This window comes from Hyella patelloides LEGE 07179, assembly GCF_900659865.1.
In the GTDB taxonomy this organism is placed as follows: Bacteria; Cyanobacteriota; Cyanobacteriia; order Cyanobacteriales; family Xenococcaceae; genus Hyella; species Hyella patelloides.
This window is the reverse complement of sequence record NZ_LR214361.1, coordinates 1-50279: the sequence shown is the minus strand read 5'-3', so window position 1 is coordinate 50279 and position 50279 is coordinate 1. Positions and strand designations below refer to the sequence as shown.

The window sequence follows — 50279 nt, the reverse complement described above, 5'->3', positions numbered from 1 at the left end:
ACAACCTCCAGCAATTAGCAATCTTTTGCGATCTAAAAAATTAACTGTCAAACCACCAACCAAAGCTCCCAAAGTTCCCACGCCATAACTGACAACTCCCAACAGCAAACCTATTTGCGTCGTGGATAAGCCTAAATCCACTAACAAAGGGCGAAACATAGTAATTGCCATACTCGAACCAGTAGTATAGGTGGCCAAAACTGCTAGCCATAACCATAATTCCCGACGACCAAAAAAATCACCCAAGTCGCGCCAAATAGGAGGTGTTTTCCCTGGTGGTTTGACTCTCACTTGTTCCTGATGGAGTAAGATTGGCACTAGAGAGATTACCATGATTAAAGCGATCGCAAACATGGTATTCTGCCAACCAATCTTATCTAGTAAAATCAACATTCCACCACTACCAATTACCGCCCCTAAATAGTGACCGCTAACTTGAATACCATTGCCTAAACCCCGTTCGGTAGGAGAAAGTAAGTTAACCGCCATCGCATCAGCTGCAATATCTTGGCTAGTACAAAAGAAACACATTAAAAAACCAATTATAAGCAATAGGTTGAGGTTTTGCGAACTATCAATAAAGGCACAAAAAACGGTTAGTAAAGATACTATCAGTTGAAATAAGACAATCCAGAAGCGATAGTGTCCCCAACGAGTAAAGCCATAGCGATCGATTAAGGGCGACCAAAGAAACTTAAAGACAACAGGTAAAATTAATAAGTTAACTAGGGCGATCGCTGATAACGAACTTCCCTGCTGACGCATATATACTGGCAATGCTTCATAGAAAAACATCAAGGGTATATATTGAGAGATATACAGGCTGGCAAGTAGCCCCATTTTTGAACAACGGAGTTGGTTGATTTTGTTCAATTGATTCCTCACAATTATTTATGAATTATTCTCATTAAGAAAATCATAAAATCATCAGACATAATTGCTTACACATTACTTTATTAGTAACAATCGAGCGTAAATTCTTAAAACTTAGCTTTTACTTGTAGTCCATAGGTTGCGGGAGAACCAAAAGTACCAAAATCGCCAAAACCAATATCCTCAAAGGCAGTAGTAATATATTCGCGATCGAAGATATTGTTAGCAAAGAAATAGACTCCATTATTGCCAAATTCATAACCCAAAAGAGCATTGACTATGATGTAGGGTTCAGATTTAAGGGTATTTTCCTCATTAAAAAAGGTTGCGCCACTGCCGACAAGTTCAACTCTGCCTACGATTCCCTGTTTTGCGCGATACTGCATTGCTACGTTAAAGGTATAACCAGGAGTAAACAATAAATTATTATCACTAAAATCTTCTCCTGTAATAGAATTAGTGAATTCAGTAAAGTCGGTATCCACAAAGCCCAATCCTGCCAGAATATCAAAACCGTCAAATGGTGTTGCTTTTAACTCAAATTCTGCTCCAGTAATTCTCGCATCTGCATTATCAGTTCTTTCTGGCAGTAAAAATTGATTGGCAATAACTACCTGAAAATCATTGATATCGTGTTGAAATATTGCTGCATTGAACACCAAACGGTTATTGAACCAAGATGATTTAAGACCCAGTTCATAATTCCAAGAACGCTCTGCATCAAAGCTTAAGACTTCTTCACTATCATTATCCGCTGCAAAATTGACTCCAGCAGGTCGATATCCTGCTGTAATACTGCCATAAGCCATCACAGTAGGAGTGATTTGATATTCAACGGCAAATCGAGGTAACAAAGCATTACTATCCGACTCAATATCTTCGACGCGGAAATTTGGGAAAACCGTTCCATCTGGAGTCGTCAAGATATTTTCCAAAAAATCAAGCTCCGCATCGTTAGATTCATAGCGCAAAGCAACAGTCAGAGTCAGAGGCTCTATCGGTTTGTAGTCCACTTGTCCAAAAGTAGCAATAGTGGTTTCAGAAGTGTCACTATTTCTGAAGATTGAGCTACCTGGAGACAGCTCAAATAAAGATGCAGCATCATCTCCCACAATAAAACCATTGTCTCTAGCTTGGAAGTCTCGCGATTCAAAATACCCTCCAATCAGCCAGCGTAATTTTTCAGCCTCAGCAGGAGACTGTAAGCGTAATTCCTGACTAAAAATTGTTGAATCAAATTGATTGGTAACCGAGCCCCCGTCAAGGGCAGTGTAGTCTAGATCTGTCTCTTGATCTACTAGGGAAAAACGCCGTGAGCTAATAGAAGTAAAGCGAACTTTAGCACCACTATAGGATACCTTGAGGGCTTGAGTGTTAGCACTAAAATCATTAAAACCATTGACATCTTGGTCGGTGGTAAAGGGATCGTCTCTTTGTAAGGGGATAAAAGGTGCGCCTCCATCTCGATAGTCTTCAAAAGAACCGTTTAAAGTTATTTCCCAATCTTGGTTAGGAGTCCAGAGTAGTTTGGCTCTTCCATTGCCTCCAGATTGGTCATCGACAGTATTATCTTGGGCAGTGTTTTCGATAAAGCCATCTCGCGAACTATAACCCCCTGATAAACGTAGGGCTAATTTATCTTTAACTATTGGTGCGCTGAAGCTTGCCTGACTTTGAAAGTTATCAAAATTACCATAGCTAATATCACCCAGAAATTCTAATCGATCGCTAGGTTGGCGAGTAATAATATTGACTGCTCCTGCGATCCCACTTCGACCATAGAGAATATTTTGTGGACCTCGCAAAATTTCTACTCGTTCGAGATCGACCAAATTTTGATCGAGAAAACCACCATAGTCATAGGGAACATCATCAATATAGAATGCTACTGCGTCACGACTAGTGAAGTTAAAGTTAGAAAACCCCCGCAAACTGTAATAGAGGAAATAGCGACTGCCTGACGCATCTAAGATTGAGAAGTTGGGGGTACTATCAGATATACCCCTTAGAGATTGAATATTACCGTCTGCTAACTGCTGTTCATCTAAAGCCGTAATACTCAAAGGAACTTCTTGTAAGCTTTCTTCGGTTCTCTGGGCGGTGACTACAATGTCGATTACTTCGTCTGTTTCGGCTTGCTCTCCAGCCTCGGAAGATACGCTTAAAATTAAATCTTTAGAAGAGGGAACTACCTCTGCGGAGGGGGTTTGTTGTTCTCCTGTAATAGTTATTTGAATACTGTTAGCGTCTATTTGAGTTACGCTAATTTCACCGATCCCTGCGGTGGGATTTGTTTCTTGAAATTGGTCTCCTTGAGGTAGAGCTAAGGTTGCATCCAAGATATCAATAATCAGTTGATTTCCTTCTGGCAGAATTAAGGGTACTAGTGTTTGTCCTATCTCGGTTTCTAAAACGATCTCTAACCCTTCTGCTGTTTGTCTAAGCTGTACCCCTGTAACTTCAGTTAATTCTCCGCGATCGCTTTGCACTAGCAAATCACGGGCGGATCTATTGTGGTAAAGTTTATCGGCTGTTTCTGGAATTGCTTGGGCTTCGACCGTCGTAAATAGTGAAAGAACTATAATGCAGATCGGAGCAAAACCATGATAGAAATAATAATTTAGCTTCATTTTTGTTTGATCTTTAGCTAGACGCAATAATGTAATTCCCAAAACAAATTGAAAGTTCGGTGTTGGTGAATTATGGTGTGCTTCTCTGGGTGAGCAATCTCGTTCAAAAAAGAGTAGAGATGATTTTAAATGCTAAATATTCCTAATAAAGAATGTATCGATCTCCAAATTCAATTCGACGATCGCAGCAAAGGACTCATCACGATATCAAAACAATATTTCCTTAACAATTAAGAGGTTGTTTATTTTTGACTTGCAACAAAAAAACAATCCGTTCCATGATTAAAGCTAACGCTAGCAAAGGAAATATTAGCAAAGGAACACTTACTATACCCCCTACTATCCAGAGATTATCAATTGACATGAATTTATCTGAGCTTATTAATGATAATAGTTACCATTATCTTCCAACAATATCATACTTAATCAGTAAAAACACGCAATTTAATTTAAAGTTTTAAGAATCAATTGTCTATTTTTATATAGTTCTTAGTACTACATTTTGCCTTATGGAAAGTAAATTACAATTTATATTAAGAAACTTATGTTTTTAATTTGATATCAAGGAAAAAATATGTTACTAGTAAGTTAAGTTGGTTTTGAGAAAGAATATCAATAAGGCGATCGCCCGAATTAAGACACAAAACTATTATCAGTAACATAAATCACAATTAAGTTGTCCAAGAATTCTGCTCAATGAGTATTGAAAAGGTAATGAGTAGTCTAAGGACGATACTCATAGATCTAGGTATACCAGAAGAGCTAATTGACTTAGATTCCTATTTATATCAAGATCTACAACTAGATTCCCTTGAAATAGTTGAACTTTCTTTAGCACTCAAGCGACAGATGGGAATCAAGGTCAAGTTAGAAACTCGTCAGGATAAAACCCTAGCTGAAGTATGTTCTTTAATCGAGTCAGCTATATCTACAAAAATAGAGGAAATAGATGTAATGTCACCATAGAAACTGAAGCCAAAGGTCTGGGAGTCGATTTAGTCTCTGTAACTAGAATTGCCAAATTAATCGCTGGTCACGATCTTGAGACTTTACAACTCGTATTTACTAACAAAGAAATAGATTATTGTCACGGGGCGACTGATTCTATATATTCTTATGCTTTGTGTTTTGGAATTAAAGAAGCTGTTGCCAAAGCTCTAGCTACGGGGCTAGTAGGAATAGATTGGAATGAAATAGAAGTAGATTTGACTGGTACGGGAAAGTGGGTCTGTCTTCAAGGAAAAGCCAAAATTCAAGCTAAGAAACTAAATATACAGCAATGGCACGTAGACTGGTGGCGATTGGACAACCATCTGTTAGTAAACGTTATAGCCACTAGTAAGAAATAGGGCATTTTTTCATGAGAAGTACTATCAATGAATTACCTAATACCTTTAATATTGCAGCTTATTTAATCCAAGAGAATCTTAAACAAGAAAGCAACAATAAAATTGCTTTTTATTACAAAGAACACACCTATACTTATGGTCAAGTAAGTAATCTAGTCAAACGTAGTGCCAGACTACTCTCTGGACTAGGAGTTAAACGAGAAAATAGAGTCAGTATACTCTTAAACAATCGACCAGAATGGATCTTCTATTTTTTGGGGGCAATCTGGTTAGGAGCTATACCAGTACCAATTAATCCTGGTTGTTCAGTTGAAGATGTTAACTATATCCTTCAAGATTCTCGCAGTGTAATTTTACTAACCAGTCAAGAGTGGCAAATGAAGCTGAGTCCTTTAACCTCAGATTATTTGTATCGTGTTTTGCTGGTAGACGGGCAAGAATCATTTATCTCTTTGTTAAGTTGCCAGTCAGAATTAAACAACTATGCCCAAACATCCCCTGATGAAGCAGCCTTTTGGCTTTATACTTCAGGAAGTACAGGCAGACCAAAAGGTGTTATCCATGCTCATCAAAGTATTACCTTCTGTGCCAGCCAGTATGGTCAGGAAACTCTGGGTTTAAATCAAAGAGATATTACATATTCAGTGGCTAATATGGCTTTTGCCTATGGTTTGGGTAATAGTCTCTATCTGCCAATGGCGATGGGTGCAGCGTCCGTGATATCTGAAGCCAATAATGTCTTTGATATTATTGAGGATATTAAACGCTATCAACCAACAGTTTTCTTTGGTATACCTAGTGTTTATAGCAGTATTTTAGAGCTAGAAGAAATTGCTAGTTTTGATGCCTCATCTCTGCGTTTGTGCGTTTCAGCTGCCGAACAATTACCAAAAAGTATCTGGCAAAAGTGGTTTGATACTCACAGCTTGGAAATTTGTGAAGGAATTGGTACAACAGAATTTCTTCATGTATTTCTCTCTAATCAACTAGGTAAGTCCAAACCAGGTAGTTCTGGTCGTCCTGTCCCTGGCTATGAAATCAAGATTATCGATGAGAATGGTCTTCCTTGTTCTATTGGAGAGATTGGAGAGTTACAGGTTCAGGGAGCAAGCCTAATGCTGGGGTATTGGAATCGACTTTCAGAGACTCGCAAAGCCGTCTTTGGCAGTCAAATGAAGACTGGAGATCGCTATAGACGAGATCGAGATGGATTTTTCTGGTTTATGGGACGCAAAGATGAATTATTTAAAGTTAATGGACAGTGGATTTCTCCTTTAGAAATCGAAGGTGTCTTATATCAACATCCCCAGGTGCGTGAGGTGGCGGTGATATCAGAGTCTAACGATGGTCAGCACTTAACCGAAATCATTGCCTATATTAGTCTGAAAGAAGAAGAGCAATTATCTCTGAAGTTAGAACGTAGCATCTATCAGTTTGTCAAGCAGCATTTGCCCCATTTTAAAGCACCGAAACGAATTTACTTTTTAGCTGAATTGCCCCGTACTCCTACAGGAAAAATTCATCGTCAATTATTGAAAAACAAATCGTCAGATTTACCCTTAGTGATGACTAGTTAACTAGGGCGTGTCATCAATTAGAAAAAAAGTGCTTTTTTCACTCTTTTAACGACCTACTACGTCTAAAAATAACCTCCGTAGCTCTGCTATGCAGAACATTTTTCTCCTTGTATCTCGCTAAAATACCTTCAAAAGCATCATTCCCTCCAAATGATGACACACCCTAATTGTCAGTCTGAAAATTCGAGATAAAGAGGAAATTAATTAATGGTATTAGAGTTTAAAGCTGCAATCAAATATCGTGAAACTTTTGTTCCTGGGAAAAGAGAACCTTTAACTGTATTAAATAATCTCCTGCAAGCTGGGATTATTAGCAAATATGTATTCTATGAAGATCGAGATGAGGTGCGAATTGCAGGTAATGAACTAGCAAAAGTATTAGTAACCAAGGAACAAGTTTTACTTGAGGGGATCGAACAATCAACCACCGAAATAGTCAACGATCCCCTAAAACAGGTAGAGAAGTTGTTAAATTCTCTATCCTTAGAAAATTGGACAGCTTATGGCTATGTGGCTTTTGACTTAGCTCGTTTCTACTCATCTTATAGTAAGTCGATCGCCGAACCACTTTGTTATTTTTTAATTCCTGAAACAGAGTTACACTTTACCAAAGAAGGAGTGCGGATTAAAACTACTCAATCATTGGAGCAAGTTAGAGAACAATTATTTGTTGATTCACAACTACCCAGTTATACATCAACATCTCTAACTATAGATGAAAGCGATCGCGAACACTACCAAAACATCGTCAGTGAGATGATTGAGGCAGTGCAACAATCTTACTTACATAAGGCGATTATTTCTCGTCCTCGTCAGATTCTTGGTCAGTTAGATGTTTTGGGAACTTATACGATTGGCTCTCAAGCTAATAACGCTGCCCGATCCTACTGTTTAGATTTGGCAGACGTGCAAGCAGTGGGTTTTAGTCCTGAAACCTTAATGGAAGTAAATGAAGAAGGTTTTGTGACCACCAACCCCTTAGCAGGAACTAAACCCCGTGGTGCAAGTATCGAAGAAGACATCAAATTTAATAACCAACTATTTACTGATGCTAAGGAAGTAAAGGAGCATTCCTTGTCAATTTGGTTAGCGCAAAATGAAATTGCTTCTGTATGTCTGCCAGAAACAATTCAAATTTTTAACTTTATGGAGGTCAAAAAATATCGTTGCGTTCAACATCTATCCTCTAGGGTAGGGGGTCAACTTCAGTCAGATAAAACCCTTTGGGATGCTCTAAAAGTTCTATTTCCAGGAATTACGGTTTCAGGAATTAACAAATACAAAGCCTTAGAATGGATCGATCGCTTAGAAAATGAACCAAGAGGACTTTATGCAGGGGCTATTGGTTGGGTAGATAGTCGGGGTAAAGCAGATCTGGCTCTTTCTTTACGGTCAGTTTATCAGTATGGCGATCGAGTTTGCCTGAATGCAGGAGCGGGAATTATTGCCGAATCAGTTCCTCAAAATGAATATATCGAGTCCGTCAACAAGATGAACACGATGTTAAATAATTTGGTGCTTACAACAAAGTAGTTATCTTGAGATGATTATAGATATTCAACGTCAGATATATCAGAGTTTATCTAAAAGTCAAGCCCAAAACCTTGGAGTTGTTGGTCAGGGTATTTATCTAGTTGAAATTGATAAATTTCAAATGCTAAGAAATATCTTAGGCGAATCTTTCGAGCAACGTTGTTTTACTGAGGGTGAAAGAGGTCATTCTTTTTCAGGAACTCGCCGTCTTCAGTTTTTTGCAGGTCGTTGGGCAGCAAAAGAAGCAGTAGTTAAAGCAATGGAACGCTCAAGAATACCCGAAAATTCTTGGCTAGAAATTGAAATTCCTAAAAAAGCTACAGGAGAACCATCAGTCCTATTGACTGGAGAAGTTAAAACCATTGCTCAACAACTAGGTATTAAACGATGGCTTTTAAGCATTAGTCATACTTCATCCTATGCAGTAGCTAGTGCGATCGCTCTTAGCAGCTGATAGCTAGAAAATAATATCCTCAATGTCGCTTCTAGTTTTGGTGATGAAGAACAAAAAAGATTTCTCTTCTGGGTCAAAAGTTCCCATAAATCATCAGTTAAAAGGTTTTTTGACTACAACATAGATGATTTAGTGGCTACGTTCCCTACTGCCAATCGATAAACATACTAAGCTAATTAAGCTAAATTAATCTATGGTTTACTATCAAGCAGGAATTAGCTCCCTGGCAGTTTGTTTTCCGAAAACAATCCGTACTAACGACTATTGGCAGCAAAAGTATCCTGAGTTAGTGCCTCCACTCCGTAAGAAACGAACAGCCAGAAATAAATCTACCCTTGAATTTGGGGAATTGGATATTTGGTCTCAGGAAGTTGCACCCTATTTAACCGATCCCTTTCGGGGTAATGTAGAGCGTAGAGTAGTTGATAACAATGAATCTTCTCTGACATTAGAATATGGTGCAGCTCAAGATGCACTAAATGCAGCTCAACTTTCTCCAGAGCAAATCGATCTCATCATTGTTAGTTCTTTATTTGGGAAACAATCTATTGCGGGAAATGCTGTTCATCTCGCCGATAAGTTCAACTTGAGTATTCCAGCTTGGAATTTGGAGTCTACTTGTTCTAGTGCTTTAATTGCTCTCCAGAATGCCTGTGCCTTAATTAAATCAGGGGAGTACACTCGAATATTGGTAGTTACTTCTCATCTTGGTTCTTATGCAGTAGATGATCGGGACACTCTGGCTTGGTCAATGGGGGATGGTGCAGGAGCTTTAATAGTTGAGAAACTCGAACAATACCATGGCGTTCTGGGAACAAAGATTGTCAATACCGCCTCTACCTGTGGTGCTTATACTCAGGAAATGATGGTTGATAGTGAGGGTATACAACGTATCTCTACCCGCACAGGAGAGAATGCGAGTATGATAGCTTTAACTGCCGTTGATTTTGTGCGTACTTGTTGTCAGGGTGCTGCGGGAGTTGCGGAGGTCAGTTTACAAAACATTGACTATTTTGTTTTTAATACTCCTACAGCTTGGTATGCTAGTGTATGTGCTAAAGCTTTAGGTATTGGGCCAGATAAGGTAATTAATCTTTATCCTCGTTACGCTAATATTGGCCCAGTATATCCCATTGCAAATCTTTATCATGCAGCATTAAGCAAAAAAATTAAGGCTGGCGATCTTGTTTTAGTTTATAGTAACGGTGCAGGAGCTACTGCTACCGCCCACATCATGCGCTGGGGTAATGTAAACTTAGGCTCAATTCCTGCTGCTCCTATCAGGGTTACACCAGAGCAAGAGCAGATCGTCACAACTTTATCCGAAAAATCTGCTTCTGAGATCTCCTTGGAAGTCAAGAATAATCAATTCTCCCAAGAGCAAATTTTAGCTGTTAAACCAGAAGAACGACGGCAACTTTTAGAAACATATGTATTGCAAGTATTAAGCGATTTACTTCAAGTTGACAGTTTTCAACTGGACTCACAACAATCTTTAAGTCACTTAATTGATTCTTTAATCGCTTTAGAGTTAAAACGCAGAATTGAAAACGATCTCAAGATTTCAGTACCAATGAAAGAGTTTTTTCAAAACGATCGCCTAGAACAATTAATTGATTTCTTATTAGTTCAATTGACTATTACTAGCTTAACTACCCCGTCATCTGTCACTGAGGAAAAAGGAGAAAATATCCAAGAATTTGTGCTGTAGTTCCTGTTTTCTATATCGATCGCTTTACAGAATTATGAGGAGAGTTAACTTTGAGTTTATCTGAGATATTATTACAACTGGCAGAGCAAGGAGTAAAGTTAAATATAGACTCCGAAGATCCTAATCAATTAAGAATTCTTGCTCCCCAAGGTGTTCTAAACCCAGAATTACAGCAAGTTTTATTAGAGCAGAAATCAGCTATTCTCTCTTTATTAAAAGATCGGAAAACTGAAACGGGGATAAATCAACTACCAGAAGTTGTTCCTTGTCCTCAGCAAAATCATCAGCCTTTTCCTCTAACTGATATCCAGCACGCCTTTTGGGTAGGTCGTAGTGGGGTGTTAGAACTAGGCAGTGTCTCTAACCACGGCTATTACGAAATTGAAGGTGATGACCTCGATCTGACCCGACTCGATCGGGCACTAGTACGGTTAATTGCCAGACATGATATGTTGCGAGCAGTAATATTATCTGACGGACAGCAGCAAATTCTAGCAACAGTACCTGACTACGAGATAAAAATTCTCGATCTGAGCGCAGAAACACCAAAAGTAATTGCTCAACAGTTAGAAGAAATTCGTAGTTGTCTCTCCCATCAAGTATTACAGGCAGATAGTTGGCCTTTGTTTGAATTTCGGGCAACTCTGTTACCAAACCAAAAGGTGAGATTGCACATTAGCTATGACCTGTTAATTTTTGATGCTTGGAGTTTATTTCTACTGTTTGACGAATGGTTTAAACTTTATCAACAGCCTGAATATGTCTTACCTCCTCTAGAACTAACCTTTAGAGATTATGTCATGGGAGAGCAGGGCTTACCCCAAACAGAGCTTTATCAGCGATCGCAAGATTACTGGCTGGCACGGTTAGATAATTTATTCCCTGCACCAGACTTACCTTTAGTTAAAAATCCTCAAGAGCTAGAAGATTATCGCTGTCGTCGTTATGAAAGTCGGTTAGAACCTGTGAATTGGCAGCAGTTACAACAGCGAGGTAAAAAAGCTGGTCTAAGCCCTTCAGGAGTATTATTAGCTGCTTTTACAGAAATATTGACATTATGGAGCCATAACCCTCAATTTACTGTTAATCTAGCTTTATTTAATCGTTTACCTCTACATCCTCAAGTCAATCAGATATTAGGTAACTTTACCTCCGTAACTCTATTAACGGTTGATAACTCTGCCAAAGAATCCTTTAGCGATCGCGCCAGACGTATACAGGGTCAATTGTGGCAAGATTTGGAACATCGTTATTTTAATGGGGTAGAAGTAACAAGAGCCTTAAATCATCGGCAGCATAGTACACCCAAAGCAATGCCAGTAGTCTTTACTAGTACTTTAGGTTTAGAGGCTTTAGGACAAGAAACCGCTACTTTTAATCATTTTGGTGAGTTAGTTTATGCTAGCGCACAAGCTTCACAAGCCTGGATGGATATTCAAGTATGGCAAGAACATGGTGCTTTAACATTTAACTGGGATGTAGTGGAAGAATTGTTCCCTAAAGGGTTAATTGAATCCATGTTTCAATCCTATTGTCAGTTACTTAATCAACTGGCTACAGAGGAAGCAGCTTGGAGTGAAACTAGCCGACAATTATTACCAACAGATCGACTAGCTACTATAAATCGGCTTAATGCCACAGCTTTTCCCATAGCTGACAAATTACTGCATAGCTTATTTATAGATCGGGTAAAAAATCAAGGTCAAGATTTAGCGGTAATTGCTGGCGAACATACCTTTACCTATCAGGAATTATCTTATCGGGTTAACCAACTGGGCTGGTGTCTGCGAGAGATGGGAGCTAAACCCAACCAGCTGATTGGAGTAATGATGGAAAAAGGATGGGAGCAGATTGTAGCCGTAATGGGAATTTTAGCTTCTGGAGCAGCCTATGTACCCATCGACCCTGGACTACCCAAAAAACGTCGAGGATATATACTCAAAAATAGCGGAGTCAAAATTGTCCTGACTCAATCTTGGCTAGAAAGGCAATTAGCTTTACCTCCAGAGATGAACTCGATTAACGTTGACTACCAAGATGGGAAAAACTCAAACAATCAGCATCTTGAGCCAGTTCAAACCCCTGAAGATTTGGCTTATCTAATTTATACTTCTGGTTCTACAGGAACACCCAAAGGAGTTCGGATTGACCATCGCGGTGCAGTCAATACCATTCTAGATATTAATCAACGTTTTGGGATTAATCAAAGCGATCGCCTTTTAGCATTATCTTCTCTTAGTTTTGATTTATCAGTCTACGATATTTTTGGTACTTTGGCAGCAGGAGGTACGATTGTTGTTCCCCAAGCTTCTAGGAGTAAAGACCCCTCTCACTGGCTAGAGTTAATTTCCCAACACCAAATCAGTATTTGGAATTCTGTACCAGCCTTAATGCAGATGATGGTAGACTATGGTGGTGACGAAGCTCAAGTATTGACTTCTCTAAGATTAGTATTACTTAGTGGGGATGGAATTCCCTTGAACTTACCAACCAAGATTAAATCTTTAGTATCAGATATTCAGGTAATCAGTTTAGGTGGTGCTACAGAGGCTTCAATTTGGTCTATCTTCTATTCCATTGAGAAAGTTGAATCGACCTGGAATAGTATTCCCTATGGTCGTCCTCTAGCCAATCAGCGTTTTTATGTCTTTAATCATATATTAGAGCCTTGTCCAACTTGGGTAATAGGACAGCTTTATATTGGTGGTGTGGGATTAGCTCAAGGTTACTGGCGAGATGAGGCTAAAACCGCAGCTAGTTTTATTAATCATCCTGATACGGGAGAACGATTATACCGTACAGGAGACTTAGGACGTTATCTGCCAGATAGCAATATTGAGTTTCTTGGTAGGGAAGATTTTCAAGTCAAGATTAACGGTCATCGTATCGAGTTGGGAGAAATAGAGACGTTACTAGAACAGTATCCAGGAATTGAGCAGGCATTAGTTATCGTAGTTGGTAAACAACCTCAAGACAAGCGTTTAGTAGCATATATTGTAGCTTTACAGTCCATTGATGATAGTGAATTACGGGGTTTTTTGGGCGATCGCTTACCTGACTATATGCTGCCTTCAGCATTTATTATGCTCGATCAATTGCCCCTATCTGCTAATGGCAAGATAGATCGTAAAGCACTACCCTTACCAGAAAATTTCTTCTCAGAATTAACAGTTAACTATTTAGCACCACAAAATGAACTAGAACAAACTATTAGTAACATCTGGCAAGAGGTTTTAAGTTTAGAAAAAGTCGGTGTCAATCATAACTTTTTTGAAGCTGGAGGTAACTCATTACTTATTACATCGGTTTATAGTCAAATCAAAAATATTTTACCTAATTACATCGAATATATTTCCCTTTTTGACTTGTTTAAATATCCTAGTATTCGAGAATTAGCAACTTACTTATCCTTATCTCAAAAGAAAGATTTTAATTATTCCTTAGATACCAAAGTCGATCTTACTAAAAAGCTAGATCGAGCCAAAATGCGAGTCAGACAAAAACTGCAAAAATCTCGAACAATCAGAGCCAATAAATAATAACTATCATTTAATAATTTAAATACCATCATGACAGTACAGCAAAATGGTTTAGAAGTAGCAGTCATTGGTATGGCTGGACGTTTTCCAGGCAGCAAAAATATCGAACAGTTTTGGCAAAATTTGACAGCAGGAAGGGAATTTACTTCTGTTTTTGACGAAGAGAGTACTCCAGAACAGATTAAGGCTGCTGCTTTACTAGAAGATGTAGATCGATTTGATGCTTCCTTTTTTGGCATTAATCCCAGAGAAGCTGAGATTATGGATCCTCAACACCGTATATTTCTAGAGTGTGCTTGGTCAGCATTAGAGAATGCGGGGTACGATACAGCCAGGGAAGAGCGACCCATTGGAGTATATGCAGGAGTGGGTACTAGCACTTACTTACTCTACAATTTGCTTCCCAATAATCTCAATCAAACTATGGGATATTTTCCTACCCTGCTAGCTTCAGACAAAGATTATGCACCTACCCGTGTCTCTTACAAACTAAATCTTAAAGGGCCTAGCCTCAGCATCGGTACAGCCTGTTCTAGTTCCCTTGTTGCCGTCAATCTCGCCTATCAAAGTTTACTTGGTGGAGAATGTGACATGGCTTTAGCAGCGGGAGTTTCCATTAAAGCTCCCCAAAATGCTGCTACCCTTTGTCCAGAAGGAGTATCTACTGACGGACATTGCCGAGCCTTTGATGCTCGTGCCAGTGGAACTATTGGCGGTAATGGAGTGGGAGTAGTTGTCCTCAAGCGTTTGGCAGATGCGATCGCCGATGGAGACTATATATATGCAGTAATCAAAGGATCTGCCGTCAATAATGATGGAGCGGTCAAAGTTAGTTATACTGCCCCCAGCGAAAAAGCTCAAACTCAAGTAATTCAGACTGCCCAATTAATGGCGGAAGTTGCCCCAGAAACTATTACCTATGTAGAAACCCATGGCACGGGAACTATGATGGGCGATCCAATTGAAATTGCTGCTCTTAAACAGGCTTTTGCCACTGACAAAAAGAATTATTGTGCAATTGGTTCGGTCAAAACAAATCTGGGACATTTGGATGCAGCAGCAGGAATTACTAGCTTTATTAAGACAGTTTTGTCCCTAGATCGTCAGTTAATTCCCCCCAGTATTAATTTTGAAACCCCATCTCCCCAAATTGATTTTGCCAATAGTCCCTTTTTTGTCAACACTGAGTTGTCTAAGTGGGAAGCTAACGGTACTCCCCGCAGAGCAGGGGTAAGTTCTTTTGGTTTTGGCGGTACTAATGCCCATATTGTCCTCGAAGAAGCACCCATAGGGGAGCAGAGGAGCAGAGGAGCAGGGGAGCAAGGGAGAAAATACAATTTGCTTGCCCTTTCAGCTAAAACTAGTTCTGCTTTAGAAACTGCTACAAATAATTTAGCCACATACCTCCGAGAACATCCCGAAGTTAACTTGGCTGATGTAGCTTATACTCTCCAAGTTGGTCGCCAGAACTTTCCCCATAAACGGGCTGTAATATGTCAAACTGTTCAGGATGCTATTCTTGGCTTAGATGACCCCAAAAGAGTCCTAACTAACTGTCAAGCAACTGATAAAAAAGCGATCGCTTTTCTCTTTACAGGATTGGGAACTCACTATGTTGGGATGGCACAGGAACTTTATCAACTAGAGCCAGTATTTAAAAAAGAAGTAGATCGTTGTTGTCAATTACTCGAACCACTTTTAGGTCTAGATCTTCGGGGAGTTATTTATCCTCAGCAGGATGCTAAATCAACTGCTACCTCAGCCAAGGCACAGAAAATTGATTTACGCCAAATGCTGGGACGCGATCGATCGGAAGCAGATCCCGCAGCAGCTAAACTCAATCAAACCCACCTAACTCAGCCGGCTATTTTTGTAATTGAGTATGCTTTAGCCCAACTGTGGAAATCTTGGGGCATTAGTCCCAGTGCCATGATTGGTTATAGTATTGGAGAATATGTAGCAGCGACTATTGCGGGAGTATTTTCCTTAGAGGATGCCCTGACTCTCGTTGCTAAAAGAGCCGAAATGATTGCTCAACTACCAAAGGGAAGTATGCTAGCAGTGCCTCTGACGGAGTCAGAAATACTACCCTTACTTAATGAGCAGTTATCCCTCTCTGCGGTCAATGGTTCTAATCAATGTGTAGTAGCAGGAACTTCAGAAGCGGTCAATAAGTTAGAAGAGCAGCTAGTTAGACAAGGAATGGCTTGTCGGCGTTTGCAAACTTCCCACGCTTTCCATTCACAAATGATGGAAGCCATTGCCACTCCCTTCAAAGAACTAGTTGCTGGTTTCCAGCTTAATCCACCTCAAATTCTCTATTTATCCAATCTAACGGGTACTTGGGTTACTCCAGAACAAGTCACTAATGCTGATTACTGGGTACAACATCTATGTCAACCCGTGCGCTTTGCTCAGGAGGTGCAGGAGCTATGGCAGCAGCAACAGCTAATTATGTTAGAAATTGGTGCGGGACAGACTTTAAGCAGCTTGGCTTTGCAATGTTTAGATTCAGTTCCTGCCAGCGATAAAATTGCCCTTCCTTCCCTGCGCCATGCTTTTGAAGGACAGTCTGATTCTGCCTTTATCCTCAATACAATTGCTCAATTGTGGCTCGCAGGAATAGAGATTGACTGGTGGGCATTATCCGCCCAGCAAAATCGACAGCGAGTACCTTTACCTACCTATCCTTTTGAAGGACAACGTTATTGGATCGATCCTCCCGCAGCCGATCTAGGGACTAGCAGAGTAAACACCCCAGACTTATGGCAGTCTTTAGTCACCACCGCTCAAAATCAGGCGATCGCTGGATTATCTCAACTCGATCGCCAACTACACGAAATCCAGCGACAGAGTTTAGATCGATTGTGTATTGCCTATATCAAAAAAACTTTTAAGGATCTAGGATTGTTCCAGGGAGAGCAAGATAAATATTCCCTGGCGGAATTAATCGAGCAATCCCACACTGTTCCTCGCTATCAAGAATTATTAGCGCGTTGGCTGGATATCTTAGTCCAACGGGAAGAACTCCAAAGAGATGAAGCGGGTAACTTTAGCCAATTAAAGGTAGAAACAGAATCAATCTCTGACCTAGTAAAAGATGTTCAAGAAAAGTCCGCAGGAGTTTTAGACCTAGAGTGGATCGATATTTATCACAACTATGGTGTCAACCTACCCGTAATTCTGACAGGGGAGCGACAACCCTTAGAATTTCACTTTTCGATGAATTTACAACAAGAAGGATATACCTTACCAGAGTATCCTTCAATGGATTACTACGAGCCAATTATGCGTTCTATTATCCAACAGTTAGTAAATTCCTTACCTGCAAACAGAAAACTGCGTATATTAGAGCTTGGGGCAGGAACAGGAAGTGCTACAGAAAAAATCTTACCTTTATTACCACCAGAAGCTACTGAATACACTTTTACCGATGTGGGCAGCTTTTTTATCAATCTTGCCCAAGAGAAATTCAGGGAATATTCCTTTATTGAGTATGGAGTGCTAGATGTAGAAAAATCTCCCCAGGAACAAGGATATAACCTTCATGACTACGACCTAGTAATTGCCTTTAACGTGCTGCACGTGGCTCGAAATATAGATGCGACTATCGATTATGGGCGATCGCTAATAGCTCCTAAAGGTTTACTACTATTGTGGGAGATTACTAGAGAAAGATTAGAAGCAGACATTATGGATGGGGTCTTGATGCAGCCCATTGAAGATCCAGAGCAAGTTCGTAATATGGGTAATCCCTATTTATCAGCCCAACAATGGCAAGAAAAATTAATTACTCACGGCTTTTCCAAGGTTGAAGCCTTTTCTGAATTTACTGCTTTTGGCGAACATATCATAGTAGCTGAAGCAGACCTCTCAGCCTCCTCATCTGCGTTGCCAGCTTTTAGCGTACCTCAAGCTAAAGTAAATTCTAATCTAGAAAAAGCAAGTCCAACAAATCCAGGTCAGAAAAAATCAGATCTTGCTGACTGGTTTTATCTACCTTCTTGGAAGCGATCGCCTTTACCATCCAGATTACCCTCAACTGATGTCAAATGTTGGTTAGTTTTCCAAGATGATTCTGGTTTGGCAGCAGAAATCATCGACCAACTAAAGGAGCGAGATAATAAACTGGTTATCGTACGTTCGGGAACAACTTTTGACCAGTCGGGCGATCGACAACGCACCTATACAATTAATCCTCAAAGCCAAGCTGACTATCAAACCCTAGTAGCAGAACTACTCAAGCTAAATTTATTACCCCAAAAGATCCTTCATTGCTGGAGTTTAAATAATCCCTCCGACCCATCTAAGGCAGACGAATTAGGATTTTATAGCTTACTATTTCTCGCCCAAGCATTAGGCAAACAAAATCTGACAGAGCGGATGGAAATTAATCTAATTTCCCAAAACTTACAAGAAGTAGTAGGAACAGAAACTTTAATTCCCCGCAAAGCCCTAGTCATGGGTGCTGTTAAGGTGATTCCTACCGAATATCCTCAGTTTTCTTGTCGCAGTATCGATGTACAGCTAACTAATTCTGCTAGCAAACAGCTAATTGCCGAGCAATTAATCACTGAATTAAATTGTCCCATTGTCGAATCAACTATTGCCTATCGCGGTCAACATCGCTGGGTACAAATCTTTGACCCAGTTAAACTCACTCCTCAAGTTGAAGACACTTCCCTACTGAGCCCTCAAGGAATTTATCTAATTACAGGAGGCTTAGGACGTATTGGTTTAGTCGTAGCCAAATATCTCGCCCAAACAGTAGGAGCAAAACTAGTGCTGACGGGCAGATCGGAATTTCCGCCAGCAGAACAATGGTCAACCTGGTTAAATCAGCACGATGAAGCAGATCTTGTCAGTAGCAAAATACGACAGCTAAAAGAGATTGAAGGATTGGGGGGAGAAATCTTTATTGCCCAGGCTGATGTTAGCGATCTCAGTTCAATGCAGACATTAGTAGCCAGAGTAGAAGAACAATGGGGAAAGATTCAGGGGGTAATTCATGCTGCTGGCATTCCTGTCCCTGGAAAAATTCAAGACAGAACTCCCGAGGTAATTAAATCAGTCTTAGCTGCCAAAGTAGAAGGAGTCACGGTTTTAGAGCAGGTGTTACAGTTAACCGAGCTAGACTTTTTCCTCTTATTTTCTTCTCTTAGCTCTGTCTCTGGTGGCTATGCAGTGGATTATGTAGCAGCTAGTCACTTTTTAGATACCTATGCCAATTACTGTCGGAGTAATAGTTCTCATTGTCCTTTAACAGTAGCGATCGATTGGGATACTTGGCAAATGGCACACCAAGCCAATATTCCCGCCGAACTACAGTTATTTTACGAACAAAACCAAAAAACCAATATTACTCCCGAAGAGGGAATCAAAATCTTAGAGCGTATCCTCAGCCAGCAATTTCCGCAAATCCTAGTTTCACCCAAAGAGCTAGAGTTTGCCATTCAACAACATCGCTCTGCTCAAAAACTAGAGAGTGGTACGGAGATTAATCCCACTCAAAAATCATACCCCCGTCCCAATCTTCGCAATGCCTATGTCATGCCTAGTAATGACACCGAAAGTGCGATCGCCAAAGTGTGGCAGAAATTCCTTGGTATCGAAGCCATCGGCATTCACGATAATTTCTTCGCTTTGGGTGGAGATTCCTTAACTGGAAGTATCTTGATTAACCAATTGCGAGATGACTTTCAACTAGAACTCCCCGTGCGGAGTCTGTTTGAATCACCTACCATCGCCGAATTAGCCATTCTCATTGAGAATCTGCTGATCGCCGAATTAGAAGCCCTAGACGAAGACGAAGCCAAATCCCTGATCCAGCAAGCCTGATAGTTTATGTGGGAGAGACAGAGATACCCTTCCCTTCTACCAAACTTCCATAACTCCAAAAGCCCATGATTAATCAACTACCTTTCCTACTTGCCCTGCTCTCTGCTGCCCTTTTTGGCTTATCTACCCCTGCCAGTAAATTGTTGCTCGAACCCTTATCACCTTTCCAGTTAGCAGGGATGTTATATCTGGGGGCAGCGATTGGGGTAGTACCCTGGTTAATCAAAACGAGAGTATTATTTTTTCCCTGGCAACTAAGTCGCCGAAATAGATTGTATCTTTTAGGCGCGATCGCCAATGGCGGAATTTTAGGTCCTGTATTTCTCCTCTTGGGATTAAAATTAGCTTCTGCTGCTTCTGCATCCTTGTGGTTAAACCTGGAATTAGTTGCCACTGCCATACTGGGCTATTGCCTGTTTAAAGACCATTTGGGTCGTATTGGTTGGCTGGGGGTCGGAGGGTGTTTTTTGGCTGCCAGTTTGCTTTCTTGGGGAGAAGGTAGTGCGGGTATCAGAGCAGGTCTACTAGTGGCTTTAGGCTGTATTTGTTGGGGATTTGACAACCATCTAACAGCCTTGATTGATGGCATTCCCCCCGCTCAAAGTACTTTTTGGAAGGGCATAGTTGCAGGTTGTATCAATTTAACCATTGGTATGGTCTTAACTCCTCTAACGGCTACCCCAACTGTAATTGGTTGGAGCTTGGTTGTCGGTATCTTAGCTTATGGCTTGAGTATTGTCCTTTATATCACCTCTGCCCAGGATTTAGGGGCGACTCGTTCCCAATTAATTTTTGCTTGCGCACCTTTTTTTGGGGTAGTCTTTTCGGCGATCGCGCTGCAAGAACAAATTACCTTCATTTAACTAATGGCGATCGCTATCAAAATTAGATCTATCCTAGCTCTATTCCAAGACCAACATATCCATAGCCATCAGCACCAAGTCATGAATCATCAACATTTACATCGTCATAACGACAAGCATCACAATCATCATCGCGATCGCCCTCAAGATTCTTTGTCCAACGTCCATTCCCACTGGCACGAACATCAGGCAATGGCTCATACCCATCCACATCTCCCCGATCTGCATCATCGGCACAATCATGACTAACATTTGTAAATTTCTCTGAGTTACTATCATTATGAAAATTCAATCAGTTGGTGTTATTGGTGCAGGAACAATGGGCATTGGTGTTGCCCAAAATCTAGCCCAAACAGGTCATCAAGTTACTTTAATTGATATATCCGAGCAGATTTTAGAACGGGCCCAAGTCGAGATCCGTCATGGTCTGCGCCTACAAAACTTTTTTGCTACTCGTGCTGGCAATACTACAGAAATTTTGGCTCGGATTAATTTTTCTACTGACTATCAGTTATTAGACCAAGCTGAATTCGTGGTGGAAAACGCTACCGAAAAGTGGGATATCAAACAAAATATTTATCATCAAATAGACCGCATATGTCCTCCCAAAACTATCTTTGCTGCTAATACTTCGGCAATTTCGATCACTCGCTTTGCAGGCAATACTAATCGCCCCGACAAAGTAATTGGGATGCACTTTATGAATCCCGTCCCAATCAAACCAATGGTGGAATTAATTCGTGGATACCATACCAGCGATACCACTATAGAAACTGCCCAAGAATTTCTAACCCAGATGGGTAAAGATTCCATCGTCGTTAACGATGCCCCTGGCTTTGTGACTAATCGAGTGATGATGTTGACCATCAATGAAGCAATTTTTATTCTTCAAGAAGGAACAGCTTCCGTATCAGAAATTGACAGGCTCTTCAAAGGTTGCTTTGGTCATAAAATGGGCCCCTTAGAAACTGCCGACTTAATTGGATTAGATACGATTCTCTATTCGATCGAGGTTTTATACGACAGCTTTAACGATGGTAAATATCGCCCCTGTCCTCTCTTGAAAAAAATGGTAGATGCGGGCTTACACGGTCGTAAGAACGGTCGTGGTTTTTATAACTACAGCCAAACAGCCAAAGTAAAACAAACAGTTAAAGTAGCGTAATTTTATCAAGGACAAAACCATGACAGAAATCAAAGCGAAAATCAACCATTTTCTGGCAGATTATTTTGAAGATCGCCAGCTACAGGAAGACGAGGACATCTTTGCATCGGGCTTTATTAATTCAATGTTTGCCATGCAGCTAGTTTTGTTTGTCGAACAAGAATTTGAAGTAACCATTGAAGATGACGAACTAGACTTCGATAACTTTAGAACCATCAACGCGATGGCAAATTTACTAGAACGTAAAAAAGTCGCCCTGAGTAATTAGATCCTCCACTATGTCTTCATCAGAAACCAATCTTATCCGCAAATCTCGGCTTTCTTTGGCAAAACAACAACTCCTCGCCCAAAGATTGCGGGGAGAATCAACATCTGCAACGGCTAAATATCCTTCTGTCATCTCTAGGTTGAGCGATCGCCAACAACCTTTTCCCCTAACTGATATTCAACAAGCGTATTGGGTTGGTCGTCAGGGAGGCTTGGAGTTGGGTAATATTTCGACTCACGGCTATTTTGAGATTGAAACCCAGGACATCACAGTAGCCCAATTTGAACGGGGATGGCAGCAATTAATCCAACGTCATGAGATGTTACGGACAATCTTTCGTCCCGACGGGCAACAGCAAATTCTAGCTGACGTACTAGATTACCAGATTTCCTTTCAAGATCTTCAGGCAGAAAACTCAGAGACAATTGAGGCTTGTTTGCATCAAATTCGCCAGCAGATGTCCCATCATGTATTCACTCTCGATCGCTGGCCCCTATTTGAAATTCAAGCCCTGTGCTTGGAGGGGAACAAAGTAAGATTTTGCTTTAGTTTAGACGTCCTAATTGCCGATGCTTGGAGTTGCGAACTTTTATTTGCGGAACTGGGGGACTTAATTAAACAACCCGATCTTGCTTTGCCTCCCCTAGAATTATCTTTTCGCGATTATGTTTTAGCAGAACGAGATTTTCAAGATTCCCCCCTCTATCGTCGCGCCCAAGATTATTGGCACGAACGTCTAGATGAGATTCCTCCCGCCCCCAAATTACCATTACAAAAGAGCCTGCAAGAAATTGCCTCTCCTCATTTTGTCCGTCGGGAAAAAAAACTTAGTGCTGCTACTTGGCAACAACTCAAACAACGCGCCCACCAGGTCAATTTAACACCATCGGGAATTTTATTGGCAGCTTTTGCCGAAATATTGACTATTTGGAGTAAAAATCCTCGATTTACACTTAATTTGACTCTTTATAATCGTTTGCCTTTACATCCAGAAGTTAATCAAATTGTGGGAGATTTTACTTCCGTAACTTTATTGGCAGTTGATAATTCGGCAAGAGATTCTTTCACTGCTAGGGCAAAAAGAATTCAAGAACAATTTTGGAACGATCTCGATCGCAGTCACTACAGTGGAGTCAAAGTTATTCGAGAACTAGCGAAAAGGCAACAGTGTCCCGCAGCAGCTTTGATGCCAGTTATTTTTACAAGTACTCTCACCAATCAAAGTTTAACCCGCGAAAATGCCGAACCCAGTCAGGATAGTTATAACCGAGATATGCTCAAAGGGTTGGGAAATATGGTCTATATGATTACCCAAACTCCTCAAGTTTATCTCGATCATCAAGTGTTCTTCAAACCCTCTGGGGAATTGGTGCTGAATTGGGATTGTATAGAGGAACTTTTTCCTGAAGGGCTTCTAGATGAGATGTTTGCAGCCTATGGCACTTTGCTGGAAAAATTAGCCACCGAAGATGAGGTTTGGCAAGCTAAAACTATTCAGCTATTACCCCAGCAACAGTTAGAACAGCTAGCAAACTTTAATCAGACAGAAGCACCCTTTAAAAAAGAAGATACTCTATTACATAGTCTATTTTTTGAACGAGTTCAACAACAACCAGAAGCAACGGCGGTTATAGCTGGCGATCGCACCTTAAGTTATCAAGAAGTGAGCGATCGCGCCCTGCAATTGGGCAGACAACTAAAAGACTTGGGAGCAACTCCGAACCAACTGGTGGCAGTAGTCATGGAAAAAGGTTGGGAACAAGTAGTAGCTGTTCTGGGGGTTCTCGCTTCTGGTGCAGCCTATGTGCCTATAGACCCTAGTTTGCCTTTAGAACGTCGTGAATATCTCTTAAAACAGGGATACGTCAAGATTGTCTTAACTCAAGCAAAACACAACCGCTCTTTAGAATGGTCGGCAGGACTTAAACGTATTTGCGTTGATACTCTCGAATACTCTCCTTTGGCTCAATTACCAGAATTTGTGCAGCAACCAGGAGATATAGCCTATGTAATCTACACTTCTGGTTCAACGGGAATGCCTAAAGGGGTGACGATCGATCATCAGGGGGCAGTTAACACTATTGTTGATATTAACCAACGTTTTGCCATTAATCAAAGCGATCGTCTTTTGGCATTATCTTCCCTCAGTTTTGATTTGTCAGTCTACGATATTTTTGGCACTTTAGCTGCGGGGGGAACAATTGTCATTCCCCCCGCAGAAAGAATCAAAGATCCCTCTCATTGGTTAGAATTACTGCTGCAACATCAGATAACCATCTGGAATACTGTGCCAGCCCTAATGGAAATGTTAGTGGAATATGTCGCAGCTTCTTCAATTCCCGTTAGTTCTCTCTTACGGTTAACCTTGCTGAGTGGGGATTGGTTACCTCTAGATTTACCAGATCAAATCACAGAGCTGTTTCCCCAGACAAAAGTAATCAGCTTAGGCGGAGCTACCGAAGCATCTATTTGGTCGATACTTTACCCCATCACCAAAGTTGACCCCGACTGGAAAAGTATCCCCTATGGTCGTCCGATGGCAAATCAAAGGTTTTATGTGCTAAACCAGGCATTTAAACCCTGTCCGTTATTTGTACCAGGACAGCTTTATATTGGTGGTATAGGATTAGCTAAGGGTTACTGGAAAGATGAAGCTAAAACCAATGCCAGCTTTATCATTCATCCTGATACAGGAGAACGGTTATATCGTACGGGAGACTTAGGACGTTATCTGCCAGACGGTAATATTGAGTTCCTCGGTAGAGAAGATTTTCAAGTTAAGATTAACGGTCATCGCATCGAGTTAGGAGAAATCGAAACAGCGATCGCTGCTCATCCAGAGATCAAAGCAACGGTGGTAACAGCAATAGAAACATCGCCCAAGAATAAGCAATTAGTAGCCTATTTGGTAGCTCATCAGGAGTCAGTCAAAGAATCTAAACTTACTGACGAATTACGGCAATTTTTGCTAGATAAGCTACCTGCTTATATGATGCCTTCAGCTTTTATCTTTTTACCCAGTTTTCCCCTCACTCCTAACGGAAAAATTGACCGCCGACAACTACCAAAACCTGAATCAAATCCAGCAAAAATCCCCCAAGCTTATGTCGCTCCAACTACCGAATTAGAAACCAAATTAAGTCAGATCGTCCAGAATATCTTGTCATTAGAGCGAGTAGGTATTTACGATAACTTCTTTGACTTGGGCGGAAATTCCGTCCATCTGGTGAAAACCCACATTCAAATAAGGGAATTAATCAAGCGGGATATTCCTATTGTGGAAATGTTTAGATATCCCACCATCAGTGCGTTAGCTCAATATCTCAACCGTTCCTCACCAGAATCAAATGCTGGCTACGAAAAATTAACTAGAGCTAAGCAGCGTCAGCGACTACAGCAGCGTCGTCAAAAACAGTCACCAAAACGTAGATAAATAATTAATAAAAAACTAATTTAAAACCATGACCGAAATAAATACTGAGTCAGAAAATTTTAATGATATTGCCATCATTGGTATGGCTGGTCGTTTTCCTGGAGCGAACAATTTAGAACAGTTTTGGCAAAATTTAGTTGACGGAGTGGAATCAATTACCTTTTTTGCGGAAGAGGAATCTGCCGAATCAAAAATTGACCCAAATTCCCTGAACAATCCTAATTATGTTAAAGCCGAACCGATCTTAGAAGATATCGAGCTGTTTGATGCGAGCTTTTTTAACTACAGTCATAAACAGGCTGAAGTTACGAGTCCAGAAGTACGCTTGATGTTGGAATGTGCTTGGTCAGCCCTAGAGAATGCGGGTTATGCCTCAGATGATTATCCTGGTTCGATTGGCGTTTTTGCTGGGAGTAACGTTAGTAACTATTTAGCTGCCACCAACCAAAGTAAGCTGATACCTTTATCCATGAGAGGGTTTGAAACTTATTTGGGTAATGACCTGAATTACTTAGCGACCCAAATTTCTTATCATCTTAATCTTAAAGGCCCTAGTATGATGGTGCAAACCGCTTGCTCCACATCATTAGTAGCTATCCATGTGGCTAATCAAAGTTTGCTCAACGGAGAATGCGATATTGCCTTAGCGGGAGCGGTTAACCTCATGCTGCCCCAGAAAAGAGGCTATCTTTATCAGGAAGGGGGAATATTTTCCTCTGATGGACACTGTAAAGCTTTTGGCTTAGATTCTCAGGGAACACTTCCTGGAAGTGGTTTAGGCATAGTGGTCTTAAAACGTTTAGAAGATGCTCTAGCAGACGGAGACGCAATTCGTGCCGTAATTAAGAGTTCAGCAATTAACAATGATGGTGCAGTTAAGGTGGGCTATACAGCCCCTAGTTTAGATGGTCAGGCAGCAGTAGTAGCCGATGCATTAGCGATCGCCAATATCGAACCCCAGGAAATTAGCTATATTGAAGCCCATGGCACGGGGACTAGTCTAGGAGATCCCATTGAAATTCAATCTTTGACGGAGGTTTTTCGTACTAGTACATCAGAAAAAGGTTTTTGTGGCATTGGTTCGGTAAAAAGTAATCTAGGACACTTGGGTGTAGCTGCGGGGATGCCCAGTGTCATCAAAACAGTTTTGGCATTGGAAAATGAATTGATTCCCCCCAGTCTCCATTGTGAACAGACCAATCCCCAGATTGATTTTGTTAATAGTCCCTTCTATGTCAATCACCAGCTGACACCCTGGAAAACTAATGGTAGTGTGCGACGGGCTGGGGTTAGTTCCCTAGGGGTAGGTGGCACTAATTCCCACCTAATTATTGAGGAAGCACCCCAAAGACAAAGTACAGCAAGTAGCAGTCCCTCAACGAATAACCCTTACCAAATTTTAATGCTGTCGGCAAAAACGGCTAAGGCTCTAGAGCGCGCTACCGATAATTTGATTAACCATTTAAAAGCCCATCCAGAACTAGATTTAGGGGATGTAGCTTACAGTCTTCAGGTTGGTCGCCGTCATTTCAAACATCGTCGCTTTATCTTGTGTCAAAGTATTGCTGATGCCATCTCTGCTGGCAAAGAACCAGGAACACCAAGAATTTCAACTCAAACCAGAAAACTCCATCCCCCTGGAGTAGTGATGATGTTTTCGGGACAGGGTTCTCAATATGTCAATATGACCAGAGAACTCTACGAATTAGAACCCTATTTTAAACAGCAGATCCACCGTTGTGGGGAAATTTTACAACCCCATCTAGATTTAGATATACGCACCATTCTCTATCCTGAAGATAGCCAAATTAAAGCAGCCAAGGCACAACTAGAACAAACAGCGATCGCTCAACCAGCTATATTTGTGATTGAATATGCTCTGGCGCAACTCTGGATGCAATGGGGCATTATGCCTCAAGCAATGGTCGGTCATAGTATTGGGGAATATGTTGCTGCTACCCTAGCGGGGGTATTTAGTCTAGAAGATGCTTTGGCTTTAGTGACTGCTAGAGGAAAATTAATGCAACAGCAGCCTCATGGTAGTATGTTGTCTGTTCCCCTCAGTTCAGAGCAAGTAACTTCTTATCTAACTACCGATTTAGCTTTGGCGGTGATTAATGGGGTTGATTCTTGCGTTGTTTCTGGTCAGACAGAAGCGATCGCAAATTTAGCTGCTGAGTTACAGTCTAAAGGAATTAATAGTCGTCTGCTCCACACTTCCCATGGCTTCCATTCGCCAATGATGGACGGGATGATTGAACCTTTCAAACAACAATTTTCTGAGATAACCCTGCACCCTCCCCAAATTCCCTACTTATCTAATTTAACGGGGACGTGGATTAAGCCTGAAGAAGCTACCGATCCTAATTATTGGGCAGCTCATTTAAGACAGACAGTTCGCTTTAGTGATAATTTACAACATCTTTGTCAAGAAGCTAATCAAATCTTACTGGAAGTGGGAGCAGGTCGTACCTTAAGTAAACTTGCCAAACAGCATCCACAAAAGCAATCAGAACAATTAATTTTAACCTCCGTCCGTCATCCTCAAGAAGAGGGAAGTGATATCAGATTTCTCTGGCAGACAGTGGGTAAACTATGGCTAGCAGGGGTCAAAATTGATTGGTCAGAATTTCAGGTCGCTCAACAGCGATTTCGCCTACCTCTTCCCACCTATCCCTTTGAACGGCAGCGTTATTGGTTAGAACCAGCAGAAGGAGATTCTAAGGTTGTAATGCTCCCAACTCATTTACCACAGCCCAGTTTAGAAGAGCTTTGGCAACCTTTAATGGAGGCAGGTCAACTTCAATCTCGCCAGGGGATCTCCAAATTTGACGAAGAGAGCTATATTGAAAATTTTCCCTCAATGGATAGAGTGTGTCTGGCTTATATTAAGCTAACGTTCCGAGAGCTAGGGGTGTGGCAAGATTCAGCGAAATCCTATTCGGAAACAGAATTATTTAACCAAGCTCAAATTGCTCCTTCTTATCAACAGTTAATGGCTCGTTGGCTAGATATTTTAGTAGCTAAGGGACATTTGCAACATACCAACGGAGTTTATAGCCATTTGGCTGAATGCTCCAAGGATGATTTGACGGAAATGCTGGCAGAATTTCAAACTAGATGGATTAAATTCCCACAAATGATTGAGCTTACTCAACAGTGTGGTGAAAATTTAGCTGCCGTAATAGCGGGCAAAAAAGAACCCCTAGAAATTTTTAATGGTTTAGTTTATCAGCAGGGTAAAAATGCTAATCCTGAGATGCCTTTATTCGCTTACTATAGTGCGATTATGCGTGCTAGTTTAAAGCAATTGGTAAATTCATTACCAGAGACTACCCAATTAAGAATTCTCGAAGTTGGTGGAGGACAAGGATTAGCTACTACAGATTTGCTGCCCATTTTGCCAGTCGATCAAACAAAATATACTTTTACCGATATTGGTAATTGGTTTTTAACCCAGGCAAAAAGCAAATTCAGCGATTATCCTTTCTTGGAATATAAATTACTGGATCTAGCAAATCCACCTCAAGACCAAGGCTTTGAATCCGATCGATTCGATGTGGTGATAGCAGCTAATGTACTCCACGTTCCTGATAATTTAGATCGTACCTTAGAGCATATTCGTTCTTTATTAGCTCCTGGGGGAATTGTCTTAATTTGGGAAATTACAACTCCCTTATTATTCTTTGATATTACCTCTGGCTTGTTGATGAAACCTCTAACAGATCAACAACGTAGTCGAGGCAACCCCTTCTTGACTAGTCAACAATGGCAAGCCAAACTTGCTGAGAAGGGTTTTAGTCAAGTAGCAGCTTGTCCTGATTCAGACGCTCTGGGACAGCATATTTTGATTGCCAGAGCGGATAATAAAGAAGATTCATCAATCTCTTCTGCCTTTACTATCCCCATTGTCAATCCAGCAGTGGCACAAAGATTAAATGCCCTCTCAGAAGAGAAAAAACCGAATGTTACTGATTGGTTTTATACTCCCTCTTGGCAGCGATCGCCTTTAGCTCCCGTTAACAAAAGTCAAACCGCCCAAAATTCCCTTACTTACTTAATTTTCGCAGATAATAGGGGATTTACCGAGCAAATAACATCACGAATCACCAACCAGAGCGAGGATTTTATTACCGTTAAGGAGGGTGCAGAATTTAGCTGTCAGTCTCCTGGGCAATATACTCTCAATCCTCAGTGTAAGGAAGATTATCAGCGTTTGATTCGAGAACTTAAGGAGACTGGATCTATACCCAGTAAAATCCTTCATTGTTGGCAGCTTAATAATTCTCAGACCGAGGTACTCAACTGGGAAAAAACGGAGCAAAATCAATATTTAGGCTTTTATAGCTTACTATTTCTCACTCAAGCTTTAGCAAAAGAGAATTTAACCTCAGAACTGCAAATTTCAGCTATTTCTCAGGGTATACAGGAAGTAATTGGCACAGAAGCGAGCGACCCTGCTAAGGCAACAATTTTAGGGGCAATTAAAACCATTCCCCAAGAATACTCTCATATCTACTGTCGCAGTATCGATCTCGATCTAGTTGATAGTCTTTCTACTAACCTGATTGACAAGATTATCACTGAACTTCATAGTCCAGTTTTAGAACCAATAATTGCCTATCGTAATGGTCGTCGTTGGAGAGAAACTTTTGCCCCCCTCAAACTAGAAGCACCAACCAAAGAAAACCTTGCTTTTAAATCTCAGGGTGTTTATCTAATTGTAGGTGGATTGGGCAGTCTGGGGTTAGTTATTGCCGAACACTTAGCTACTAATTACCAGAGTAAACTGATTCTGACTGGTCGTTCCACCTTCCCTGCTAGGGAAGATTGGCAACAATGGTTAGCAAGCCATAGCGAACAAGAGCCTACAGCTCGCAAAATTCGCCAAGTACAAAAATTAGAAGATTTAGGAGCAGAAGTTTTTCTGGCTAGTGCTGATGTTGCCGATGCTGAAGCAATGAAAGAGGCGATCGATCGGGCTGAATCCCGTTTTGGTCAGCTTAATGGAGTAATTCACGCAGTAGCTACTGATTCTTTAGAAATTTTCCGACCAATTACCGAAGCAACTGAATTTGACTGTCAGCAGCAGTTTCAGGGTAAAGTTAAGGGGTTACTGGTTTTAGAAGCAATCTTAAAGTCTCGTCAGTTAGATTTTTGCCTTTTAGTTTCTTCTTTGGCTTCCTTCTTTGGTGGTGTGGGACATACTGCTTATTCCGCAGCCAATATCTTTTTAGATAGCTTTGTTCAAAAACAGCATCAAGCTAATTTTCCCTGGTTAAGTGTTAACTGGGATGGCAGAGTACCCACTAGCCAAGATGTAGTTAGTGCGGAACTAACAGTTACTCCTCCTGAAGATATTGAGATTTTAAATCGAGTTCTAGCTTGGTCAGAATTTAATCGTTTAGTGGTTTCTAGCAAAAATCTTCAACCGAGAATCGATCGCTGGCAACAGTTACAAATTCCACCAGAGTCATTAGCAGCAACCCAGAGTCCACCTGCTAAGACAGAAACCAGCTATACCCGACCAGAATTAGAAACAGACTATGTTGCTCCCAAAACAGAAACCGAACAAAAATTAGCCAAAATCTGGCAGTCAGCCATGGGAGTTGAACGGGTTGGTATTTATGACAATTTCTTTGAATTGGGGGGAGATTCCCTAGTGGGCATTCAAGTGATTGCTCAGATTCGCGAAACATTTCAAATCGATCTGCCCATGACCATTTTGTTTGAAACTCTAACTGTAGTGGGTATTGGAGAACATATTGACAGTACTTATCAAATATCTGCCCAACGCCAGGCTGCTCTCAGCCATAAATCCAACGAACGAGAAGAAATAGAAATTTAATTCTATGAAAAGTTCTATGAAACCAGTTTCCGAATTTTTAGCCGAACTGAGCGATCGCGATATTCAAATTTATGCCCAAGGCGATCGCCTACGTTGTAATGCTCCTAAAGAGGGATTGACTCCCGATATACAAGCTGATATTAAGGCGCGTAAGGGGGAAATTCTTCAGTTTCTCCGACAGATAGATTCTGGATATGACCTCCAGGAGATTTGTCAGCCCCTACCGCAGATAGTAACTAAACCCCAGGAACGCTATCAACCCTTTCCCTTAACAGAAATTCAACAGGCTTATCTGATTGGTCGAGATGATAGTTTCGACCTCAGCAATGTTTCTACCCATGTCTATGCAGAGATTGATGTTACCGCCCTCGATCCAGGTAAATTTCAACAGGCTTGGCAATATCTGATCGATAAGCATGAGATGATGCGGGCGATTATGAATTCTGAAGGACAACAGCAAATTTTAGAGGAAGTCCCCGACTATCAAATTGAAGTTTTAGACCTACTAACAACTGCACCCGAAGTTGCTACGGAGCAATTAACCGCCCTGCGAGAACGTCTTTCCCATCAGTTACTACCTACAGACACTTGGCCTCTATTTGAAGTCCGCAGCGCCTTGTTACCAGAAAATAAAACCAGGTTGTTTATCAGTATCGATCTCTTAATTGCTGATGCTTGGAGTCTGGAACTAATTGTGCGCGAGTTGGTAGATTACCTTCGGGACGATCAGCCTCAAGCAGCACAGGGGCTAGAATTATCTTTTCGCGACTATGTTTTGGCAGAAAAAGAACTAGAAAATTCTGCCGTCTATCAGCGATCGCAAGAGTATTGGCGACAGCGTTTGTCGACTCTCCCACCTTCCCCCGAACTACCTCTAGGCAGTAGTTTATCGGAAATACAACGTCCTCGCTTCGTCCATCGCAGCCGAAAGATAGCCCCTGAATTATGGCAACGTCTGCGACAAAGAGGTTTTCAAGCTAATTTAACTCCTTCTTCGATTATCTTGGCTGCTTTTAGTGAGGTGTTAGCTGCTTGGAGTAAAAGTCCTCAATTTACCCTCAATATTACCCTATTTAAACGACTCCCCTTACATCAAGATGTCAATCGTCTGGTGGGAGATTTTACCTCCTTGGATTTATTAGCGGTAGATAATTCGGGAGCAGAATCTTTCGTCACCAGAGCCCAAAAAATTCAAATGCAACTTTGGCAAGATTTAGATCATCGCTATGTCAGTGGCATGAAAGTGTTGCGAGATATTGCCCACGCCCAAAAAAGATACTCAGGGGCATTAATGCCCGTAGTCTATACCAGCACCCTAACTAACGATAGTCTGAATCGCGATCGCTTTGCAGGTAGTTCTAATACGGAAAGTGCCTCGATCTATGAACTAGGAGAAGTAGTTTATAGTCTCAGTCAAACTCCCCAAATATATTTAGATCATCAAGTCCTTGAAGAACAGGGGGCGTTGATTTTAAATTGGGATGCGGTGGATGAAGTTTTTCCCCCTGGTTTGCTAGATGAAATGTTTGCTACCTACGGAGATTTTATTGAAGCTCTAGGGACTAGAGAAGAACTTTGGCAAGCTAATCCGCAACAAATCATGGAGCAGCTTTTACCGCCACAGCAGGTCGAGTTAATCCAGAAGGTTAACAATAACAATACAGCAACTAAATTTGACCAACGTTCACCTCTACTCCATAGTCTATTTTTTGAGCGAGTTAAACATCAACCAGAACAAACTGCGGTCATTGCTGGGGATATCTCTTTAAGTTATCAAGAATTGAGCGATCGCGCCATTGATTTAGGCAAACAGCTAAGAGACTTGGGCGCAACTCCTAACCAACTGGTAGCAGTGGTAATGGAAAAAGGTTGGGAGCAAGTAGTAGCTGTACTAGGGATTCTCGCTTCTGGTGCAGCTTATCTCCCTATAGACCCTAGTTTGCCCGCAGAACGTCGTGAATATCTCTTAAAACAGGGAGAAGTCAAGATTGTCTTGACTCAAGGAAAAAGCGATCGCGCTTTAGAATGGTCACTAGGACTTAAACGTATTTGCGTTGACCACCAGGGATTAGAAAATACAGATATCACACCCTTAGAGCCAATTCAAAAAACATCTGATTTGGCTTATGTTATCTATACTTCGGGTTCTACGGGTACGCCCAAGGGAGTGGCGATCGCCCATCGCGGAGTAGTTAATACTATTCTCGATATAAATCAACGCTATCAAATCGATCGCCAGGTTCGAGTATTGGCTCTCTCATCCCTTAGTTTCGATTTATCTGTTTACGATATCTTTGGCACTTTAGCTGCGGGGGGAACAATTGTTATTCCTGATGCTACCAATATTAAAGATCCGACCCATTGGGCTGATTTAATCACAAAGTACCAGATTACCCTCTGGAATTCAGTACCAGCTTTGATGCAGATGTTAGTTGAATATGCTGAATTTCATCCTGAAATAGCAATTAGTACCCTGGAATTAGTTTTGCTTAGTGGAGATTGGATTCCTTTGAGTTTACCGCCCAAAATTAAAAATCTCAATGGTGGGACGCAAGTCATCAGTCTGGGAGGAGCAACGGAAGCTTCGATCTGGTCAATACTTTATGAAATTGCTGATATCGATCCTAATTGGCAGAGCATTCCTTATGGTCAGCCCATGGCTAATCAGCGTTTTTATGTTCTCAATGAAATGTTAGCTACCTGTCCAGTCTGGGTACCAGGAACTTTGTATATTGGCGGGATAGGTCTAGCACAGGGGTATTGGCAAGATGAGTCGAAAACTAACAACAGTTTTATAATTCATCCCGTTACTCAGGAACGACTCTATAACACGGGAGACTTAGGTTATTATCAGCCTGATGGTCAAATTATATTTCTAGGTCGCTCTGACTCTCAGGTCAAAGTACAGGGTTACCGCATTGAGTTGGGAGAAATTGAAACAACCCTAGAACAAATACCTGCCGTTAAACAAGCTGTGGTCTTGGCTAGGGAAGAAAACCAGCACGAAAAACGATTGGTAGCCTATATTGTTCCCAATCAAACAACGATTACCCCCACCCAACTGAGTCAACAGCTACAGCAAAAACTACCAGACTATATGGTGCCATCGAGCTTTGTATTGCTTGATAGTCTTCCTCTAACCGCCAATGGCAAAATAGATCGCCAGAATCTACCAGAACCCGTCCCAGAAACTATTCCCACAGACACAGATGTTTCAGGAACAGATAATGCGATCGCCCAAGAGATTTCTCAACTAGTAGCCAGTGTACTCAAAGTCGAACATATAGATCTCAATGCCAATCTCCTAGATTTAGGGGCTAATTCTTTAGATATTGCCAGAATAGCTAATCTCATGGAACAAAAGTTCCAATATCGTCTGCAAATTAAGGATTTGTATCGTCTTTCCAGCGTGAGGGCATTAGCTCAAGATCGCGATCGCCGTTTACATCCAGAAACTAATTCTTCTCTAATAGAAGAATTAGTTTCAATTGCCCACAAAGCAACTACAACAGAATTAGCTTCAGAAGCAGTTTTAGAGCTAGATATTATCCCCAGTTCTCTGAAAGATAGACCAATCAGTAACCCTAATGCTATCTTTCTAACTGGAGCAACTGGTTTTCTGGGAATTTATTTACTCTATGAGCTTTTAGTTCAAACTCAAGCCCAGATTTTTTGTTTAGTTCGTGCTGCTAATCTAGAGGCTGCAAAACAGCGATTACAAAACAAGCTTAAGGACTATCAGCTTTGGCAAGAGGAGTTTGATTCTCGAATTGTTCCCCTTATAGGCGATCTATCTCAACCCAATCTCGGTTTATCACCAAAGCAATTTGACCAACTATGTCAATCGATTGATGTGATTTATCATAATGGAGCAGTAGTTAATCTTCTCTATTCCTACAATGCCTTAAAAGCATCTAATGTTTTGGGAACTCAAGAAATACTCAAAATTGCCAGTACAAGCAAAATTAAACCCGTTCACTATATTTCTACTATTGGTATATTTCTTTCAGCTAATGATGCAGATAAAATAATCTACGAAACAGATAGCATCGATAGTGTAGAGATTGTTGAAGGTGGCTATGCTCAAAGTAAATGGGTAGCCGAAAAATTAGTCACTCTTGCTGCTCAAAAAGGTCTTCCCGTGACTATTTATCGACCAGGAACAATTACGGGACACAGTATTACGGGGATATCTAGTACCCAAGATTGGCTGTCTTTATTGCTGATAAGCTGTCTGCAAACTGGAATGATACCTTTAAGAGACGTGACGATCGCTTTTACTCCTGTTGATTATGTTAGTCGTGGAATTGTTTGTTTATCTCAACAACCAAATGTAGATAATAATAATTATCATTTGCTTAATCCCCAATCTTCTCATTGGAATCAATTACCTGACTTACTAAAATCTCTGGGTTATCCACTCAAACAAGTAACTTTTGACCAATGGAGCGAGCAGATAAATCGCACTAATGGCGAATCTGCAATGGACTCCATCAAAAACCTTTTACCCTCCCTAAAATATCACAGTAGTAATTCAGGTAAGATACAATTTGACTCCCAAAACGCAGTCCGAGAACTAGCTAAATACGGTCTAGTATGTCCTTCCTCTACTCGTCATTTACTGAATTCCCAGCTAGCTTATTTTAAGCGCAGTAGTTCTTAAGACCCACCATCAAAGAAAAACCCGCAGGAATTAACAATTAGTTAATAAATCAAAGTTCGATCGTGGAGGATAATTAAGAAGAATTCTCATCAATTAAAGTTTCTTTTCTTTCAATCTCGCTACACAAATTTCACTTTGTAAATACTGGTAAAGTCATGCAGAACTATACTTCATTACTAGAAAAAACACCGACCACAAATACCTCTACTAGCTTATATCTAGACTTGATGAAGCGATGCGTAACAGATTGGATCTACCTAGATTCCAAAGTAGATAGTAATATTCCTTTCTTCACAGCCATTAAAGTTTTAATCTTTGCCCTTAGACGAGGCAAAAATCCTCTGGAATGGTTAAATGACTTTGGAGCTGAAAATATTGTTGAGAAAAATCGCATCGGAGGGGAAACCCCTTTTCCTGGTAGAGCGCATACTATGATTGGTTTCAAACGCTTAGACACCCTACAAAAATGTGTTGAAGATGTTTTGGAAAATGATATTCCAGGGGATTTTCTAGAAGCTGGAGTCTGGCGTGGTGGTGCGTGTATCTTTATGCGAGCTATTTTGCAAGCTTATGGCATCAAAGATCGTCAGATATGGGTTGCAGACTCATTTCAAGGAGTACCAGCCCCCAACGCTAAAAAATATCCCCAGGATGCTGGTTGGTGGTTTCATCTAATTGATGAGGTAGCTGTACCCTTAAAACAAGTAAAAGCTAACTTTTCTCGTTATGGACTGTTGGACGAACAGGTAAAATTTATCAAGGGCTGGTTTAGCGATACATTGCCCAGCGCACCTGTAGAACAATTAGCAGTTATTCGTGCTGATGGAGATTTGTACGAATCAACGATGGATATTTTAACCAATCTCTATCCCAAACTTTCCGTTGGTGGTTACGTAATTATCGATGACTATGGCATAGTAGATGCTTGTCAAAAAGCGGTGGATGATTTCCGTCAGGCAAATGGGATTGAAGACGAATTAATTTCAACTGATGGCTACGAACACTACTGGAAAAAAACCAAGTAGACCTTATCTAGTCCAAAACTAGTAGTTTTTAGTTCGAGCAAATCGCGCGTCGATAGAGTTTAACCAAAGAAAATCCTGAAAAAAATAACAAATACAACTAAGTAGGTAAGCAAAATTATTTGTACATTAATGAAGTGTCCTCACATTCATCTTTCCCCCCCCCCGCTCCCCTGCTTCCCCTGCTCCCTCTGCTATGCCAAAATACACAATTAATTATGCCCAGGTACTTACTCTATCTCCCTACCATCAATCGCACAAATCAATTAAACCCATCTACTTATGAGCAATCATTCTGTCAGTATTTTGTCTCTGCTAGCCCCCCATCGAAGGAAAGTAATTACAGCGGTGACGCTTCAATTTCTAGCAACGGCTTTGGGTTTAATTCCTTTTATCCTGGTATATCTGATTGCCAAACTGCTTCTGAGTCCACCTGTAGAGCAAGGTTATATCTGGCAACTTGCGATCGCAAGTTTGATTGCCATTATCTGTAAATGGATTCTTTCGGGTATTGCTGGCTCATTTGCTCATATTACGGCTTATAATGTCCTTTATGACCTGCGCTTGCAACTATCGGAAAAATTAGGCTCTCTTTCTCTGGGCTACTTCAATTCTCGTTCTACAGGAGCGTTGAAAAAAGTCATGAATGAAGATGTCGAGCATTTAGAACTAACTATTGCTCATGGTATCCCTGAAGGGACGGGAACGATCGCTACTTTTTTGTTGACGACCATTTATCTATTTACTGTAGATTGGCGCATGACTCTAGCAGCCTTAGCTGGTTTACCAGTAGCTATCTTGTCTCAGCAGTTAATGTTTAAATCTTTACAGCCATTTATGACAGGCTACTTTGCATCCCAGGATCGGATGAACTCCACTATCGTTGAGTATATCCAAGGAATGCCTGTGATTAAAGCCTTTACTCAAACAACGGAATCCTTTGGCAAATATCAAAATTCAGTCAGGGAATATCACGAATTTGAGGAAAAATGGACAAAGGTATCCTTAATTCCCTGGACGCTGTTTACCATGAGCATTCCTTTTAGTTTATTGGTAATGCTACCTGTAGGGGTTTGGTTGTTAGAAAAAGGAAGCCTGTCCATTCCTACTTTTATTCTCTTTCTGTTGCTGGGCTTGGGTATGACTAAACCCCTAGTCAAACTGATAGAATCTAGCGATGTTTATCTCAAAACCCAAGAAGGATTAACCCGCATTGCTGCCATCTTAGACGAACCTGCCATAACTCAACCAAAACAGTCAGAGATTCCTAATGGTTTGGCGATCGCATTTCAGGATGTTTCTTTTGGCTATGAGGACAAACAAGTTATTCATAATCTTGATTTAGTGATTCCTCAAGGAAAAATTACTGCTTTAGTTGGGCCATCTGGTTCGGGAAAAAGTACCATTGCTAAGTTGATTGCCAGATTTTGGGAAATCGATTCAGGAAAGATTACCCTTGGTGGTGTTGAGCTAAGAAACCTAACTACAGAATATCTCATGTCTCAACTAGCTTTTGTCTTCCAGGATGTATTGCTGTTTAACGAGACTATTTATGAAAATATCCGTATGGGTAAGCCCAATGCCACTAACGAAGAGGTGATTGCAGCAGCAAAGATAGCCCGTTGTCATGAGTTTATTAGCACCATGCCTGATGGTTATGAAACAAGTATTGGGGAAAGAGGTGCAAAATTAAGCGGGGGACAAAAACAACGTATTTCTATTGCCCGTGCCATCCTCAAAGATGCACCAATCGTTATTTTAGATGAAGCAACCGCTTTTATCGATCCTGAGAATGAATCCATAATTCAACAAGCTATTTCTGCATTGGTTCAAAATAAAACTCTGTTAATTATTGCTCACCGTTTGTCAACCATCGCTGAAGCAGATTCCATTGTCGTTTTGGATCGAGGTCACATTGTCGCTCAAGGAAAGCATCAAGAACTACTGGCTCAGTGCGAACTTTACCATCATATGTGGTTGGCTCACGTAGCAGCCCAAGGCTGGACATTTGAAGGACAAGAAACTTTAGCAGTTGGCAATTAGAGAAGGCACATAAACTATGATTAAAGACTTATTTGAGATTGCAGGGGACAGGAAACCTCAACTAATTCAGGGAACGATTTTATATACAATTGCTTCTTTGTTTGAAGCAGCCCCCTATATTTTTCTCTATCTAATTCTGGATGGATTATTTGCAGAAACGTTAGATTTAAAACGAGCAGTTTGGCTATTTAGCACCTTGGGTATCTGTATACTTTTGCAGGGGATATTTCTTTACTGGGCTAATCGTCAGATTTACATTACTAGTTTTCGACTGATTGGGGACTTACGTTTACAGCTAGGCAACCATATTCGTAAGCTACCGATGGGCTTTTTTAATAACAGACAAATTGGGGATTTAAACGGTTTGGTTAGCAATGATATGACCAAGATCGAGTCAATTCCTTCTTGGGTTTATCCGAAGATTGTTAGTGCGATCGCAACTTCTATATTTATAGCTCTTTTCTTACTGGCGATCGACTGGCGTTTAACTCTGGCTACTCTGGCTGGTGTCCCCTTAGCTCTATTTATCTATGTCAAAGGTCAAAAATTACTCCAGCAGTTAACTGAAATTGAAAAACGGGCTGTGGTAGAGGCTAATTCGCGAATTATTGAATATATCCAAGGTATAGCAGTAATTAAAGCTTTTAATCAAACTGGAGCTAAATTTAACAAGTTAGAAAATGCTTTAAATGATTATAAAGAAGCTAATCTGGGACTTTCTACTAAACTAGTAGTTCCTGCTATGGTTTTCGCTGGAGTTTTAGATTTAGGATTTGTACTGATTATTTTTGTAGGTACTTATTTACTATTTGATGGGGAATTAACCGTTTCCACCTTGCTCTTATTTTTGGTAGTAGCATTGCGCTTTTATGCCCCACTCTACAGCTTATTTGAATTTTCTGCTTTAACGCGGATGATGAATGCTGCTTTAGGTAGGGTAAGAGAAGTCCTCAATACTCCCCCATTAACAGAACCCGATCTCCCATCAGAAGAACTACAAAAATTTGATATTGAATTTGAGCGCGTTTCTTTTGCTTACGAAGAAACTCCCGTACTGCAAGATCTTAGCTTTCACGTTCCTGAAAAAACTATTACTGCTCTAGTTGGTGCTTCTGGTTCGGGAAAAACTACGATTACTAATTTAATTGCTCGTTTTTGGGATACTACTGCGGGGGAAATTTTTATTGGAGGTGTCAACATTAAACATCTACCAACAGATCGACTTTTATCTAATATCAGTATGGTGTTTCAAAATGTCTATCTATTTAATGACACCATCCTTAATAACATCAAATTTGGTAAAGCGGATGCCTCTTTTGAAGCAGCAGTAGAAGCAGCCAAAGCAGCCCAATGCCATGAATTTATTATTCAATTACCCCAGGGCTACAATACTATTGTTGGTGAAGGAGGCGCAACTCTTTCGGGGGGAGAAAAACAACGTATTGCGATCGCCCGTGCCATTCTGAAGGATGCGCCAATTGTTCTTTTGGATGAAGCTACCGCTTCAGTCGATCCCGAAAATGAAATTTTGCTTCAGCAAGCAATCAACTCTTTGGTAGAGTCTAAAACATTAATCATTATTGCTCATCAGCTAGCAACTATTACAAAAGCACAGCAAATTCTGGTAATTGATGATGGTCGCATAGTACAAAGAGGCAAACATGAAGAACTAGTTGCCGACTCTAATGGTAAATATCATCAACTTTGGGCTTCCAGACAAAAAGCACGCAGTTGGAAATTAGCTCAACCAGACTTATCAACTATCAAGAATTAACGTTTAATTTAATTCCCATTAGTTGTAATTAATCATCACATAATCACTTTGAAAAAACTTGTTTTACTATGAGTATGAATTTTGCTTGGTCGCCAGAGCAAATTGCCTTTTACAAGTCAGTAGTCAACTTTGCCCAACAAGAATTAAATCAAGACTTAATCGAGAAAGACAAATCTAGTCAGTTTAACCAAACAGGCTGGGATAAATGTGCCGAATTTGGGGTTTTAGGCTGGTCTATTCCCCAAGAATATGGAGGTCAAGGTAACGATCCTTTGACCACAATTCTGGGTTTAGAAGCTTTAGGTTACGGTTGTCGCGATAATGGATTGGTCTTCTCAATCAACAATCATCTTTGGAGTTGTGCCGTTTCCATCCTCAACTTTGGCACCCAAGCCCAAAAACAAAAATATTTACCTGCTCTCTGTCAAGGAAAATCTATCGGGGGACACGCCCTAACTGAACCAAATTCAGGTTCTGCTGCCTTTGATATGCAAACTGAGGCAGTTCTTCAAGAAGACTATTACATTTTAAACGGTACTAAAACCTTTATTAGTAATGCCCCTCTAGGTGATGTTTATATTACTTTTGCCCGTACCAACCCAGATCTAGGAATTCAACAGGGTATATCTGCCTTTATTATTGATAAAAATCTCCCTGGTTTGACAATTGAAAAAGAATGGTCAAAATCAGGACTCCGTACTGCACCAATGGGAGAATTGGTATTTCAAGATTGTAAAGTTCCAGTCGATCGCTGTTTGGGGAAAGAAGGTAAAGGATATAACATTTTTCAATCTACCATTGGCTGGGAGAGAAGCTTTTTGTTTGCCAGTAACGTAGGCATAATGGAAAGGATTTTAGATCAATGTGTTAAATATGCCCGCAAACGCCGTCAATTCGGTCAACATATTGGTTCTTTTCAGGCTGTATCCCATAAAATAGCCGAAATGAAAATGAGATTGGAGTTGGCTAAATTGATGATCTACAAGATTGGCTGGCTAAAAAAAGAAGGCAAACGGGCTTTTTTAGAATCTTCTATTTCTAAAATCTTTATTAGCGAGGGATTAGTCGAAACCTGCCGAGATGCAATTCAGATTCACGGGGCAAAGGGTTATATAACTGATTACGAACTAGAACGAGAGCTTAGAGATTCTATCGCGGGGACAATCTATGCAGGGACATCGGAAATCCATCGTGGTATTATTGCTACTCTTTTAGGACTATGAATACTAAAACTTTAATTGACTTAGGTGAAATACAAGAAACCCTTTCAAAAGTAATTAAATTATGAGTATCAATTTTGCCTGGGACGCAGAGCAACTAGCTTTTCGTCAATCTGTAGTTGACTTTGCCCAACAAGAATTAAATCATGACCTAATCGAAAAGGACAAATCTAGCCAGTTCGATCGAGTAGCTTGGAATAAATGTGCTGAATTTGGGATTTTAGGCTGGTCTATTCCCCAAGAATATGGAGGTCAAGGTAACGATCCTTTAACTGTTATCCTCGGATTAGAAGGGTTAGGTTATGGTTGTCGTGATAATGGATTAGTTTTCGCAATCAACAATCATCTTTGGAGTTGTGTCGTTTCTATCCTCAACTTTGGCACCCAAGCCCAAAAACAAAAATATTTACCCGCTCTCTGTGAGGGCAAATCTATCGGCGGACAGGCTCTAACCGAACCAGATTCAGGATCTGCTGCCTTTGATATGAAAACCGAAGCTGTACGTCACGAGGACTATTATATTTTAAACGGAACAAAGACTTTTGTTAGTAGTGCTCCCGTAGCTGATGTTTATATTGCTTTTGCCCGTACCAACCCAGATCTAGACATTCAAAAAGGTATCTCTACCTTTATTATTGACAAAAATCTCCCTGGTTTGACAATTGAAAAAGAATTGTCACTATCGGGATTGCGTACTTCACCGATGGGGGAATTAGTTTTTCAAGATTGTAAAGTTTCCATCGATCGCTGTTTGGGGAAAGAAGGTCAGGGATATAACATTTTTCAATCTACCATTGGCTGGGAGAGAAGCTTTTTGTTTGCCAGTCATGTGGGCATTATGGAAAGAATTTTAGAGAAATGCGTTAAATATGCTCGCAAACGCCGTCAATTCGGTCAACATATTGGTTCTTTTCAGGCTGTATCCCATAAAATAGCCGAAATGAAAATGAGATTGGAGCTAGCTAAATTGATGATCTACAAGATTGGCTGGCTCAAAAAAGAAGGTAAACGGGCTTTTTTAGAATCTTCTATTTCTAAAATCTTTATTAGTGAAGGATTAGTAAAAACTTGCCGAGATGCGATTCAGATTCACGGAGCAAGGGGTTATATAACTGATTATGAACTAGAACGAGAACTGAGAGATTCTATTGCGGGGACTATCTATGCGGGGACATCGGAAATCCACCGCGGTATTATTGCTACTCTTTTAGGACTGTGAAAATTTCTATGAATACTAAAACTTTAATTGACTTAGGTACAATACAAGAAACCCTCTTAATTACCCTGTGGGCGAGAGCAGAAGAATTTAAACGATCCGATAGCATTATTAGCGATCGCCACTCAGCAGAAATTATTTCAGCAATTGATTATGATTTTACCCGTTTAAACCCCAGCAATAGTACTCAGGTTAGCTGCTGTTTGCGCGGTTGGCTGATGGATAATTGGGTCAAAGATTATTTAGAGCGATATCCTTTTGGGGTTGTCGTAGAATTGGGAGCAGGACTAGATACTCGTTTTGAACGCTTAGATAACGGTACTGTCCGTTGGTTCGATCTCGATTTACCAGACACGATAGCACTGCGCCAACAGTTTTTTACTGAAACTGAACGCCGTAAATTTATTACCGCCTCTGCTTTAGATACTGATTGGTGCGATCTGGTTAAAGAAGTTGCATCAGGACAGCCCTGTCTGTTTATCACTGAAGGAGTTTTGATGTATCTGGCAGAAGAGCAGGTAAAACAACTGTTTGCCAATCTCTTACAACATTTTTCTGGTTCTCAGTTAGCCTTTGATTCCATGTCGCCATTTTTAACCAAACGTGAAGCTCCCCTGAAAAATATGTCCGCCAGATTTAATTGGGGGATTGCAGATATCAAAGAAATTGAAGCTTGGAATTCTAGTTATAAACTACTTGAAGTCAAAAGCTATTGGAATGCTCCAGAGCAATATTTACGACGTTTTTCCTGGTTTAATCGCTTGTTTTTTTCCTTGCCTTGGTTTCGTAATAGCTATCGCCTGGCTTTAGTTAATTTTGTTTAAATTTTTGTTTATCACAAGCCATGATTAATAAATCGCAATTAAATATACCAACCCTGGAGGATAACGAGCTAGATCGGCGATCGCTTTTATATTGGTGCGATCGACTCAATTCCTTATATCCAGCACCAGATTTACCTCTTAATAATAACCCTAATACTCTAGATACTAGTCACAGATTACTCCGCCGTACAAGCGGTGCGACCCTGGCGAGGTTGCCTCGCCCAAGGAACGCGCACCAAGACACGACGGAGCCTGCTGTGACCGTTGGTCAAGTAATTCAATATAGCCAGAAGATAGACCCCAAAACTTGGCTGCAATTGAAACAACGGGGAAAACAAGCGCAGTTGACTCCCCAGATAATTCTCTTGAGCATCTACACTGAAATTTTGACCACCTGGAGCAAAAATCCCTGTTTTACGATTAATGTAGTTGATAATGTCATTAATGGCGATCGCTCGTCTGCTTGGCTTCAAGAGGAGCAAAATAGGGAAGAATATATGGCAACTAGTTTGCTATCGATCGACTATGCCCAATCCCAATCCTTCTTATTACGAGGGAAGCAGATCCAAACCCAACTAGAGCAAAATTCAGAATATCAGTTAGTTAATCTCAATAGTCTCTTAAGGGAGCTGACTACAGAACAAACAGATAAACTAACACCTATCTTAGCTTGCTCTTTTACCTCCATACCTCAGAGCGAATCCACAATTGAACCCTCCCAAAGAATATGGCTACAACTTCAATATGCAGAAAAAGAGGGAACTGTAGAAATTAATTTAAATGCTCTGGAGAATTTATTTCCCCCTGGCATGGTTGCAGATATGCTGGAAGCATACTGTAATCTCCTAAAAAGATTATCAGAGCGGGAGCTAGCTTGGAAAGAAACAACCAGACAGCTAATACCACCAGCCCAACTACAACAGAGGGCAGAAATCAATAACACTACCGCCCCCATCCCTGAAGAAACACTCTACAGTCTATTTATCGAACGGGCAAAACAGCAACCACAAAAAATAGCCCTCGTTACTCCCCAAAAATCCCTGACTTATCAAGAACTATCCCACAGTGCCAGTCAAATTGGTCGTCGTCTCCAAAATTTAGGAATTCGCCCCAAAACCCTAGTAGGGATAGTCATGGAAAAAGGATGGGAGCAAATTGTTGCTGTATTGGGAATTTTAGCTATTGGTGCTGCCTATGTCCCGATTGACCCTGAATTGCCCTCCGAACGTTTGTCATATTTACTAGAAAACAGTGCCACAGATATAGTCCTAACTCAATCCTGGTTAGTAGAAAAGCTGCCCTTACTATCTACTATTCAACACCTATCAATTGACCGAGAAGATTTATCCTCAGACAGCAATTCTCTATTAACTTCCCCAGCCCAACCTGATGACCTAGCATATGTAATTTATACCTCTGGCTCTACAGGACTACCGAAAGGAGTTATGATTAGCCATCGCAATGTGGTTAATGTTGTTATTCACACCAATAAACGTTTTCAAGTAGGTTCGGGCGATCGCATTTTAGCTCTTACAGCCCTTAATCATGACTTGTCGGTCTATGACATCTTTGGTGCTTTGATTGCTGGAGGTACTATAGTTATGCCTAGTGCTGCTGCTGCAAAATTTCCCCGTCACTGGCTGGATTCGATCGGGAAAGAACAGGTAACTCTCTGGAACTCAGTCCCAGCAATGATGGAGATGTTAGTCAACTATCTAGAAATAAAGTCTGAGACATTACCATCAAGCTTACGTTTAGCTATTTTAGGAGGAGATTGGCTACCTATATCTCTAGTCAATCGTCTTAAAGCTTTAGCACCAGAATTGCAAATCCTCAGTATTGGCGGGCCAACTGAAACAACAATCTGGAACATTGGCTATTCGATCCAACAAATCGATCCCACTTGGAAAAGTATTCCCTATGGTCAACCAATGGCTAACTCCAAATACTATATTTTGCAGTCCAATTTAGAAGATTGTCCTGTATGGGTGGCTGGTCAGATGTATTGTGCTGGAGTACAACTAGCCCAGGGTTACTGGCGCAACCCTGAAAAAACTGCTGCTAACTTTATCACCCATCCACGAACAGGGGAAAGAATTTATCGTACTGGTGATTTAGGTCGTTATTTGCCAGGAGGAAACATTGAATTTTTAGGCAGAGCCGATTTTCAAATCAAGCTGCGAGGGTATCGCATTGAAGCAGGAGAAATCGAATCTATACTGACACAACATCCTGCAATCCAAAATGCTGTAGTTACTGTTGGGGGAAAACAGCAACATCAACCCTATCTCGTCGCTTATTTAGTTCCTGCTGACAAGCAAAATCTAGCTACCAAAGAGTTGCAAAACTTCCTCAGTCAAAAACTACCTTCCTACATGGTGCCATCGCGCTTTATTTCTCTGGATACTTTGCCCTTGACTAGTAACAACAAAGTAGATCGTCGCGCACTTTCGATATAATAACAATTTATTTGCTGATGAAAACTATTTCTAACTTTAATTCTTGGATTACCTGTCCGCAACCCAAACCACAAGCCCAATTACGACTTTTTTGCTTTCCCTATGGTGGTGGTAGTGCTTTAAGTTTTCGTACCTGGCTAGATAGCTTGCCTTCAGAGATAGAAGTCTGCCCTATTGAACTGCCTGGGAGAGGATTTCGGATGTTTGAAGCTCCTTATTACCGTCTTGAGCCTCTGATTAAATCTCTGGTTCTAGCCCTCTTACCCAACCTGAATAAGCCATTTGTTTTTTTTGGTCATAGTATGGGTGCATTAATTAGTTATGAGGTGAGTCAATTATTACGTAGCAAATATAATATAGCTCCTCTACATCTATTTGTCTCAGGTCACCGCGCTCCCCATCTCCCCGATTTAAAATCACCCATTCACAATTTACCGCAGTCTGAGTTTATCCAAGCTCTAAGAGATTATAACGGTACACCAGAAGAGGTACTGAACAATGAAGAACTCATGGAACTTTTTTTACCAATCCTGCGAGCAGATTTTTCTCTGATTGAAACTCATGCCTATAGTCTGGCTAAACCTTTGAATTGTCCCATCGATGTTTTTGGTGGCTCAGAAGATTGGACAGTAAATATTGATGAACTAAAAGCTTGGCAAGAACATAGTGAAACTGGTTTTTCACTACAAATGTTTCCTGGAGATCATTTCTTTTTACATTCTGCCGAAACAATATTTTTATCTGCACTGACTCAAAAACTAGAGCAAATCGCAACACTTTAAAACGTATTTTTGCAAGATAACCCCACTATGACTACAGAAATAGCTAGAATCGCTAAAGGTGCAATGATTGGCGAAACTGCTATTTGAACACTTTATATTTTTTCAGTAAACCCCGAAGGAAAACATAGACACTCACTCTCTCAGACTTCCATAGTGTAAGGGTTGTGAGCCGATAGTTTTTTATCAATGTTACCAAAATTCCCCCGAAAGTCAGTACTTTGATACTGTTTTTTAGCGACAAAATAGGGGAATTTTGTACAGCATTTGGGGGCTTCAACAAACTAACTCCAATAGCAACTAAATAGATTACTAAACAATACGAGCATCGCTTCCGCGTCTGTCCTACTTTGTAATAGTTTATTGGACCCCTGAGTATTTTCTCAACTTCGATCGCATATAATGCTAATAAATTTTATTAGTCAACAAAGCTAGGGCTTGTAGTTAGCAACATTATGACGATGCAACTAGCATTAAATAGCTGGGAAGATTGGCTTGTGCCAGGAAGCCCAAGCGATCCACGGCTGCTGCATTCCGAAAATAGCGATCGCATACTTGTCTATCCGTCTCACTTAGGTCAGGGGTACAGGCAAGAAATTTTATTAAGAGATGATTTGAGTCTTGTTGTTATAGATTATGCCCTCGACCGATATTTAACGATCGATCCACTAAGTACGGGCGATTGTCTCAAATTTGAATTTCGACTTGCTGGTTTTGATGCTGGATACAGCTTTATTATTCCTTACTGTGGTTTGAGACAGTTGAGTATTGCGCGTCATCGAAAACGAACTTTTGAGGTTGAAGTGATCTTTAAACGACCAACACTTCTATTCTACTTTCAATCATTTATGGAGCGTCTCTCTCCACAAACATACTGTATTGCCGAGCGGGTTATTAAATCTATATATCGATACCAAGAAGGATATTGCACTTCAAGTACTGCGGTAATGCTCAAGCAGATTTTGCAGAGGGCAAAAAATCCTGATTCTTACCTAGCCTACGAGCAAATTTTGACTGATGCCCTTTACTCTGAGGCGATCTCTCTTGACTATGCAGCCTGTAGTCCAATTACCCCTTTAATGAAACGAGTTATTGGAGAGATACTCAGTTGTCCCTACCAGGGTGCAACTCGCCGTGCTTATTTGGAACAAAAGGCTTTAAAGCTCGTTACTCTTCGCTTAGCAGCAATGATTCAACCGCGCTTGAATGAATCCGATCTAAGCTGCATTTACCAAGCAGAAGCGATCTTGAGAAACCAGAGCGTCAATCCTCCAACCGTAGGGATGCTAGCTCGACAGGTAGGTACGAATCGATTTAAACTCAATCAGGGCTTTCATCAGGTGTATGGAACAACCCCCTTTGGCTACTTACGAGATTTCCGTTTGATACAGGCACGAAAGCTGTTGATGACCTCAGACCTTTCGATTGAAAAAGTTGCAGCCACAGTGGGCTACACCAGTCGCAGTCGCTTTGCCACAGCATTCCGTCACCAATTTGGCATCAACCCTAAAGCGTTTCAGATGCAAGCATGGAGATGCGTTAGTTAAATAAACGGCGTTGCTGATTTGAGGTATGAAATCAATAATGATAAGGTTCGGAGCTTCCGAAGCTCCTAAGACGGGGCGTATCCCCATCTCTTGACAATGTAAACTTTTGAGGAGACCTCAAAAGACAGCCCCTCCTCTAAGCTCTAAGCCTTCTAAAGATTTATAAACAAGCTCTAATTTTTAAAATCATACTTTGATTCAGCAACGTTAAATAAACAAGCTTAAGATAATTTCTCGATTAACAGTCAGAAAAAAATGCGTTTGGGGCGCAAAATCTCTAGGAAGTAATCGGCAATTCCGATAATCTAATCGAGTAATTGAAAATTATTAGCTTTAAGCTCAATATTTAAAATCATGGCAGTAGCTAATATGGTAAACTGCCTGACTTTCAGTTGAGCTTGAACAGTGATGTGAAGAATGCAATGAGAAAGTCGTTAAAAGGTTGGAATCTTTTTCTAATATTAGCCCTAGCTGGTGGACAGATTAATATAGTAGAAGTGGCTGGGGCGCATCCGCAGCGTTTCCCAGAAGCAGAGGAGTTAGGATTAGGGGAGCAGGGGAGCAGGGGAGCAGGGGAGCAGAGGGACAGAGGAGCAGAGGAGCAGAGGAGGCAGAGGAGACGGGGAGACGGGGAGACAAGGGGACTGGGAGATACGGAGATAAGAATTAAGGAAGCTTCTGTAAATAAGGTTTCTGATTTAATGGCTCAAGGGGTTACGAGGGTCACGGGAGTAGAGGTTAATCGGACTGCTAAGGGGTTGGAGCTAATCTTAGAAACGGTAGCAGGAAGTGAAAGATTAGTCCCCTTGATTCTGCCAGAAGGAAACGATCTAGTTATTGAGATTCTGGATGCGACGTTGTCATTTTCGATTAGAAATGGTGTGACAGAACTTAACCCCACGCCAGGAATTACTAGGGTTACGGTTAATAAAGTAAATGAGAATAGTATCCGAGTTAGAATTACAGGAGCAGAGCAAGCACCAAGCGCGGAGGTAGTATCTGGTAGAAATAACTTGGTATTAAGCGTTACGCCTGAAGCTACTACCGCAGATATCGAATCAGATCGATCGATTGAAGTTATTGCTACTGGTGAGGGAGCAGAAGAAAATTATGTTGTTCCCAATGCCACAACTGGCACAAGGACAGACACTCTTATCCGTGACATACCCCAATCGATTCAGGTAATTCCTCAAGAGATACTTGAAGAACAGCAGGTGATTCGCCTAGACGAAGCATTACGTAATGTAAGCGGTGTTACGTTTGGTGGCATAGATATAGGTAGGGGTCTTCGATTTAATATTCGGGGTTTCGATGATGCCCCAGTTCTACGCAATGGCTTTCGACAAATTGGAGTTAGACAAAGCTTTCCCGAAACCGCTAATCTGGAGCAGATTGAGGTACTTAAAGGGCCAGCTTCCGTGTTGTTTGGTGAGATTGAACCAGGGGGTGTAATTAACCTGGTTACTAAGCGACCTCTATCAGAACCTTTTTATAAAATCCAGACTCAGTTTGGCAATCGAGATTTAACCCTCTTATGTCACTTTCCGAGATGGGAATTACAATAGAAGAAATATTTAGAAGCGGATAGGTAGAGAGGGCAATGGATGTAGAATTGCAGATTCTTAAACATTTAAAGCGATCGCCAACACCG

General features: G+C 40.9%; 27 protein-coding genes. 24 read left to right on the top strand and 3 right to left on the bottom strand.

Annotation, left to right across the window (positions count from 1 at the left end):
* Both H1P_RS33845 and H1P_RS33840 read right to left on the bottom strand, forming a co-directional pair.
* A partial coding sequence (locus H1P_RS33845) for an MFS transporter (protein ID WP_144875928.1) occupies positions 1-840 on the bottom strand: 840 nt, incomplete at its 3' end.
* 140 nt (positions 841-980) lie between these two features.
* A complete protein-coding gene (locus tag H1P_RS33840; protein ID WP_144875926.1) occupies positions 981-3503 on the bottom strand; it encodes a TonB-dependent receptor domain-containing protein in 2523 nt (840 codons plus the stop codon).
* A 696-nt stretch (positions 3504-4199) separates the two neighbouring features.
* Between H1P_RS33840 and H1P_RS33835 the strand changes: the two genes are divergently transcribed.
* The 9 genes from H1P_RS33835 (at position 4200) to H1P_RS33795 (ending at position 20367) form a co-directional block, all read left to right on the top strand.
* On the top strand, positions 4200-4469 hold the full coding sequence (locus H1P_RS33835; RefSeq protein ID WP_144875924.1) for an acyl carrier protein: 270 nt from the start codon (positions 4200-4202) through the stop codon (positions 4467-4469).
* Entirely contained in the window at positions 4406-4852 is a 447-nt protein-coding gene (locus H1P_RS33830) for a holo-ACP synthase (RefSeq protein WP_144875922.1), read from the top strand. Before H1P_RS33835 ends, H1P_RS33830 begins: the two co-directional genes overlap by 64 nt.
* A gap of 11 nt (positions 4853-4863) precedes the next feature.
* Complete coding sequence (locus H1P_RS33825) at positions 4864-6429, top strand: benzoate-CoA ligase family protein (protein WP_144875920.1); 1566 nt, start codon at positions 4864-4866, stop codon at positions 6427-6429.
* 207 nt (positions 6430-6636) lie between these two features.
* On the top strand, positions 6637-7962 hold the full coding sequence (locus H1P_RS33820) for a salicylate synthase (protein ID WP_144875918.1): 1326 nt from the start codon (positions 6637-6639) through the stop codon (positions 7960-7962).
* Positions 7963-7972: 10 nt separating this feature from the next.
* On the top strand, positions 7973-8416 hold the full coding sequence (locus H1P_RS33815) for a holo-ACP synthase (RefSeq protein ID WP_144875915.1): 444 nt from the start codon (positions 7973-7975) through the stop codon (positions 8414-8416).
* 193 nt (positions 8417-8609) lie between these two features.
* Positions 8610-10127 carry a 3-oxoacyl-[acyl-carrier-protein] synthase III C-terminal domain-containing protein gene (locus H1P_RS33810; protein WP_144875913.1) on the top strand — a complete coding sequence of 506 codons (1518 nt, stop codon included), beginning with the start codon at positions 8610-8612 and terminating at the stop codon, positions 10125-10127.
* Between the two features lie 50 nt (positions 10128-10177).
* Complete coding sequence (locus tag H1P_RS33805) at positions 10178-13666, top strand: non-ribosomal peptide synthetase (RefSeq protein WP_144875911.1); 3489 nt, start codon at positions 10178-10180, stop codon at positions 13664-13666.
* A 30-nt stretch (positions 13667-13696) separates the two neighbouring features.
* Positions 13697-19504 carry a type I polyketide synthase gene (locus tag H1P_RS33800; RefSeq protein ID WP_144875909.1) on the top strand — a complete coding sequence of 1936 codons (5808 nt, stop codon included), beginning with the start codon at positions 13697-13699 and terminating at the stop codon, positions 19502-19504.
* A gap of 65 nt (positions 19505-19569) precedes the next feature.
* Positions 19570-20367, top strand: coding sequence for a DMT family transporter (locus tag H1P_RS33795; protein ID WP_222427388.1), 798 nt, complete (start codon positions 19570-19572; stop codon positions 20365-20367).
* A gap of 79 nt (positions 20368-20446) precedes the next feature.
* Here the strand turns inward: H1P_RS33795 and H1P_RS37955 are convergent, their stop codons facing one another.
* Entirely contained in the window at positions 20447-20659 is a 213-nt protein-coding gene (locus H1P_RS37955) for a hypothetical protein (protein ID WP_222427387.1), read from the bottom strand.
* Here H1P_RS37955 and H1P_RS33790 point away from each other — a divergent pair.
* The 15 genes from H1P_RS33790 to H1P_RS33720 all read left to right on the top strand — a co-directional run bounded on the left by H1P_RS33790 (position 20648) and on the right by H1P_RS33720 (position 50193).
* A complete protein-coding gene (locus H1P_RS33790) occupies positions 20648-21532 on the top strand; it encodes a 3-hydroxyacyl-CoA dehydrogenase family protein (protein ID WP_144875907.1) in 885 nt (294 codons plus the stop codon). The two genes, H1P_RS37955 and H1P_RS33790, sit on opposite strands and share 12 nt — an antisense overlap.
* Positions 21533-21551: 19 nt before the next feature.
* Positions 21552-21800: an acyl carrier protein gene (locus tag H1P_RS33785; protein WP_144875905.1), complete on the top strand. Its 249-nt coding sequence runs from the start codon at positions 21552-21554 to the stop codon at positions 21798-21800.
* A 10-nt stretch (positions 21801-21810) separates the two neighbouring features.
* The gene (locus tag H1P_RS33780; RefSeq protein WP_144875903.1) at positions 21811-25233 is read left to right on the top strand and encodes a non-ribosomal peptide synthetase; all 3423 of its coding nucleotides are present in this window, start codon (positions 21811-21813) and stop codon (positions 25231-25233) included.
* 28 nt (positions 25234-25261) lie between these two features.
* Positions 25262-31081 carry a type I polyketide synthase gene (locus H1P_RS33775; protein ID WP_144875901.1) on the top strand — a complete coding sequence of 1940 codons (5820 nt, stop codon included), beginning with the start codon at positions 25262-25264 and terminating at the stop codon, positions 31079-31081.
* A gap of 4 nt (positions 31082-31085) precedes the next feature.
* Positions 31086-35744, top strand: coding sequence for a non-ribosomal peptide synthetase (locus H1P_RS33770; RefSeq protein WP_144875899.1), 4659 nt, complete (start codon positions 31086-31088; stop codon positions 35742-35744).
* Between the two features lie 155 nt (positions 35745-35899).
* Positions 35900-36769, top strand: coding sequence for a TylF/MycF/NovP-related O-methyltransferase (locus H1P_RS33765; RefSeq protein ID WP_144875897.1), 870 nt, complete (start codon positions 35900-35902; stop codon positions 36767-36769).
* Positions 36770-37048: 279 nt separating this feature from the next.
* Positions 37049-38809: an ABC transporter ATP-binding protein gene (locus H1P_RS33760; protein WP_144875894.1), complete on the top strand. Its 1761-nt coding sequence runs from the start codon at positions 37049-37051 to the stop codon at positions 38807-38809.
* 16 nt (positions 38810-38825) lie between these two features.
* The gene (locus H1P_RS33755; RefSeq protein ID WP_144875892.1) at positions 38826-40583 is read left to right on the top strand and encodes an ABC transporter ATP-binding protein; all 1758 of its coding nucleotides are present in this window, start codon (positions 38826-38828) and stop codon (positions 40581-40583) included.
* Positions 40584-40651: 68 nt separating this feature from the next.
* A complete protein-coding gene (locus H1P_RS33750) occupies positions 40652-41806 on the top strand; it encodes an acyl-CoA dehydrogenase family protein (protein WP_222427386.1) in 1155 nt (384 codons plus the stop codon).
* 61 nt (positions 41807-41867) lie between these two features.
* Positions 41868-43022 (top strand): acyl-CoA dehydrogenase family protein, encoded by a 1155-nt coding sequence (locus tag H1P_RS33745; protein WP_222427385.1) that lies wholly within the window; start codon positions 41868-41870, stop codon positions 43020-43022.
* An 8-nt stretch (positions 43023-43030) separates the two neighbouring features.
* Entirely contained in the window at positions 43031-43843 is an 813-nt protein-coding gene (locus H1P_RS33740) for a class I SAM-dependent methyltransferase (RefSeq protein ID WP_144875890.1), read from the top strand.
* 20 nt (positions 43844-43863) lie between these two features.
* Positions 43864-46302 (top strand): non-ribosomal peptide synthetase, encoded by a 2439-nt coding sequence (locus tag H1P_RS33735; protein WP_144875887.1) that lies wholly within the window; start codon positions 43864-43866, stop codon positions 46300-46302.
* A 17-nt stretch (positions 46303-46319) separates the two neighbouring features.
* Entirely contained in the window at positions 46320-47084 is a 765-nt protein-coding gene (locus H1P_RS33730) for a thioesterase II family protein (protein WP_144875885.1), read from the top strand.
* Positions 47085-47536: 452 nt separating this feature from the next.
* The gene (locus tag H1P_RS33725; protein WP_144875883.1) at positions 47537-48628 is read left to right on the top strand and encodes a helix-turn-helix transcriptional regulator; all 1092 of its coding nucleotides are present in this window, start codon (positions 47537-47539) and stop codon (positions 48626-48628) included.
* Positions 48629-49050: 422 nt separating this feature from the next.
* Positions 49051-50193 carry a TonB-dependent receptor plug domain-containing protein gene (locus tag H1P_RS33720; RefSeq protein WP_144875880.1) on the top strand — a complete coding sequence of 381 codons (1143 nt, stop codon included), beginning with the start codon at positions 49051-49053 and terminating at the stop codon, positions 50191-50193.
* The last annotated feature ends 86 nt before the right edge of the window (positions 50194-50279 follow it).

Bases quoted from the DNA above. Each gene is read 5' to 3' on its own strand.
- H1P_RS33750 (WP_222427386.1), top strand. From the start codon at position 40,652: ATGAGTATGAATTTTGCTTGGTCGCCAGAGCAAATTGCCTTTTACAAG.
- H1P_RS33810 (WP_144875913.1), top strand. From the start codon at position 8,610: ATGGTTTACTATCAAGCAGGAATTAGCTCCCTGGCAGTTTGTTTTCCG.
- H1P_RS33730 (WP_144875885.1), top strand. From the start codon at position 46,320: ATGAAAACTATTTCTAACTTTAATTCTTGGATTACCTGTCCGCAACCC.
- H1P_RS33745 (WP_222427385.1), top strand. From the start codon at position 41,868: ATGAGTATCAATTTTGCCTGGGACGCAGAGCAACTAGCTTTTCGTCAA.
- H1P_RS33835 (WP_144875924.1), top strand. From the start codon at position 4,200: ATGAGTATTGAAAAGGTAATGAGTAGTCTAAGGACGATACTCATAGAT.
- H1P_RS33775 (WP_144875901.1), top strand. From the start codon at position 25,262: ATGACCGAAATAAATACTGAGTCAGAAAATTTTAATGATATTGCCATC.
- H1P_RS33820 (WP_144875918.1), top strand. From the start codon at position 6,637: ATGGTATTAGAGTTTAAAGCTGCAATCAAATATCGTGAAACTTTTGTT.
- H1P_RS33790 (WP_144875907.1), top strand. From the start codon at position 20,648: ATGAAAATTCAATCAGTTGGTGTTATTGGTGCAGGAACAATGGGCATT.
- H1P_RS33830 (WP_144875922.1), top strand. From the start codon at position 4,406: ATGTTCTTTAATCGAGTCAGCTATATCTACAAAAATAGAGGAAATAGA.
- H1P_RS33780 (WP_144875903.1), top strand. From the start codon at position 21,811: ATGTCTTCATCAGAAACCAATCTTATCCGCAAATCTCGGCTTTCTTTG.
- H1P_RS33735 (WP_144875887.1), top strand. From the start codon at position 43,864: ATGATTAATAAATCGCAATTAAATATACCAACCCTGGAGGATAACGAG.
- H1P_RS33755 (WP_144875892.1), top strand. From the start codon at position 38,826: ATGATTAAAGACTTATTTGAGATTGCAGGGGACAGGAAACCTCAACTA.
- H1P_RS33740 (WP_144875890.1), top strand. From the start codon at position 43,031: ATGAATACTAAAACTTTAATTGACTTAGGTACAATACAAGAAACCCTC.
- H1P_RS33725 (WP_144875883.1), top strand. From the start codon at position 47,537: ATGACGATGCAACTAGCATTAAATAGCTGGGAAGATTGGCTTGTGCCA.
- H1P_RS33760 (WP_144875894.1), top strand. From the start codon at position 37,049: ATGAGCAATCATTCTGTCAGTATTTTGTCTCTGCTAGCCCCCCATCGA.
- H1P_RS33840 (WP_144875926.1), bottom strand. From the start codon at position 3,503: ATGAAGCTAAATTATTATTTCTATCATGGTTTTGCTCCGATCTGCATT.
- H1P_RS33795 (WP_222427388.1), top strand. From the start codon at position 19,570: ATGATTAATCAACTACCTTTCCTACTTGCCCTGCTCTCTGCTGCCCTT.
- H1P_RS33720 (WP_144875880.1), top strand. From the start codon at position 49,051: ATGAGAAAGTCGTTAAAAGGTTGGAATCTTTTTCTAATATTAGCCCTA.
- H1P_RS33825 (WP_144875920.1), top strand. From the start codon at position 4,864: ATGAGAAGTACTATCAATGAATTACCTAATACCTTTAATATTGCAGCT.
- H1P_RS33800 (WP_144875909.1), top strand. From the start codon at position 13,697: ATGACAGTACAGCAAAATGGTTTAGAAGTAGCAGTCATTGGTATGGCT.
- H1P_RS33815 (WP_144875915.1), top strand. From the start codon at position 7,973: ATGATTATAGATATTCAACGTCAGATATATCAGAGTTTATCTAAAAGT.
- H1P_RS33785 (WP_144875905.1), top strand. From the start codon at position 21,552: ATGACAGAAATCAAAGCGAAAATCAACCATTTTCTGGCAGATTATTTT.
- H1P_RS33770 (WP_144875899.1), top strand. From the start codon at position 31,086: ATGAAAAGTTCTATGAAACCAGTTTCCGAATTTTTAGCCGAACTGAGC.
- H1P_RS33765 (WP_144875897.1), top strand. From the start codon at position 35,900: ATGCAGAACTATACTTCATTACTAGAAAAAACACCGACCACAAATACC.